This is a genomic window from Curtobacterium sp. HSID17257, assembly GCF_003989515.1.
Taxonomy (GTDB): domain Bacteria; phylum Actinomycetota; class Actinomycetes; order Actinomycetales; family Microbacteriaceae; genus Curtobacterium.
The window spans coordinates 1-56,081 of record NZ_RBLU01000007.1 but is presented as its reverse complement, the minus strand read 5'-3'; the positions used below and the strand labels follow the sequence as shown (position 1 = coordinate 56,081).

General features: G+C 70.3%; 55 protein-coding genes (1 of these 55 running past the window's edge). 21 read left to right on the top strand and 34 right to left on the bottom strand.

Annotation, left to right across the window (positions count from 1 at the left end):
* Positions 1–428 carry the 3' portion of an ABC transporter ATP-binding protein gene (locus D8M35_RS16505; protein WP_161972573.1) on the top strand. The gene continues 217 nt to the left of window position 1, outside the view, so only the last 428 of its 645 coding nucleotides appear in the window; its start codon lies off the left edge, out of view; its stop codon occupies positions 426–428.
* 28 nt (positions 429–456) lie between these two features.
* On the opposite strand, the gene vsr is transcribed toward D8M35_RS16505, so the two are convergent.
* On the bottom strand, positions 457–867 hold the full coding sequence (gene vsr / locus D8M35_RS16975) for a DNA mismatch endonuclease Vsr (RefSeq protein ID WP_238638066.1): 411 nt from the start codon (positions 865–867) through the stop codon (positions 457–459).
* A gap of 268 nt (positions 868–1,135) precedes the next feature.
* Here vsr and D8M35_RS02700 point away from each other — a divergent pair, with 268 nt between their 5' ends.
* Positions 1,136–1,351: a DUF1653 domain-containing protein gene (locus D8M35_RS02700; protein ID WP_238638065.1), complete on the top strand. Its 216-nt coding sequence runs from the start codon at positions 1,136–1,138 to the stop codon at positions 1,349–1,351.
* 3 nt (positions 1,352–1,354) lie between these two features.
* On the opposite strand, the gene D8M35_RS02695 is transcribed toward D8M35_RS02700, so the two are convergent.
* Positions 1,355–1,660: an LPXTG cell wall anchor domain-containing protein gene (locus D8M35_RS02695; RefSeq protein WP_126890434.1), complete on the bottom strand. Its 306-nt coding sequence runs from the start codon at positions 1,658–1,660 to the stop codon at positions 1,355–1,357.
* A 138-nt stretch (positions 1,661–1,798) separates the two neighbouring features.
* On the opposite strand from D8M35_RS02695, the gene D8M35_RS02690 reads away from it, so the two are divergent.
* Positions 1,799–2,314, top strand: coding sequence for a hypothetical protein (locus tag D8M35_RS02690; RefSeq protein ID WP_126890433.1), 516 nt, complete (start codon positions 1,799–1,801; stop codon positions 2,312–2,314).
* Between the two features lie 100 nt (positions 2,315–2,414).
* Here D8M35_RS02690 and D8M35_RS02685 read toward each other — a convergent pair whose 3' ends face one another.
* From D8M35_RS02685 to D8M35_RS02670, 4 genes are all read right to left on the bottom strand, one after another.
* On the bottom strand, positions 2,415–2,615 hold the full coding sequence (locus D8M35_RS02685; RefSeq protein ID WP_238638064.1) for an SDR family oxidoreductase: 201 nt from the start codon (positions 2,613–2,615) through the stop codon (positions 2,415–2,417).
* 148 nt (positions 2,616–2,763) lie between these two features.
* Entirely contained in the window at positions 2,764–3,975 is a 1,212-nt protein-coding gene (locus tag D8M35_RS02680) for a DUF3883 domain-containing protein (RefSeq protein ID WP_126890432.1), read from the bottom strand.
* Positions 3,965–5,431, bottom strand: coding sequence for an N-6 DNA methylase (locus D8M35_RS02675; protein WP_161972572.1), 1,467 nt, complete (start codon positions 5,429–5,431; stop codon positions 3,965–3,967). The genes D8M35_RS02680 and D8M35_RS02675 overlap by 11 nt, the downstream gene beginning before the upstream one ends.
* Before the next feature lie 515 nt (positions 5,432–5,946).
* Complete coding sequence (locus D8M35_RS02670; RefSeq protein ID WP_161972571.1) at positions 5,947–7,782, bottom strand: DUF262 domain-containing protein; 1,836 nt, start codon at positions 7,780–7,782, stop codon at positions 5,947–5,949.
* A 1,171-nt stretch (positions 7,783–8,953) separates the two neighbouring features.
* Between D8M35_RS02670 and D8M35_RS02665 the strand changes: the two genes are divergently transcribed.
* The gene (locus tag D8M35_RS02665) at positions 8,954–12,439 is read left to right on the top strand and encodes a TM0106 family RecB-like putative nuclease (protein WP_126890429.1); all 3,486 of its coding nucleotides are present in this window, start codon (positions 8,954–8,956) and stop codon (positions 12,437–12,439) included.
* 19 nt (positions 12,440–12,458) lie between these two features.
* Here D8M35_RS02665 and D8M35_RS02660 read toward each other — a convergent pair whose 3' ends face one another.
* The 4 genes from D8M35_RS02660 to D8M35_RS02645 all read right to left on the bottom strand — a co-directional run bounded on the left by D8M35_RS02660 (position 12,459) and on the right by D8M35_RS02645 (position 15,897).
* Positions 12,459–13,247 (bottom strand): hypothetical protein, encoded by a 789-nt coding sequence (locus D8M35_RS02660; RefSeq protein WP_126890428.1) that lies wholly within the window; start codon positions 13,245–13,247, stop codon positions 12,459–12,461.
* Positions 13,248–13,513: 266 nt separating this feature from the next.
* The gene (locus D8M35_RS02655; protein WP_126890427.1) at positions 13,514–13,945 is read right to left on the bottom strand and encodes an SseB family protein; all 432 of its coding nucleotides are present in this window, start codon (positions 13,943–13,945) and stop codon (positions 13,514–13,516) included.
* 181 nt (positions 13,946–14,126) lie between these two features.
* The gene (locus tag D8M35_RS02650; RefSeq protein ID WP_126890426.1) at positions 14,127–14,918 is read right to left on the bottom strand and encodes an SDR family oxidoreductase; all 792 of its coding nucleotides are present in this window, start codon (positions 14,916–14,918) and stop codon (positions 14,127–14,129) included.
* A gap of 127 nt (positions 14,919–15,045) precedes the next feature.
* On the bottom strand, positions 15,046–15,897 hold the full coding sequence (locus D8M35_RS02645) for an HNH endonuclease family protein (protein ID WP_126890425.1): 852 nt from the start codon (positions 15,895–15,897) through the stop codon (positions 15,046–15,048).
* Positions 15,898–15,992: 95 nt separating this feature from the next.
* On the opposite strand from D8M35_RS02645, the gene D8M35_RS02640 reads away from it, so the two are divergent.
* Entirely contained in the window at positions 15,993–16,772 is a 780-nt protein-coding gene (locus D8M35_RS02640) for an aldo/keto reductase (RefSeq protein ID WP_126890424.1), read from the top strand.
* A 19-nt stretch (positions 16,773–16,791) separates the two neighbouring features.
* Here the strand turns inward: D8M35_RS02640 and D8M35_RS02635 are convergent, their stop codons facing one another.
* Genes D8M35_RS02635 through D8M35_RS02625 form a run of 3 tightly spaced genes read right to left on the bottom strand, consistent with a single transcriptional unit; the run spans position 16,792 to position 20,904 of the window.
* On the bottom strand, positions 16,792–17,208 hold the full coding sequence (locus D8M35_RS02635; protein WP_238638067.1) for a PIN domain-containing protein: 417 nt from the start codon (positions 17,206–17,208) through the stop codon (positions 16,792–16,794).
* Positions 17,208–17,489: a hypothetical protein gene (locus D8M35_RS02630; protein WP_126890422.1), complete on the bottom strand. Its 282-nt coding sequence runs from the start codon at positions 17,487–17,489 to the stop codon at positions 17,208–17,210. Before D8M35_RS02630 ends, D8M35_RS02635 begins: the two co-directional genes overlap by 1 nt.
* Positions 17,490–17,544: 55 nt before the next feature.
* Complete coding sequence (locus D8M35_RS02625) at positions 17,545–20,904, bottom strand: DEAD/DEAH box helicase (protein ID WP_126890421.1); 3,360 nt, start codon at positions 20,902–20,904, stop codon at positions 17,545–17,547.
* 95 nt (positions 20,905–20,999) lie between these two features.
* Here D8M35_RS02625 and D8M35_RS02620 point away from each other — a divergent pair, with 95 nt between their 5' ends.
* The 3 genes from D8M35_RS02620 to D8M35_RS02610 all read left to right on the top strand — a co-directional run bounded on the left by D8M35_RS02620 (position 21,000) and on the right by D8M35_RS02610 (position 22,436).
* The gene (locus tag D8M35_RS02620; protein WP_126890420.1) at positions 21,000–21,563 is read left to right on the top strand and encodes a hypothetical protein; all 564 of its coding nucleotides are present in this window, start codon (positions 21,000–21,002) and stop codon (positions 21,561–21,563) included.
* Between the two features lie 63 nt (positions 21,564–21,626).
* Positions 21,627–22,076, top strand: a complete 450-nt coding sequence (locus D8M35_RS02615; RefSeq protein WP_238638063.1) for a BLUF domain-containing protein — start codon at positions 21,627–21,629, stop codon at positions 22,074–22,076.
* Between the two features lie 72 nt (positions 22,077–22,148).
* Entirely contained in the window at positions 22,149–22,436 is a 288-nt protein-coding gene (locus tag D8M35_RS02610; protein ID WP_126890419.1) for a hypothetical protein, read from the top strand.
* A gap of 561 nt (positions 22,437–22,997) precedes the next feature.
* On the opposite strand, the gene D8M35_RS02605 is transcribed toward D8M35_RS02610, so the two are convergent.
* Complete coding sequence (locus D8M35_RS02605; RefSeq protein WP_126890418.1) at positions 22,998–23,333, bottom strand: hypothetical protein; 336 nt, start codon at positions 23,331–23,333, stop codon at positions 22,998–23,000.
* Positions 23,334–23,493: 160 nt separating this feature from the next.
* On the opposite strand from D8M35_RS02605, the gene D8M35_RS02600 reads away from it, so the two are divergent.
* On the top strand, positions 23,494–23,850 hold the full coding sequence (locus D8M35_RS02600; protein ID WP_126890417.1) for a hypothetical protein: 357 nt from the start codon (positions 23,494–23,496) through the stop codon (positions 23,848–23,850).
* Positions 23,851–23,913: 63 nt separating this feature from the next.
* Here the strand turns inward: D8M35_RS02600 and D8M35_RS02595 are convergent, their stop codons facing one another.
* Positions 23,914–25,323, bottom strand: coding sequence for an amino acid permease (locus D8M35_RS02595; protein ID WP_126890416.1), 1,410 nt, complete (start codon positions 25,321–25,323; stop codon positions 23,914–23,916).
* Positions 25,324–25,369: 46 nt separating this feature from the next.
* Between D8M35_RS02595 and D8M35_RS02590 the strand changes: the two genes are divergently transcribed.
* A complete protein-coding gene (locus D8M35_RS02590; protein WP_126890415.1) occupies positions 25,370–25,861 on the top strand; it encodes a DUF427 domain-containing protein in 492 nt (163 codons plus the stop codon).
* A gap of 76 nt (positions 25,862–25,937) precedes the next feature.
* Here D8M35_RS02590 and D8M35_RS02585 read toward each other — a convergent pair whose 3' ends face one another.
* The gene (locus tag D8M35_RS02585) at positions 25,938–26,270 is read right to left on the bottom strand and encodes a hypothetical protein (RefSeq protein WP_126890414.1); all 333 of its coding nucleotides are present in this window, start codon (positions 26,268–26,270) and stop codon (positions 25,938–25,940) included.
* Positions 26,271–26,383: 113 nt separating this feature from the next.
* Here D8M35_RS02585 and D8M35_RS02580 point away from each other — a divergent pair, with 113 nt between their 5' ends.
* The 3 genes from D8M35_RS02580 to D8M35_RS02570 all read left to right on the top strand — a co-directional run bounded on the left by D8M35_RS02580 (position 26,384) and on the right by D8M35_RS02570 (position 27,850).
* Positions 26,384–26,770: a hypothetical protein gene (locus D8M35_RS02580; protein WP_126890413.1), complete on the top strand. Its 387-nt coding sequence runs from the start codon at positions 26,384–26,386 to the stop codon at positions 26,768–26,770.
* Positions 26,770–27,315: a DUF6264 family protein gene (locus tag D8M35_RS16970; RefSeq protein ID WP_238638062.1), complete on the top strand. Its 546-nt coding sequence runs from the start codon at positions 26,770–26,772 to the stop codon at positions 27,313–27,315. The genes D8M35_RS02580 and D8M35_RS16970 overlap by 1 nt, the downstream gene beginning before the upstream one ends.
* A gap of 94 nt (positions 27,316–27,409) precedes the next feature.
* A complete protein-coding gene (locus D8M35_RS02570) occupies positions 27,410–27,850 on the top strand; it encodes a hypothetical protein (RefSeq protein WP_126890411.1) in 441 nt (146 codons plus the stop codon).
* Between the two features lie 2 nt (positions 27,851–27,852).
* On the opposite strand, the gene D8M35_RS02565 is transcribed toward D8M35_RS02570, so the two are convergent.
* Positions 27,853–28,467, bottom strand: a complete 615-nt coding sequence (locus D8M35_RS02565; protein ID WP_126890410.1) for a hypothetical protein — start codon at positions 28,465–28,467, stop codon at positions 27,853–27,855.
* Between the two features lie 287 nt (positions 28,468–28,754).
* Positions 28,755–30,266 carry an APC family permease gene (locus tag D8M35_RS02560; protein WP_238638061.1) on the bottom strand — a complete coding sequence of 504 codons (1,512 nt, stop codon included), beginning with the start codon at positions 30,264–30,266 and terminating at the stop codon, positions 28,755–28,757.
* Positions 30,267–30,389: 123 nt separating this feature from the next.
* Between D8M35_RS02560 and D8M35_RS16310 the strand changes: the two genes are divergently transcribed.
* Complete coding sequence (locus D8M35_RS16310) at positions 30,390–30,818, top strand: hypothetical protein (protein ID WP_153257422.1); 429 nt, start codon at positions 30,390–30,392, stop codon at positions 30,816–30,818.
* A gap of 33 nt (positions 30,819–30,851) precedes the next feature.
* Here D8M35_RS16310 and D8M35_RS02550 read toward each other — a convergent pair whose 3' ends face one another.
* The 3 genes from D8M35_RS02550 to D8M35_RS02540 are packed head-to-tail and all read right to left on the bottom strand — an operon-like array spanning position 30,852 to position 33,518.
* Entirely contained in the window at positions 30,852–31,472 is a 621-nt protein-coding gene (locus tag D8M35_RS02550) for a uracil-DNA glycosylase (protein WP_126890409.1), read from the bottom strand.
* Positions 31,469–32,671, bottom strand: a complete 1,203-nt coding sequence (locus D8M35_RS02545; RefSeq protein ID WP_126890408.1) for a glycosyltransferase — start codon at positions 32,669–32,671, stop codon at positions 31,469–31,471. Before D8M35_RS02545 ends, D8M35_RS02550 begins: the two co-directional genes overlap by 4 nt.
* 10 nt (positions 32,672–32,681) lie before the next feature.
* The gene (locus tag D8M35_RS02540) at positions 32,682–33,518 is read right to left on the bottom strand and encodes a DUF429 domain-containing protein (RefSeq protein WP_161972570.1); all 837 of its coding nucleotides are present in this window, start codon (positions 33,516–33,518) and stop codon (positions 32,682–32,684) included.
* Between the two features lie 366 nt (positions 33,519–33,884).
* Here D8M35_RS02540 and D8M35_RS02535 point away from each other — a divergent pair, with 366 nt between their 5' ends.
* On the top strand, positions 33,885–34,550 hold the full coding sequence (locus tag D8M35_RS02535; protein WP_126890406.1) for a G5 domain-containing protein: 666 nt from the start codon (positions 33,885–33,887) through the stop codon (positions 34,548–34,550).
* A gap of 34 nt (positions 34,551–34,584) precedes the next feature.
* Entirely contained in the window at positions 34,585–35,604 is a 1,020-nt protein-coding gene (gene ligD / locus D8M35_RS02530; protein ID WP_126890405.1) for a non-homologous end-joining DNA ligase, read from the top strand.
* 23 nt (positions 35,605–35,627) lie between these two features.
* On the opposite strand, the gene D8M35_RS16305 is transcribed toward ligD, so the two are convergent.
* Positions 35,628–35,771 carry a hypothetical protein gene (locus D8M35_RS16305; protein WP_153257421.1) on the bottom strand — a complete coding sequence of 48 codons (144 nt, stop codon included), beginning with the start codon at positions 35,769–35,771 and terminating at the stop codon, positions 35,628–35,630.
* Positions 35,772–35,872: 101 nt separating this feature from the next.
* A complete protein-coding gene (locus D8M35_RS02525; RefSeq protein ID WP_126890404.1) occupies positions 35,873–36,916 on the bottom strand; it encodes an ATP-dependent DNA ligase in 1,044 nt (347 codons plus the stop codon).
* Positions 36,917–37,003: 87 nt separating this feature from the next.
* Between D8M35_RS02525 and D8M35_RS02520 the strand changes: the two genes are divergently transcribed.
* The gene (locus D8M35_RS02520; protein WP_126890403.1) at positions 37,004–38,047 is read left to right on the top strand and encodes an MBL fold metallo-hydrolase; all 1,044 of its coding nucleotides are present in this window, start codon (positions 37,004–37,006) and stop codon (positions 38,045–38,047) included.
* Between the two features lie 59 nt (positions 38,048–38,106).
* Here the strand turns inward: D8M35_RS02520 and D8M35_RS02515 are convergent, their stop codons facing one another.
* The 3 genes from D8M35_RS02515 to D8M35_RS02505 form a co-directional block, all read right to left on the bottom strand.
* Entirely contained in the window at positions 38,107–38,739 is a 633-nt protein-coding gene (locus tag D8M35_RS02515) for an FMN-dependent NADH-azoreductase (protein WP_126890402.1), read from the bottom strand.
* A 180-nt stretch (positions 38,740–38,919) separates the two neighbouring features.
* Entirely contained in the window at positions 38,920–40,470 is a 1,551-nt protein-coding gene (locus D8M35_RS02510; RefSeq protein WP_126890401.1) for an Ig domain-containing protein, read from the bottom strand.
* Between the two features lie 367 nt (positions 40,471–40,837).
* Positions 40,838–41,764, bottom strand: a complete 927-nt coding sequence (locus tag D8M35_RS02505) for a LysR substrate-binding domain-containing protein (RefSeq protein WP_126890400.1) — start codon at positions 41,762–41,764, stop codon at positions 40,838–40,840.
* Positions 41,765–41,845: 81 nt separating this feature from the next.
* Here D8M35_RS02505 and D8M35_RS02500 point away from each other — a divergent pair, with 81 nt between their 5' ends.
* Together D8M35_RS02500 and D8M35_RS02495 are read left to right on the top strand one after the other, a co-directional pair.
* A complete protein-coding gene (locus D8M35_RS02500; protein WP_126890399.1) occupies positions 41,846–45,316 on the top strand; it encodes a bifunctional proline dehydrogenase/L-glutamate gamma-semialdehyde dehydrogenase in 3,471 nt (1,156 codons plus the stop codon).
* Positions 45,317–45,511: 195 nt separating this feature from the next.
* A complete protein-coding gene (locus D8M35_RS02495; RefSeq protein WP_126890398.1) occupies positions 45,512–45,949 on the top strand; it encodes a VOC family protein in 438 nt (145 codons plus the stop codon).
* 24 nt (positions 45,950–45,973) lie between these two features.
* Here the strand turns inward: D8M35_RS02495 and D8M35_RS02490 are convergent, their stop codons facing one another.
* Complete coding sequence (locus D8M35_RS02490) at positions 45,974–46,594, bottom strand: QsdR family transcriptional regulator (protein WP_174234678.1); 621 nt, start codon at positions 46,592–46,594, stop codon at positions 45,974–45,976.
* 63 nt (positions 46,595–46,657) lie between these two features.
* Here D8M35_RS02490 and D8M35_RS02485 point away from each other — a divergent pair, with 63 nt between their 5' ends.
* The gene (locus D8M35_RS02485; protein ID WP_126890397.1) at positions 46,658–47,851 is read left to right on the top strand and encodes an acyl-CoA dehydrogenase family protein; all 1,194 of its coding nucleotides are present in this window, start codon (positions 46,658–46,660) and stop codon (positions 47,849–47,851) included.
* Positions 47,852–47,902: 51 nt separating this feature from the next.
* Here D8M35_RS02485 and D8M35_RS02480 read toward each other — a convergent pair whose 3' ends face one another.
* The 7 genes from D8M35_RS02480 to D8M35_RS02450 all read right to left on the bottom strand — a co-directional run bounded on the left by D8M35_RS02480 (position 47,903) and on the right by D8M35_RS02450 (position 55,165).
* A complete protein-coding gene (locus D8M35_RS02480) occupies positions 47,903–48,775 on the bottom strand; it encodes a patatin-like phospholipase family protein (protein ID WP_126890396.1) in 873 nt (290 codons plus the stop codon).
* 103 nt (positions 48,776–48,878) lie between these two features.
* Positions 48,879–50,147 carry a sugar ABC transporter permease gene (locus tag D8M35_RS02475; protein ID WP_126890395.1) on the bottom strand — a complete coding sequence of 423 codons (1,269 nt, stop codon included), beginning with the start codon at positions 50,145–50,147 and terminating at the stop codon, positions 48,879–48,881.
* Positions 50,144–50,908, bottom strand: coding sequence for an ATP-binding cassette domain-containing protein (locus D8M35_RS02470; RefSeq protein ID WP_066658013.1), 765 nt, complete (start codon positions 50,906–50,908; stop codon positions 50,144–50,146). The genes D8M35_RS02475 and D8M35_RS02470 overlap by 4 nt, the downstream gene beginning before the upstream one ends.
* Positions 50,909–51,050: 142 nt before the next feature.
* Complete coding sequence (locus tag D8M35_RS02465; RefSeq protein WP_126890394.1) at positions 51,051–52,166, bottom strand: sugar ABC transporter substrate-binding protein; 1,116 nt, start codon at positions 52,164–52,166, stop codon at positions 51,051–51,053.
* A 167-nt stretch (positions 52,167–52,333) separates the two neighbouring features.
* Positions 52,334–53,506, bottom strand: a complete 1,173-nt coding sequence (locus tag D8M35_RS02460) for an ROK family transcriptional regulator (RefSeq protein WP_126890393.1) — start codon at positions 53,504–53,506, stop codon at positions 52,334–52,336.
* A gap of 129 nt (positions 53,507–53,635) precedes the next feature.
* Positions 53,636–54,664, bottom strand: a complete 1,029-nt coding sequence (locus tag D8M35_RS02455; RefSeq protein WP_126890392.1) for an NADPH:quinone reductase — start codon at positions 54,662–54,664, stop codon at positions 53,636–53,638.
* Between the two features lie 138 nt (positions 54,665–54,802).
* Entirely contained in the window at positions 54,803–55,165 is a 363-nt protein-coding gene (locus tag D8M35_RS02450; protein ID WP_126890391.1) for a helix-turn-helix domain-containing protein, read from the bottom strand.
* 89 nt (positions 55,166–55,254) lie between these two features.
* Between D8M35_RS02450 and D8M35_RS02445 the strand changes: the two genes are divergently transcribed.
* Positions 55,255–55,908, top strand: a complete 654-nt coding sequence (locus D8M35_RS02445) for an NAD(P)-dependent oxidoreductase (RefSeq protein ID WP_126890390.1) — start codon at positions 55,255–55,257, stop codon at positions 55,906–55,908.
* The last annotated feature ends 173 nt before the right edge of the window (positions 55,909–56,081 follow it).

Here is a 56,081-nt window from a genome sequence, read left to right as displayed (position 1 = left end):
GGAGTGTTCGTCGCGCGCGGCGGCTGATGCGGCGAGACCGCGTCGGGTTCGTCGTGCAGGACCACGCGGTCGTGCCGCAGTGGACGATCGAGCAGAACCTCGGCGTCGTGCGGCCGACCGGTGTCCCTCCGCGTGAGCGCGACGAGCGGGTCCAGGAGGCGGCGAACGCGGTGGGGCTCGGGGGTCGCCTCCGGATGCGGGCGGGGTTCCTCAGCGGTGGGGAGCAGCAGCGGGTCGCCGTCGCGCGGGTGCTCGTACAACGGCCGTTGCTGGTGCTCGCAGATGAGCCGACGGCCTCGCTCGACGAGATGAGCGCGGTGCTGGTGCGGGACGCACTCGAGCAGCTCCGGAGTGCGGGGAGCGCGATCGTGGTGGCGACCCACGATGCCACGCTGCAGGAGTGGGCAGGCGGTCAGATCACCCTCTGACGCCCGACGGTCGGGGCACAGCCTCCCGTCACTCTCGTCCCTGCCCTTGCGGTCGGCCGACGATGGCGGCCCAGCGGTCGAGCTCGTCCTCGCCGCGATCTGCGACTGCTGCGGGATCGTCGTGCTCCCACGAGCGGAGGACCCGCCAGCCCTCGGTCGTCAGGATCGCCTGGTTCCGGGCGTCGCGCTGCCGGTTCGCCAGCAGCTTCCGGCGCCACAGCTCGGCGTTCGCCTGCGGGAGCTGCACGTGCTCCTCGCAGCGGTGCCAGAAGCAGCCGTCGATGAACACCGCGATCCGAGCACGAGGGAACACGAGGTCGGGGCGGACGCGGCACCGGCGGCTGACCTGACGATCGACGAAGAACCGACGGCCACGGCGGTGAAGCTCTCGTCGGACGGCGAGCTCGGGTGCCGTGTCCCGTCGACCGAAACGCGCCATGTGTCGGCGGCGTGCGTCATCGGCTTCCCACTGTTCCACTGTTCCACCGTGCGACGGGTCGCACGCGTGCACCGTCGTCGCGCGAACGATGACGGATCGGTGGACAAGGCTCTGTGTCGGATATCCGGTGCAGGGGAGTGGACGCCTCGCTCGAGCCGCTGCGGTGTCGAGCGTCGCGAGGGAGCGACGGACGCGGTCGAGGTTGCGGTGCAGCACCACGAAGACGATCACGCCGTCGAACGATGGTCGCATGGGTACCATCGGCCGCGTGAGCAGCGACGTGACCCCTGGGCGGTACCGGCACTTCAAGGGTGGGGAGTACGAGGTGGTCCTCGTGGCGAAGGACGTCGAGACCGAGGAGCCGATCGTCGTGTACCAGGCGCTGTACGGGGAGCGCGGGCACTGGGTGCGGTCGCTCGCCGACTTCACGGCGCACGTGGCTCGGGACGGGTACGAGGGGCCGCGGTTCGTCCGACTGGCCTGACCGTCACCTCCGTCGATCCGCGGCGCCGGCGGGGTGCACGCGCTGGGTCCGGCGCCGCCGGACCACGAGCAGGTCGGCCGCGACGAACCCGAGCGTGACGACGATGAACCAGACCGTGGTCGCATCGCCCGTCGACGCCGTCGCGAGCGTGGGTCCGTCGCCGGGCGTGGCGGTGATGAGACCGGGGACGCTGGTGGGCGCACCGGTTATCGCGGCGAGGGCTGTCATCACGATCGCTGCAGCAGAGAGTGTCACGACACTGCCCACCATCGATCCGACGACGACGAAGGTGAGGCGCAAGGGCTGCACAGGGGTCTCCTGGTGGTCGGTCGTCAAGCCGTGGTCGTCGGCCGCGGCATCGGTCTCATTCGCACTGACTCGGGTTTGAAACATCAATACCTCGTGCGGCCCTTGGCGGCCGTGCACCCACCGGCAACAATGGGTGTGATGAGCCGGTACGTGGGAGAGGTGTTCGTCGTCCGTCGCGAGGGTGTTCTCGTCGCCGAGCCGACCGGTGTCGTCGCGCGACGAGATGCCGATGCCCCTCCGCAGACGTGGTTCGCGACCATCGACGACGAGACGGCAGCCCTGTCGCTGGTCGGCAACGGCAGCGTCGCCGCTGAGATCGAGCTCGTGCAGCCTGTTCCCGACAGCGGGTCGATCGGGCAGGTCGTGCGGTTCCTGCAGGCGGCCCCGATCTCCGTGCCGGCCGAGGCGGTCGTGGCCGATCGGCGAGACGACGCGATGGACCGTCTCGAGCTCGTGCCCGAGGAGTGGCAGCCCTACGAGGTGCGAGCCGGCGAGCTCGACGCGCACGGGTGGGAGGCGTTCGTCGGCAGGCTGTTCCCGGTGCCGGTCGAAGAGATCGACGCCGTGCTCGGGGCGGGCTGGGAGCAGCTCGTCCGGATCGCGCCGTGGCTCGTACCCCTCCAGACGGACGGCGGCGATCACCCGGAGACCTGAGCGGTGACGGACGGGAGGCGCGGTGCCAGCTGGCACCGCGCCTCCCGTCCGTCACGTGGTTCCGTCAACCGCTCGGCGGTCGCAGTGAGCGCAGGCGCGGTCAGCTCATGCGCGTCGACGCGATCCCGCCGTCGACGTCGATGGTGCCGCCGGTGACGAACGCGGCCTGGTCGGAGACCACCCAGAGGACGGCGCGGGCGATGTCGACCGGCTGCACCGGGACGCCTGCTGGGGTGCCCTGCGTCATCGCGGCGAGGACGTCGGCCGAGTCGGCGTTGCCCGGGGTCGTCGTAGCCAGCACCTCTTTCGGTCGCCGGTGACCGAAGCATCCGGCCGTTGTAGTCGAGCCTACTCACAGCATCGTGACAGGGCACGTTCCCGCTCAGTTGGATCGGCAACCTATTCCAGTAGGTAGGAGAAAAAATCCTATTCATCCAACGGTTGGGAATTCACATCGCCAAGCGGTAGCTCACAACCGATCGCGGTGCCGCACGGACCTGATTCCCGGTGAAGACAGAAATCGTCGACTGGGCTGGAGAGAGTGCGTTCGTTACTGTGACCAGCAGCCAATCTTCGTCTGTGAGCGCTCGCCACCATTCTTTCGGCGTCAAATTGAAGTCTATTCTTGTACCCTGTATCCCCTTGACTTCAACGTGAATTCGACGCCCGTTCTTCAGGTAAACAAAGTCGTATCCAACGCCATCTTTCTGGCAATCCCTCTCAAGTAGCCAACCATCTTCTGTCAAAGCGCGGTGAGCTAACTGCACCCCTCTTCGTTCAATCTCGCGAGAAAGGGCACGATTTTGAGGACGCCGGAACGTTGGTGCATCATGTGCTGGCTTGAGAGCACCCGTATTCTGTTCGGTATAGGCGACTTCGGTGAGCGCCGCAATTGGGCCGCCAACGTCCGAGCGAGGAGGGATGGCTACCGAATTGAGCCGAACGTCGTCTACCTTGTACGTATCGGTCAGTCGTTCTGCAATGGCCGCTTCTGCGCGACCGGAATTAGTTGACTCGAGCTCCGCAGTCGCGGTCCCAAAGCTCTCGAAGGATGCGACCGAGATTTCAAAAACACCAGATGGTAGCCCGAAAGGGGAATCAAAGACTAGCGGAGTCTCAAAGGGTCGGTAGGTCCACTGGATTTTCCACGGGTCGGTCCAACCAGGAGCCGTGACTAACAACGAGCCGACACCTGTAGCAACATACCCATCCGAGGTCTCTTCGAAGAAGAGTAGATTACTTCCGGGACCGGCTTCCGCTAGTGGGATTCTGTGCGGTCGCCCATTGAATGTGTGGGATTCCTCGCGCCCTGCAGCCACACTGCCGGGTACTGCAAAGCAGCGCTGCTCGCGGGCGAGATTTGCTCGAATCCGCGAGTATGCGCGAGTCGTGACTGTGCCCCCACCGGTCGGGCCTTGGGCTTCGCTCGTATCCCACCACGGATCGTACGTCTCGCCTAAGCCGGAAAGTACAAACTCGGCCTTACGATACGTATCCTCCTGATTAGTGCTGGACCCGAGGAGTGCTTCCGAGATTCGGTCCAGAAAGTCGCTCTTAACGGTGCCCCCTCGGGACATCTCCGCCTCCGGTATAGCGAGAATCCGAGCAATATCGCGCGCTATGTCTTTCTTGGTCGGGCGAGGTATTGTCTCAATGAACAAGATTGGATCCTTCCGTTTCAGCGAACATATCTGCCGCGTAAACGCTGCTGAAGTCCGGGTGATTTTCACCGAAAACCGCCCGGTCAACTTCCGCTATTAGTTCTCGCGAACGCTTCACGTTCTCGTTCAAACGGCCTGAGTTGAGTTTGACAACCACATCGGCAATGTCTGATTGCCGAAGTTTTTCTATCAAATGTGCAGGCGCTTCTTCCGGTGCAGTCAGTACTGGCACCGATAGAAGCGTACGCTTGGACAGGGAGATGCCGCCGTCTGTAGTTCGCCACCACCAGTAGGCCATGGAGCTGTTTAGGGCGAGATAGCCGCGATCTCTCGCCTCCTCGCTTGTAAAGAATAAAACATGTTTTGAAGATCTGTCGAGGTCGCGGGTGCTGGCAGAAATGTAGTACCGGGGAGTAGATGCAACTTCTAAACGCCAGGGAGAGGGATGGTGCTGTGTCAGTTCGCGAAGCTTAGGGGCCGATACGGCTACGTCCCAAAGATCTTCAAATCCTGGCATCACCTTCGCCCAAGTGCCGTCCGGAGAGACTTTCAAAGGCGTCAGCCAGCGCCAAGCATTCTTGAAAGTCTTCGAACGCGATCGACTTGCCCATCGAAGTATCGGAGTAATTAGCCATCGTTTATCTTTCGGGGACACAACGGTGATGGCTGCTCGAACGAAATTCGTTTTCGATGTATTCGAACTTCCGTACTTGAAGCCCCTGAAACAGGTGTCTGGAACGTTATCAAAGACATAAACTCGCCCACCATTCAGCTCCTTGAGAACTTGACGCACGGGCGCGTATTTCGTACCGCTTAAATATGACGAAGGGGTGATCGATATGAAACCGGCGGTGGTTGCGCTGATCTTCTCCATGAAAAGCGCGTACAGGTCTCGAGTAGCGGCTGTCCTATAGGAGTCGTAATCAGATGAGCGGGCGTAGGGAGGATTGAATATGGCAAAGTCGTAGGGCGGAAGAGGAGTATCGCGTAGAAAGTCGCTGACAATTGAGTGCTCCGCCAGCGCAGCAACCGCGTCCTCGTCACCGAGGTCAGCGAAGGTCAAGCACAGCAGGGCGACTGCCGTTCTCAGTGCAACGGGATCACGATCGACGAGAATGAGGCGGCCTCGAAGGAATTCTCCACGTGCGTCCTCGTCGGAGTTCGCGATCAGGTGCCACGCTAGGTTGCCAACGCCGCAGCACGGATCAATCCAAACGCCCGGCTCGTACGACGCAAGGTGAGATGCCATAAACTCGGCGACGTCATCCGGCGTAAAGTATTGTCCTTCGGCTTTCCTGCTATGGTGGTCGGAGAGGGCCAGGATCGCCTCATAAACAACGCCAAGCTCGCCGATAGACAAGTCCGCCAGCGGATTGTTCCCTGACGGCTCCACTCCCAGGTAGGCGCTTACCGACGCTGCCAAGTCTGGCCGGACATTCTGTGCGAGCGATGCCACGGCAGATAGCCAGTTGACCTGAGCAGTCGCTCGGTCGTCGGCTGCAACAGCAGTTATCGCGTCACTAGTCCGGTTTTTGGCGGCGTGCGTATAGTCACCAAAGAGATTCGTATTCGTTTCGCGTCCCGCCGTTGTGATGCTCAATCGGCTTCTTTCGTTTTGGTAGCTTGGGCTGGGGTAGGGCTGGGCTAGCCTACCAACGAGCCTCCGACATCTCGGGCTAGGCCCGCAGCGGCCGCGGCGCGGCGTGCCTAGCCCCGCGCCGGATAGCCCCAAGCCTGCGTTTGGTCCATCATGCGCTCCCACGACGGGCTCACTTGTCTGACGCAACGATCGTGTTCAGCACCGCTAGTGCGGGCGACCGGAGCCTTGTGCGGCTCCGGAGTTTTCGGAGCCCTTCTAATGGTGAGGAAGATTAGCCCTCGCGGGGCTCGCAAGAGTCATCGGGCCGTTCTGCTTCGATGAACGCATGTGGTTAGCGGGTCCTGCGTTCTCCTTGAACGAGCGAGCCATAGTCACCCCATGGGCGTATTCGACTCTTCGTCGGAATCTTCGCTGACGTCTGCTCCTAAAGAATCTCTACTTGAGTCGAAAAACCCAAGGGAGGCAATCTGCTGCTTCGAAAGTGGAGGGGCGAACGCCTTACCTGCGCGATAAATGAGTTCCTGTCCCCGCTGGTTGATGCGAGCAGCATCCCAACGGTCCACTGTGATTAGTCCAAGGTTCAGTCGGAGCGTGTCATCTTTATATATGTTCTGTTTTTGAGCGAGCGATTTGTTCCCCAACTGAGAGTTCGTTGCTGATAGTGTCAAGTTCCCGAGGACGTCCTTGTGTGTCTCGAGAAGATTCTGCACGCTGCCAACCCCCCAAGAAAGTAGATCAGATTCCCAGTCGGTTGACGGGCGCTGTGGAAGGATGTGCTCGACTGTATATGACGAGTCATTCAAAGACCCAGGGACATTGGCCTTATAGTCAAAGTACTCCGCGTTGATTCTCTCGAGTACGATGAACACCCACTTCGTTCTCGATGGGGTGTAGAGGGGTGTTCCGATTGCTCTCTCGGCGAGGAACGCGTCCGTGGGCCAAGCGTTATCTCCGTCTAGTTCAGACAGAAGCGCGCGAAGGAACTTGACCAGCTCAGGCCCTCGCAAGTCATCGCGTTCGCGCAACTTTTGAGCCAACCGAACAAAGATTGACCGATGGCGATTCGGCGCATACCCCGCTAAGAACCTCCGGGCGAGGTAACTGAGTATCAGCTCCCCGGCCGTGCCGAGCTCCGCGTCGTCGACGGTGCCCGCTTGATGTGCGCGTAGGAGGTATAGAAGTAGCCCCTCGGCTGGCTCCGTACCCCATCGCGCAAGAGTTTTCAGGGTCCCCCTCGTTGCGGTATCAACATCCACCCACTCTTCAGGAAAGAGAATGTGCCGGTATAGCGCCGCCGATTTCACAAAGCTCTTCCCGTACTCAAGAACGGCACTTTTGTTGTGCTCGCTCCCGCCCAGGTCATCTTGGAAGTATGCAAACAAGGCCGACTTTGAGCCCGCGAAACCCTGACTGACCGACCATGCCGCGAGATATGACTGAAGGCGACCCTGCGGGATGTCGGACTCGAGGTGTTTCCAGTGCAGATCGTAGAACTCGTCACCGTCCTCCCCGAGGAGAAGGAAGAAATAATTCCGTACTAAGTCTGATTGATCTAGCTGCCTGCCGCCCGAATTGAGCGTTTGGAACACGCGATGCGCGTTGTCACCCGGTTCTAGAACAACCCACACGGCCGTAAGTCGTTTAGCGATGATCCGGATTAGCGATTGAACGCGCGCGCTCGTCAGGCGCGAAAGGGCGGCTGAGAAGTACTCGTAGGCTTGCTCGACCAGAGTAGTGCCGGTCCGCTCGCCGCCGTTGACAAGCAGGCTCAAGGCCGTGCGATCAGGTTGCTGGAGAACGAGCCGTTCCTGGTGGTCGTCGGCCAGGTTTGTATTTCGAAGGTAGCGGGATGTGTAAAGAGTGATGACCTGATCGCGTCGATCCCCGTCTTGTTCTTGCCTTGCAATCTGGTCTCGGATTGCGCATATGAGTATAGTGAGGGTCGTGATGCGCTGCTGGCCGTCGACGATCAGATATCGGTGGGACTCAAATGGGAGCCCTGTGCCCTCCTGCGCATGGAGAACGACGCTTCCAACGAAGTGGCTTATCGGCGCATCACCCGAACTTGCCTCTTCAACACGCATTAAGTCAGACCAAAGTGCGGCCCACTGATCACGTTGCCATGCGTAGCGTCTTTGCCATAGGGGTACGGTGAGTTGGTTGTCGCTCTTGAAGAGCTCTTCGACGTTTATCTCGGCGGCGTGCATGGCTCTACTTCCTTCTGCTCCTGCGTGGAGCATAGTAGGCCGTGCGCCGAGTTGGCGGCTTGGCGAGGGTTGATCGCGACGAGACCCGTGCAACAGGCGCACGGACGTGCGATACGCACGGGGCGAGGGCCTCGGAAGAACGCAAGGAGACTTCCGTGTTTCTGAGCCTCGACGGGGCGTTGCTGTCGACGGGTGTCCGCCGAGCGACGAGGTCCCGCCAACGGTGTTCAACCGCTGCTCTCGCGACCTGGAGAGCCGCCCGCTGGTCGGCGGGGGTTTCGCGCTGTCGATGCGTGTCTCGCTGTTTGATCCGGCGCGCTTGTCGGCTCGATTGAATATCCTTTCCCGTTCTCCCGCGTTGCGCCGCTGTTGCCTGCGAAGTCTCTGCTTCGCGCTAGGGTTGGTTGGCGGCACTGCGGAACCGGCATTGCGACACCGCGGAACCGGCATCTCGACGCCGTGTTCCGTGGCGGTCCAGCCGACGTTCCGCAACATCGTCGGCGCTCCCCATGAAACTCCCTGGGCGTATCCTATGTAGGTGGTCGCCGTAGTCGAAACAGCGCTGTTCGTGATCGAGCCCGTGGCGGCTGGCGCGCCGCTGTGTCCTGCTGCAGCGCGGTGGTGACACACGGGAAGCCCGCTGGACTGCCGACGGTCGGGTCGGGGCTCATCTGCCTGCCTTCGCCGCATTGGATCTGACTGTGTGTCCGTCGGCGTCGATCGCCGACCGGTACGGGCGGGGACGGCCTTTGTGATTGTATGAGGAGCGGCGCTCATCTTGTGCGGCCTTCCCTCGCCCCCGTGGAATGTTCGTCGATATCGTCAATGCGTAAGGCGCCCCGGTTATTCGTGATACTGGGTGACTAATCGGAGCGGCGTTATTGTTTGGTGCTGTTCATAGTCAGCGTTCGACGTCCTTGTTGAAGACTTCGCTGCCGACGAACCTCAAATTGCTCGGCCCCGTTGCAATCACGGGTCCTGGCACGGCGCGGAATCTGCCACAGTGGGATCGACTTGGCAAGCCTTTGTCTCGGCGGCCGCGGTCGACTGCCGCATCGCTGTTCCCCCGGTGCGTGGCTGCGCGGAAGAACATCGGGACTACCTCATCTCGCAGGAGGCTCATCGGTGGTCGCCCATAGGCTCACAGGGCACCGACGAGACGGGGGAGCCCATGCAGATCACCACCGACCGCCAAGTCCTCCTCAGCCCGAGCGACCTCAGCATGTGGGCCTCCTGCGAGTGGGCGTTCCTCCGCCGCCTCGACGCCAAGCTCGGCCGCGGCGGCCCTCTGCCTGACGAGCACGACGACATGCTCGAGCGCACCGCTCGCCTGGGGGACCAGCACGAGCTCGACTACCTCGAGATCCTCAAGCAGACCCGCCAGGTGGTCGAGTTCGAGCGACCGGCCCCAGTCGACTACGCCAGAGCAGCGGCCGAAGCGCGAGACGGCTTCGCCACCGGTGCCGACGTCCTCTACCAACCGACCTTCCACGAGCCGCCCACCCCCGACCGCCCGGGCTTCATCGGCTTCGCGGACTTCATCCTCCGCAACGACCAGGGCGCCTACGAGGTCTACGACACCAAGCTCGCCCGCCACGCCAAGATCAGCGCCCTGCTCCAGCTCGCCGCCTACGCCGAGCAGATGCAGGCGCACGGGATCCCCACCGGCGAGCAGGTCCACCTCGTCCTCGGCGACCGCACGACCACCACGCACGACCTCGCCGACATCGCCCCGGTGTACCGCACGCAGCGCGCCGAGCTCGAACGGGTCATCGGCGAGCGGATGCAGGAGCACGAGGAACTGCAGTGGGGCGACCCCCGCTACTCCAGCTGCGGCCGCTGCGCGATCTGCCAGACCCAGGTGCAGCAGCACCGCGACCTGGTCCTCGTCGCCGGCATGCGCCTCGACCAGCGCACGAAGCTGATCCGGCAGGGGGTGCGGACGATCGACGACCTGGCGGGCCGCACCGCGGCCGTGCCCGGCATGTCGCGGTCGACGCAAGATCGGCTGGTGCGTCAGGCGCGCCTCCAGACCGAGACCGAAGCCGAGCAGCAAGCAGGCCGAGCCGACAAGACCACGCCGCGCTTCGAACTCCACGACCCCCGTGCCCTCGACGCGATCCCGGAGCCCGACTCGGGCGACGTCTTCTTCGACTTCGAGGGCGACCCCCTGCACACCGAGGACGGTGTGCACTGGGGCATCGACTACCTGTTCGGCCTGGTCGACGACCGCGCCGAGTTCACCGCCTTCTGGGCGCACACCATCCGCGACGAGCGCCAGGCGCTGGTCGACTTCCTCGCCTTCATCAAGGAGCGGCGCGCCCAGCACCCCGGCATGCACGTCTACCACTACGCCGCGTACGAGCGGACGCACCTGCTGTCCCTCGCCGCTCGCCACGGCGTGGGGGAGGACGATGTCGACGATCTGCTCCGCGCGGGCGTCCTCGTCGACCTGTACCCGATCGTCCGCAAGGCCCTGGTGGTCGGCAGCCACAGCTACTCGATCAAGAAGCTCGAGCCGCTGTACATGGGCGAGGACCTCCGCCTCAGTGACGTCACGAACGCCGCCGACAGCATCACCGCCTACGTCGAGGCAATCGAGGAGCTCCGCAACGGCGACGCCGCCACCGGCCAGCGCATGCTCGACCAGGTCGCCGACTACAACGCCTACGACTGCCGCTCGACCCTGCGGCTCCGCGACTGGCTGCTGTCGCTCCGGCCCCCGCGCACGGAGCCGGCGACCGAGGACACGGAACTCCTGCCGCCGATCCCCGTCGAGCGCGAGCCGAACCCCGTGTACACGGCCCTCGCCGCGCAGATCGCGGACGTCGACCCCCTCGATCGCGACGCCGACCAGACCGCCCTGGCGCTCGCTGCCGCCGCGATCGACTACCACCGCCGCGAGGCCAAGACCTTCTGGCAGGACCACTTCGACCGCCTCCGCAACCCCGTCGACGACTGGGCCGACACCCGCGACGTCCTCGTCGTCGAGCGCGCGTCCGTCGAACGGGACTGGGGCACGCTGCCGCGTGCCCGCTCGCAGTCCCGTGAGATCCGCCTGTCCGGGACGCTCGCGCCCGGTTCGCGGATCCGGCCGGGAGGCGCGCCTCACCTCGTCTACGACGACCCGCTCCCGCCGTCGGTCACCGCTCCGGCGCCGGGTTCGAAGGGTGCGTCGGCCCGCGCGGTCGTGCTGGAAGCGGCCGACAACGGCGACGCGTTCGAGGTCCTGGTGAAGGAGAGCCTGCCGGTCGGCGGCGGGGAGCCGCACCACGACTTCCCGGTCGCGCTCGCACCGGCCGCCCCGCCGCGGGCGAAGCCGCAGCCCGAGGCGATCGCCGAGTGGGGCCAGGAGGTCCTCGACGCCCTGCCGTCGATGCTGCCCGGCCCCGCGCTCGACCTGCTTCGCCGGGTGCCGCCGCGCGGTGCACTCGCTCCGGTCGCCGGCGACGACACCGTCTCGGCGGTCGTCACGACGCTGCTCGGGCTCGACCGGTCGTACCTGGCGATCCAGGGCCCTCCCGGCACGGGCAAGACCTACGTCGGGTCGAACGTCGTCGCCCGGCTCGTCCGCGAGCACGGCTGGCGCGTCGGGGTCGTCGGGCAGTCGCATGCGACCTCGGAGAACTTCCTGTCGTCGGTGGTCCGCGCCGGTGTGCCCGCCGACCGCGTCGTGAAGGTGCCGAAGTCCGGCGCGACCGAGGACGAGCTCGAGGTCGCCGCGTGGACCCCGGTGAAGAACAACGCAGCCGTCTCGGCGTTCCTGTCGTCGTGCGCCGAGACGGGCACCGGGGGAGTCGTCGGCGGCACCGCGTGGACGTTCGCGAACGAGGGCACGATCCCGCGGCGCTCCCTCGACCTGCTCGTGGTCGACGAGGCCGGGCAGTTCTCGCTCGCCCCGACCATCGCGTCGTCGATCGCCGCGCAGCGCCTGCTGTTGCTCGGTGACCCGCAGCAGCTCCCGCAGGTGTCGCAGGGGTCGCACCCCGAGCCGGTCGACCAGTCGGCGCTCGGCTGGCTGGCGGATGGCGAGCACGTGCTCCCGCCCGAGTTCGGGTACTTCCTGGCGCACACCCGGCGCATGGAGCCCGCGCTGACCGCGTCGGTCTCGGGGCTGTCGTACGACGGGCAGTTGACGTCAATCGTCAGCGAGCGGCACCTGGACGACCTCGACCCGGGCGTCCACCCGGTGCCGGTCGTGCACAGCGGCAACACGACGTCGTCGGAAGAGGAGGCCGCGAGGGTCGTCGAGCTCGCCCGGAACCTGATCGGCCGCCGCTGGGTCGACGGCGAGGTCTCCCGGTCGTTGACAGACGAGGACGTCATCGTCGTCGCGCCGTACAACGCGCAGGGGGCTCTGATCCGCGAGGCCCTCGACCGCGCTGGACTCCGCGGCACGCAGGTCGGCACGGTCGACATGTTCCAGGGGCGCGAGGCCGTGGTGTCGATCACGTCGCTCGCGGCCTCGAGCGCGGCGGACATCCCGCGCGGACTCGACTTCCTGCTCATGCCGAATCGGCTCAACGTGGCGTTGTCCCGGGCGCAGTGGGCGGCGTACCTCGTCTACTCACCGGCGCTGACCACGGGGCTGCCCCCGTCGATCAGCGGACTGTCGCTGCTCTCGCGGTTCATCGAGCTCGTCGAGCCGCGCCGCTGACGCCGCAGGGCGACCGAGGTCAGCCGGCCTGGATCGTGCCGACCGCCGAGCTGTAGGTCACGACGGAGCCGTGCTGCGAACCTACGAGGGTGACCGACCATGCTGAGCGGTCTGCGGCGACCGAGTAGAGCACTCGGGTGCCCTCGGGCAACGAGGCGAGCCCGGTCCCATCCGTGAGCGCGAGCCTGCTCGGCTGTTCAGCGACGACGAGCTCCGACGGGTAGACGCCGCTCGGGAAGTACTGACGCATGGCGAACGACAGCGTGCCAGCGCTCTGCATCAGGGCGTTGTGTTCGCCGTCGACGGTCAGGGCTCCCGACGGCTGCTCGCTGGATGCCTCGGGAACGGCCGCTGGATCAGCTGCGGGAGGAGGCGCGGCCGTGCCGGTGTCGGACTCGGCGACAGAGGGTCCGAGATTCTTCGTCGACGTCAGCGCCGGGAGCGAGAGCGCGGGCAGCTCGACCCCCACACTGACCAGCCCGAACGCCAGCAGGGCGTAGAGCATCAGCGCAGAGCCGACCGCGCCGAGGACGATCCCGACCCGGCCGAACGCCCTCGAGACGACCGAGCCCCATCGGGCGCGACGGACTGCTTGGACACCGCACGCGATCGCTGTCACGCCGATCGTGCTGACGATGAAGCCCGACGGCACGCCCTGGTGCTGCGGCTCGACGAGCGCGAGTACGACGCTCCCCAGGCCGAGCAGCATCGACAGGGTCGCGAAGGTCCACGGGCGGGTGCGGGGCGTCGTGCAGTCCGTTGCGGAGGCTGCGGTGAGGAGCGGAGACGGCGCGTACAGTCGCGGCATCCCTCGCCGGGTCCGCGTCGGTGGGGTCGACGGCTCGCTCGGCGACCAGTCTCGCGGTCCGGGTCCACCCAACGGCACGTGCGCCCCCTCGGTTCGGCAACCATCCCATGGTGCCGATCGAGACGATTCTGAAGAATCCCCAGAACTGGGTCCGTCCAGTGGTCAGGAGTGGGCAGCCACGCCACTACGATCGCGATTCAGCCGCGGATCGCAGTGAGCAGGTCCGCCTTGCCCGTCCCGGGCGCGCAGGCCCGGCCGGTAGTGGCCTAGCTCTGGGTGGAGTCGGTGGCGTCGTCGCCGGGGATCTCGCCGCGCATCTGCGCCCGGATCCCGGCGAGCACGTCGGCGTGCAGGAAGTTCGCGTCCTCGGCACTGGTCGGGTCGACGACGATGCCGAACTCCTCGGGGACGGCGGTGACGAGCTCGGCCATGCGGACCGGGCGGGCCTCGGTGCCGGGCACACCCTCGCTGAGCTGCGCGGGGTCGGTGAACACCGGGACGAACGGCAGGTCGCGGATCATCACGTGCGCGATGCTCCCGCCCCCGGGGTCGTCCGCCGGCTTCCACGGGACCCAGGCGGCGCTGCCGAGGAACCCCTGCGCCGACGATGCCATGCGGCGCCGCAGGGCTCCGGCGGGCGACTCGGTCTTGCCGGCACCGGGGCCGAACGCCGACCCGCTCGTGTCGTTGCTGCTCATGGTGTTCCCTCCGCCGTGGTGTGCCCGGCCATGCTCCCACGTCGTCGGAGCGGAACCGAACGCGGCGCCGCCGCTGCCGGTTCCCCACCGGACGCGAGCGGCGTTGCGGGGGTGGGGTGTGCCTCCCGACCGACGACGGCGCCCGACCCACGACGTGGGCCAGGCGCCGGACGGAGCACGCTCAGTACTTGGCCGACTGCCCGCCGTCGATCGGGATCACCGCGGCGTTGACGTACGAGGCGTCGTCCGACAGCAGGAAGGCGACGACGGCAGCGATCTCGGGGGCCTCGCCGTAGCGCTTGGTCGGGTTGACCTGGATGAACTCCTCGGCGGCCTTCCGCGGGTTCTCCGGGTCGATCTGCTTCATCGAGTTCTCGACCATCGGCGTCCAGATCGCGCCGGGTGCGATCGCGTTGATGCTGATGCCGTACTGGCCGTACTCGACGGCGGAGTTGCGGGTCAGGCCGACGACACCGTGCTTGGCGGCCGCGTAGCCCGACTGGTTGCCGACGCCTCGGATGCCGCCGACGCTCGCGGTGTTCACGACCTTGCCGGAGCCCTGCTCGCGCATCACCTTCAGGACCTTCTCGAGGCCGAGGAACACGCCGCGCAGGTTGATCGAGACGACCTTGTCGAACTCGGCGGCGGTGAAGGACTCGGTGAGGTTCTGCTTGCCCTCGATGCCGGCGTTGTTGAAGAAGCCGTCGATGCGGCCGAACCGCTCGGTGGTCGCGGTGACGTAGGCGTCGACCTGTGCCTCGTCGGAGACGTCGGCGACGGTGGTCCGGACCTGGGCGTCGGGGGTCGCCTCGAGGACGGCGGCCTTCGTGGACTCGAGGCCGTCGGAGGAGACGTCGACGAGCGAGAGCAGCGCGCCCTCGGCGGCCAGACGGACGGCGGTCGCGCGGCCGAGGCCGGAGCCGCCGCCGGTGATGAGGACGACGCGGTCGGTGAAGCGGGTGGTGGATGTCATGGGTGGCCTCCTGCGGTCTTCGACGGTGAAGGGCTCGGGTCCAGCGGTGGGGCGACGAGTCCGGATCGATGCGCCTGCATCGACAGCTTTTAGGCTACACCTGTCGTATAGACGGGCGATCAGGTGCTCAGCACCGGTCGAGCACCCGCGCCATCGCGTCGCGCTCCGCCGGCGCCACCCACAGCCGGTAGGCCGTCTTCACCATGACCTGGTGCTCGACGTAGGTGCAGCGGAACGCCGTGTCCGCGGGGAGCCAGGTCGCCGCATCGCCCGACCGCTTCTGCGCGTTCGAGTGACCGTCGACGGCGAACAGGTTCGCAGGGTCGTTCGCCAGGGCCTCGCGCTGCTCCTGGCTGAGCTGCCGCGCGCCGGTGCGCCACGCGTTCTCGAGCGCGACGACGTGGTCGATCTGCACGAGGGTCGACGTCCGGTTGCCCCGCACGAAGTCCACGCGCTCGCCGGTGTACGGGGAGACGAGGGTGCCGCGCAGGACCTTGCACGGGCCCTGCCGTTCGACGTCGGTGAGGTCGCGGGCGAGCACGTCGTTCCGGGTGTCGCAGCCGTTGTGGTCGACGTCGAGCCAGGCGGTGCCGAAGCGGGCCTCGCGGTCGTAGCCGGTGGCGGGGGCCTTGCCCTTCACGGGCAGGGCGGCGAGCTGGCGGCGGGCGGTCTCGGCTGCGGTCGCGTCGGACGGGCTCATCGGCTCGGTCGCGTCGACGGTCGGCCGGGAGGCGCCGCCCGGCCCGGCCCCGCCGCCCGCGTCGGTCGTCGGTGCGGCGGTGATCGTCGGTGCGGCTGTCGACGAGGGCGTCCCGTCCGCGCTCGCGTCGGCGTCGGCATCGGTCACGCCGGTGGTGTGCAGCAGCCAGCCGGCCAGGGCGACCACCGCGACGAGGCCGAGCGAGGTCAGCGAGGCCCGAGCCCTGCGGCGTGAGGAGGTCGAACGGGTGGAACGCGGACGGCGTCGACGGGACGTCATGGGGAGAGCCTTCGGTGGTGCGGTGGAACGGGCCCGGGTGGACCATCCCCGATCATCCCGTGCGGCACCGACGGAGCGAGGCGTAGACACGGGTCATGACCGATCACGCGAATCCCTCCGTGCCCGTCACCGGTGGATCGATGCCGCTCCTCGGCTTCGGCACCTGGCAGATCCCGGACGCCGACGCCCCCGCCGCCGTGGGTGCCGCCCTCGAGGCCGGCTACCGCCACATCGACACCGCGACGGGCTACTCGAACCAGCGCGGCGTCGGGAAGGCGCTCGCCGACTCCGGCCTGGCGCGCGACGACGTCTTCGTCACGACCAAGCTCCCGCCGGACAACGCAGACCGTGTCCGGCAGACCATCGAGGAGAGCCTCGAGCAGCTCGGGCTCGACCACCTGGACCTGTGGCTCGTGCACTGGCCGCCGAACGGCGAGGCCCGACCCGACGTGTGGGAGCAGGTCGTCCAGGCGCAGGCCGACGGGCTGACCCGAGCCGTCGGGGTGAGCAACTACTCGCTCGCGCAGATCGACGAGCTGACCGACGCCACCGGGACGACACCGGCCGTGAACCAGATCCGGTGGAGCCCGGCCGAGTACGACGCCGAGGTCGCCGCGGGGCTGCACGAGCGCGGCGTGGTGCTCGAGGGCTACAGCCCCTTCAAGGCGAGCAACCTGCAGGACCCGACGCTCGTCGAGATCGCCGAGGCGCACGACGCCGACAGTGCGCAGGTCATCGTCGCGTGGCACGTGGCGCACGGGTTCGTCGTGATCCCGAAGTCCTCGAACCCGGAGCGCATCCGGTCGAACGCGCTCGGGGCACACCTCGAGCTGTCCGCGGACGAGGTGTCGCGGATCGACGGGCTCGCCGGCTGATCCGGTCGCGACGGCGGGCTCAGGTCGGGAACGGCCAGGGCCCGCCGTCGTCGTACGGTTCGGCGACGACGAGGCCCTCGGCTCGTGCGATGCGGCCGAGCTTCCGATCGAATGTCGCGAGCTGACCCTGCAGGCGCTGAGCCGTGACGAGGACGACCGCATCCGGCATGCCGAGCCGACGGGTGGCACGGACGTCGGCGGCCCTGCGAGCGGTGCCGTCCGTCACCGGGACGACGGTGACGCCGAGCCGCGCGATGGTGCCGCGCTCGCGGTCGGCGTGCCCGCGGGAGGCTGGTCGGACGAGCATCTCGGCGAGCGTCAGGGCCGAGGTGCAGAACTCGTCCCACGCGTGGTCCTCGATCAGGTCGTACGCGCGCTCGTGCAGACCGTCGCCTTCGTCGAGGAGCGCGATGACGACGTTCGCGTCGAGGACCATCACCGCGCCGGCTGCCTCCGCGGTCGCGCTGCCGCGCCTGACCAGACCCCACGGCTGCCACCGAAGGAGCCGCCGAGGGTCACCTCCGCACCGTTGCGCAGGCGGAAGGTGGACGTTGCGGTGGCCGGATCGCGGCGGATGACTCCCGTCCGAGTTGGCTCGGGCTCGGGCTCGAGATCGGGCTCGACCTCCGGGTCGGCGTGACTGCGCGTCAGGAGGTCCGCGACCGGGACGCGCGGCGCGGGACGAGGCTGGGCGGAGCGGCTGTCGTCGACGAACATGCGGCGACGGTACTGACGCGGATGCCCGGGCGCGAAGGAGTTCGTATGTCGCTGCTCAGCTGAGCAGGGAGCGGATGTCGTCGGCGGACAGGTCGTCGGCGAACAGGGCGTCGTCGTCGATCATGGTCGCGAAGAGTTCCGCCTTCTTGGCGGCGAGGGCGAGCACCTTCTCCTCGATGGTGTCCTCGGCGATGAAGCGCTGCACGTTCACCGAGCGGGTCTGCCCGATGCGGTGCGTCCGGTCGACCGCCTGGGACTCGGCGGCCGGGTTCCACCAGGGGTCGAGCACGAAGACGGTGTCCGCCTCGGTCAGGGTCAGCCCGAAGCCGCCGGCCTTGAGCGAGATGAGGAACGCGGGCGCGGTGCCGTTCCGGAAGCGGTCGATGACCTGCGGACGCTTCCGGGTCGACCCGTCGAGGTACTCGTAGCCGATGCCGCGGGCGTCGAGCGCCTCGGCCACCATCCGCAGGAACGTCGTGAACTGGCTGAAGACCAGGGCGCGCCGGCCCTCGGCGGCGAGCTGTTCGAGCTCGTCGAGCAGCAGGTCGAGCTTCGCCGAGGGAACGGGCTCCGTACCGGCAGCGACGTCGCCGTCGGCGTCCTGGTCCGCCTGGTGCACGAGTGCCGGTGACAGCGCGAGCATCCGGAGGAGCGTCAGCGACCGGAAGACGATCATCCGGTTGCGCGCGAGGTCGTCGATGAGGTCGAGGACCTTCAGCCGCTCCCGGTTCAGGGTCGTCTCGTAGAGCGCACGGTGCGCGGGGTCGAGCGTCACCCGGACGACCTGCTCCTGCTTCGGCGGCAGGTCGGCAGCGACGCTCTCCTTCGTCCGTCGGAGCATGAGCGGGCGGATCCGGCGACGGAGTCGGGCGGTGAGGTCCTTGCGGGCGTCCCCGCGCAGGTCGGGGGAGCCGAGCGGCTTCACGTAGTCGTCACCGAAGCGCGACCACGACGACAGCAGCCCGGGCGCGACGACGTGGAACAACGCCCAGAGGTCGGTCAGCCCGTTCTCGAGCGGGGTCCCGGTGATCGCGAACTTCACCGGCGCGGGCAGCTCGGCCGCGACCCGGTGCGTCTGCGACTGCGGGTTCTTCACGAACTGCGCCTCGTCGAGCACGAGCGCCGACCAGGACACCCCGGTGTACTCGGCGGCGTCGAGGCGCAGCAGTGCGTACGACGTCACGACGACGTCCGACTCCGCGGCGGCACGGGCGACCCGGGTGTGGTCCTTGAGCGAGGTCGCCGTGACGGTGGTCACGCGGAGCGACGGGGTGAAGCGTGCTGCCTCGTCCGCCCAGTTGCCGACGACCGACGTCGGCGCGACGACGAGGAACGGCGGGGCGTCGGGCTCGGCCTCGCGGGCGGCGGCGATCATCGCGAGCACCTGCAGGGTCTTGCCGAGACCCATGTCGTCCGCGAGTACCCCGCCGATGCCGTGCTCGCGGAGGAACCGCAGCCAGGCGTAGCCGGCGTGCTGGTACGGACGGAGGTCGGCGTGCACGGTGTCGGGCACGGGGACCTCGTCCGGCGGTGCGGCGTCGAGCAGGCCAGCGGCGATGCGCTGCCAGCGTTCGTCGTGCTCGGTCTCGTCGGCTAGCTGATCGAACTCCGACCACAGCCCGGCCTGCAGCGGGGTCACCGTCAGGGCCTGGTCGGGCTCCCACTCGTCGAGCTCGCGGGCTTCCTCGATGAGCTCCTTGAGCCGGTCGAACGTCGGATCCGCCAACGACAGGTACGACCCGTCGACGAGCTTCATGCGGCGGTCGCGCTTCGCCAGCGCCCGGAGCAGCGGGGTGAAGGGGATCTGCCGCCCGTTCACGGTGACGAAGATGCCGAGGTCGAACCAGTCGTGCTTCTCGGACGGCATCGTCGTGACACGGATGTGCGGGCGGCCGGTCAACCGTTCGTGGTCGCCGGGCTCGCCCTGCACGACGGTCCGGACGCCGTGTGCGGGCAGGGCGGGCAGGAGTTCGGTCGCGAAGACCGCGACGTCCGCACCGTCGACCGTGCCGTCCTCGAACCAGGCGAGACCGCCACCAGGGCCGGGAGGCGCAGATCGCCTGCCGTCGTCGGCCTGCGCCGACGGGTCGGCCGGGTCGTCCGCGGCGCGCACCCCCGACAGGTCGGGGAGCGGGCCGTGCAGCGTGACCGGGTCCTTCCGTCCGTCGACGTGCCAGCGCCACTGGAGGTGCAGGCGGTCGTCGGTCCGCGGAGCCCGGGCCGGCTCGAACGTCGCCGTCAGGACGAGCTCCGCCGGTGTGCGCTCGGGGAGCTCGACCGAGCCGTCGGAGCTGACGAGGCCGAGCGCTCCGCGGAGCCGCGGCGACCAGTCGGCCAGGAACTCGTCGACCGACTCCGGCGGGACGGTGACGCGCGCACCCTCGACGAGCATCCGGCGCTGGTCCGCCGGGACGGGTGAGGCGGTCGGTGCCAGGGTGACGTGGAACTCGGGGCTCTCGCGGAAGGCGTAGACGCCGTGGTCGCCGATCGTGCGCGCCGAACCCTCGGGCACCGGGCGCCCGTCGACGACCGCGCTCGCGCCGATGACCAGCGCGCCGTCGTGCCGCGCGGCGTCGAGGAGCACACGGGCCTCGCTCCCGAGCGCCGCGCCGCCCTCGCGCTTGCCGGTCACGAAGGCGATCCCGAGCCCGGGTGCCTGCTGCAGGAGCGGCCAGAGCAGCGGGCTGCCGAAGTCGTCGAGGTGCACCCAGTCGCTCTCGCCGGGCAGTCCCGCGAGCTGCCCGGCTCGGTGCAGCGCGGAGAACTGCAGGAACCAGGCGTGCTGCTCGTGTGGGATGCCGAGCCGGTTCATCGAGTAGGGGAGCGTGCCCCAGGTGAGCTGCCCGCGGACCCAGTTGCCCGCGGCGCTCCGGGTGACCGGGCGCACGCCGAGCCGGACACCGCGAGCTCGCGACGGCAGCGCCCGGCCGGCGGCTCGCGCTCGTGAGGCGAGCGCGGCCGGGACGGCGTCACGCAACTCGAACTGCAGACCCATCGGCGTGCCCTGCGGGTCGACCACCTGGTCGTCGTCACCGGCGAGGCGGGCGAGGTCGAGCCTCCAGTCCGGGGCGGGAGGAGCGGCCGGGGGAGTCGCTGCTCGGGGTTCGGCGGCGAGGGCCCGCGCGTTGATGGTGAGGAGCGCGGCGGCGACGTGCTTGCAGTCGCCGCCGAGGGGGCAGGAGCACGTGCTGCGGACGGGGCGGACGAACTCGCCGCGGGCGACGGTGGTCTCGACGCGGAGTTCGTAGGGGTCGTCGGCGGAGCCGGAGACGGTCGCGGTGACCGTGCCGTCGTCGTCGTGCCAAGTGGCGTCCTCGACCAGGCCGGCGCGGACGACGTCGCGCGCACGGCCGAAGGTCTGCGGCCCGACGAACCGGATGACGTCGACGGCGTCGATCATCGGGGCGGCGGGCACGGGTCCATCGTGCCAGGCGCCACCGACCTCCGCTGCTGGCCCTCCGCTGCTAGCGTGGGCGGGCGCCGGAGGGCGCGCGACACGAGGGGGATCGCATGGGGAACGCAGTGCGCAGCAGCGCCGTGGTGGCAGGGGCAGTGGCGACGGTGGTCGCCCTGTCGGGGTGCAGTGTGCTCGGCGCGGGGACACGGACTGCCGAGGCGCCGGCCCCGAGCGCGAGCGCGACGACGGCGGCGACGCCCGGCAAGGCGTCCTGCGACCTCGCCTCCGGGACCGGGTCGGTCTCCGTCGAGGAGACCGCGGACGCCTACCGCGTCGAGTGGTCCGGCGTGCCGACGGACGACGACGGGGCGCGGCAGGAGTACCAGGTGCAGCTCGGCACGGAGTCGCAGGACGACCACATCACGATGTACATCGAGTTCGACAGCATCACCGGGGCGACCACCTACGGATGGTTCGACCCGGACACCCTCGACGTCGATCCGGTGCCCGGTGAGCCCGACACGTCGGCCGGCACCGTGGTCGGTGTCTTCCCGAAGCAGCGGGACATCGACGCTTCGTACTGGTCGCCGTCGTGGTCGAAGACCACCACCGAGGACTCGGACACGACGTACTGCACCGATGACGGTCAGGTCCTCGACTGGACGCCACTCGCCTGAGGTGACTGTCCGCGTCCCGTTCTGGGGGCGTCGCTGACAGCGGCTCAGGTGCAAGATCGATGCGTGCTGCAGTCACTGGTGTACATGAGCTCCGCCACCGAGCCCTTCGACGAGGCTGACCTCGAGGCAGTGCTCGACCACGCCCGGACGCGGAACACCGCCGACGGGCTGACCGGCATGCTCGTGCACCGGGGCGGACGCTTCATGCAGCTGCTCGAGGGGCCGTACGACGCGGTGATGGCGACCTACGGACGGATCGTCGCGGACGAGCGGCACGACGACGTTCGGCTCCTCGTCGAGGAGTCGATCCACACGCGGCGGTTCCCGGAGTGGTCGATGGCGTACGACCGTGAGTCCGATGGTGTCGCGGTGCCCGAGGGATTCAGCACGTTCCTCGACCAGGGGGACCAGAGTGCCGACCAGAGCCGCCCGCGTGAGCTGCTGCGGTGGTTCCGGAACCACCCGATGGCGGACCCGACGGCGGCGAAGGGCAAGCACCGGCGCGACGCCTGACGCCGTTCGACTGTCGTGCTCGGGGACCTGGATCGATCGGGTCATACTGGTCCGGTGACGACACTGCGAGGCATGATCCGCTCGACCGAGACGCGCGAGGCCGAGGGCTACGCGGACTCCGTCGTGGCGGCCAAGGAGGCAGCGGTCGCCGCACTCGACCTGGACGGGTTCGCGCTGACGCAGACGAACGCGGTCGAGAGCAAGGCGACGGGGGAGACCACGATCAAGGCGACCGCGCGGTCGAGCGAGACGCGAGAGCACGAGGCGTCCGGGCCGAACTACGAGGCGGCGCTGGCCGCCTACCGGAACACCGTGCCGGAGGGGTGGCAGGCGCAGCACGTGTGGGTGGTGGCGGAGTAGCGCGGGATCGCTGATCAGCGTTCGGCTGCGCCTGCGGCGGGCCCGTCGATGCTGTAGACCGTCGGCTCCGGGACGGGCACGGACGCGTGTTGCCGGAGCCAGAAGCTCCCACCGCCCACGGTGAGTCGGTAGGGGCCGGGAGCCCGGTTGTACCGCCCGTGCGACGGCGTCGCGGTTGTCGGAGTAGATGCGCCGCGACAGGGTCAGGTGCCCGCAGTCGGTCGTCTCGAGGGACACGGCCGGGTGCGAGGAACCGGCACCCTTGGCTGACCGGTTCGACACGGTGACGGCTCGCGCTGACGTGATCGTGCAGGTCACCTGCTCCTGGTGTGCGTCGTCGTAGGCGACCATGACGAACAGCCCCGGGATCGCCGACAGCGTCGTGACGAAGAAGCAGAGGGAGAACAGCGTGAACAGCACGTTGCGCACCTGTCTCGGCTTCCGGTCCGCGGTGAGATTGTCGAAGAAGGTCGTGAACTCCGTCCACGGCTCCGTGGCGTTCTGTTCGAGCCAGTGGACGAGGACGTCGTGGTTGCGGTGGAACCGGTCGGTGGAGAAGCCTCAACCACGCGCGGTCCGGCCGCGGATGGTGGTGTTGCCCGTTCCCGATGCGCTGAACTCGACGAGCTCTCCGGGCGAGATCGTCCGGGTCCGCCGCAGGTGCGGCACCACCTCGAGTCGATCCGGGAACACGCGGATGCGGTTCCGGATGCTCCCGACGCTCATGTACAGGCCGAGCACACCGAAGGCGAGCAGCAGGCCGCTCGTCCACAGCTGGGTGAACCAGGCGCCACCGAACACCGCTCGGGTCGAGGCCAGCCAGACTCCGAGCGCGAGGACGCCCGTGCACAGTGCCGTCCAGGCGATCGGCGCGACGACACCTCCGCGGACCGTCACCGGACGCACGGTATCGGTGACCCGTGCTGCTTCCCCCACCACGGGTCGACACTACCGACCGAGGAGCGAGGACGACGCGAGTACCCAGCACGGGCGAGGCGTGACGACGGCCTGCCGGCGGAGGTGACAGCACGGCCGGAGACTGCTCATGATGGCGGTCATGAGTACGACCCAGACGATCGACGAGCCGTTCGCAAACGAGTTCGTGGACGCTGTGCGTGCCCGCTTCCGCGACAGCGAGCTCCTGTCTGACGGCATGGAGTGGGTGGCTGGCGGCGTCCAGCCGCCGGACGCAGCGATCATCCTCTACCGGGACCGGCCCGGCGGTCCGGTGCTCGGCCGGCGCTACCTCCTGCGGGAGTACTCGGCGCTCTTCGGCGGCGAGACGGCGCAGTGGCTCGCGACGGAAGCGTGGGTGTCCGACATCACCGACCCGTCGGGGGACGGAGCGCCGAAGGACGTCGACTGGGCGGAGGGACTCGTGCCCGATCCGACCGAGGTCCGCTGGCTCGACTAGGACCGGCGGTGCGCGTGCTCTCCTGACGGGAGCACGCACACCGTCGCCCTCGGGCGAGGAGCTTCAGCGTTGTTCCGTGGCCAGCTTGCTGTGCTTCCGCGAGTACCCGAAGTACACCCCGAGCCCGATCGCGAACCAGATCGCGAACCGCACCCACGTCTCCCACTGCAGGAACGTCACGAGCCACAGCGACGCGACGACACCGATGATCGGTACGACGGGCATGAACGGGAGCTTGAACTGCCGGTCGAGGTCGGGCTGCCGGTAGCGCAGCACGATCACCGCCGAGCAGACCACGACGAACGCGAGCAGGATCCCGATGTTCGTCAGCTCCGCCACGACGCCGATCGGCAGCACCCCGGCGAGCACCGCCGACGCGATGCCCAGGATCCAGGTGACCCGGGTCGGCACGTGCCGCTTCGGGTCGGTCTTCGCGAACCACTTCGGCATGAGCCCGTCGCGGCTCATCGAGAACCAGACGCGCGAGGCACCGAGCATGAAGGTGACGAGCACCGTCACGATGCCGACGATGGCACCGATCGCGATGACGTTCGCGACCCCGCCGAGCCCGACCGACGCGAACGCCGACGAGAACCCCGAGGCCGGGTCGATGTCGGTGTACTTCTGCATGCCGGTGAGCACCAGGGTCGCCAGGACGTACAGGACCATCGCGATGCCGAGGGACAGCAGGATCGCCTTCGGCATGTGCTTCCGGGCGTCGGTGGACTCCTCGGCGGCGGTGGACATCGCGTCGTAGCCGAACACGGCGAAGAACACGGTCGCGGCGCCGGTCATGACGCCGCCGAAGCCGAACGGGAAGTACGGCGAGTAGTTCGCGCTGTTGATGTGGAACACCCCGAGCACGACGATGAGCACGACGAGGCCGACCTTGATCGCGACGGCGACGAGCTCGAAGCGGGCGGCGCTCCGGATGCCCCGGGTCAGGACGAAGGCGGTGAGCAGGCAGAGCAGGATCGCGAACACGTCGACCACGTGCCCGTCACCGGTCCCGGGCGCGCCGAGCATCCACGCGGGCAGGTCGATGCCGAACTGCCCGACCAGGAAGCCGACGTAGCCGGAGATGCCGATCGCGACGACGGCGACGATGGCCGTGTACTCGAGCAGCAGGTCCCAGCCGATGAACCACCCGACGACCTCGCCGAGCACGGCGTACCCGTAGGTGTAGGCGCTGCCGGCCTTCGGGATGAGTCCGGCGAACTCCGCGTACGACAACGCGGCGGCCGCGCTCGCGACCCCGGCGATGAGGAAGCTGATGAGGACGGCGGGCCCGGCGACACCGTTCGCGACGGTGCCGGCGAGCGTGAAGATGCCCGCGCCGATGATGCCGCCGATGCCGATGGCCGTCAGCTGCCACAGGCCGAGGTGCCGTTTCAGGCCGCCCTCGCCCTCGGGTCCGTCGTCGATGGTCTCGATGGGCTTCCGCCGGAAGATCCCCTGTGTCGTCGTCGTCACGCGCCCACTCTGCTCCTTCTGCGGCGGTGGTGGTAGACCCGGCTGTATGCGTCGTGCAGCTCGTGTCGAACCCGGTCCCGGTCAGGAGTCCGTCTGGGACTACCCGCGTCCTCCCGCCGTCGAGGCCGTCCCCGAACGGGTCGTGGTGCGGCTCGGAGGTGCGGTCGTGGTCGACACGACCGATGCGGTGCGGGTGCTCGAGACCTCGCACCCGCCGGTCTACTACGTGCCGATGACGGGGGTCGAGCTGCGCCCGGCGCAGGGGTCGAGCATGTGCGAGTTCAAGGGGCGTGCACGCTACTTCGACGTGCTCGGCGGGGACGGGGTCGTCGCGCCCCGGGCGGCGTGGAACTACCCGACGCCGGAGCCCGGGTACGAGGACCTGCGCGACCGGATCGCGATCTACCCGTCGGCGGTGGACTCCTGCGAGGTCGGCGGCGAGGTCGTGCAGGCGCAGGAGGGCGACTTCTACGGCGGGTGGATCACCTCGCGGGTGGTCGGACCGTTCAAGGGCGGGCCGGGCACCCTCGGCTGGTGACCGCACGTCGAGCCGGACCATCGGGGCGGACGTCCGCCGCGCCTCCAGGCCGTCGACCGGTGCTGCCCGCCCGCCGTCAGCGACGCGCGTAGGGCGACCAGAACGGCGGCGGGAAGCCGCCGTCCGTCGCGAAGGCGAGCAGCTGCCAGGTCATCATCACCAGGCCGAGCGCACCGAGCACCAGCCCGATCCACGCCCACACGCGCACCGCTCGTCGACGACCGGCGAGGCGCACCGCGCGGAGGCCGCAGAGCACGCAGACGATGCCGAAGACGGCCTCGAGGAGCACGTGCCGCACCATGTCGGCGGCGGGCACGATGATGCCCATCCAGAGCGAGAGGGGAGCGAGCAGCACGGCGACGGTCGCGAGGACGGCGGGCGGTTCGTGGTCGCGAGCGACGGCTGCCATGGGTCCGAACCTACCGAGGTGGAAGGCAGCGTGCCAGCATGCCTCGACCGCCGCGTCGCGCGCTGCCGTCCGACGCGCCGGACGGTTCTCGTGGGAGCGAGCACGATGGGGGCATGCGTTCCTTCGTCCGTGTCCTCCTCGGTGCCGCGCTCGTCTTCGCCGGCACGAGCCACCTCACCTTCGCCCGCCGTGACTTCCGCGCCCAGGTGCCGGACTTCGTGCCGCTCGACACGGACACGACGGTGCTGGCCTCGGGCGTGGCGGAGATCGGGCTCGGCAGCGCGCTCCTGGTCACGCCGCGCAGCCGCCGGAAGACCGTCGGCACGATCGCGGCGCTGTTCTTCACGGTGATCTTCCCGGGGAACCTGTCGCAGTGGGTCAACCGGCGCGATGCGTTCGGGCTCGACTCGGACGAGAAGCGGGTCGCCCGCCTGTTCGGGCAGCCGCTGCTCATCTGGGCGGCGCTCTGGTCGACGCGCGGGTCCGGTACGGGGCGCTGATGTCCGCCCCGGCTGCATCGCAGGACCCGGACCTGTCGTCCGGGCCCGTCGACGTGGCCGGGTCGGACGCGGCGGTGGCGTCGGCTGCGTCGCTGGCTCCGCCTGCATTGCCGGGTTCACCTGCGTCCGCGTCCGCGTCGGCGTCGCCGGCTCCGTCTGCGTCGTCGGCGTCGTCCGGCCGGGAGGCTCGGGGCGCCGCCCGCACGCCCCGTCACGTCGTCGACGTGGTGGCGACGGTGCTGCTGCTCGCCCTGCTCGCCGTCGAGGCGGTGGCCGCCGGGGGCGGCATCGTCTTCCTGTCGATGGCGTTCCACTCGTGCGCCGCTCCCGGCACCACGTGCGACGCCGGCCTCGGTACCGGGGTGGTGACCGTCGGACCGGTCATCGTCGCGCTCGTGTTCGTCGGGACGGTGGTCGGCTGCGTGCTGCGACTCGTCCGTCGACGGCTCGCCTGGCCCCTGGCACTCGTCGGGATCGCGGCGATGGTCGTCGTCTTCTTCGCCGCGCTGCTGCTCGTCGACGCCGCGGTCCAGCACGGGTTCTGACCGTCCTCCTGCACAGCGGACGACTTCGGCGACGGCGTCCACAGATCGTTGCTCGGCGCTGCTCGCGGCCGCTGGCGTCCCGCAGGCTCGGGGCATGTCAGGAACCGATGTGCTCGACCAGCTGTTCACCACGTCCGCACGCACCGACGCCGACGTCGTCGCCCTCGTCTCCGGGGTCGTCGGACGCCCGATCCGGAGACAGTGCTGGGTGCTCTTCCTCGACGAACGGGCGATCCCGGTGCCGTTCCTGCTCCCCGTGTCCGACCTGCCGCTGCAGCCGGACGAGCACGTCGAGGACTTCGCCACGCTCGTCGCCGAGGTCTGCGTCGACAACTCCGCGGCCGAGGTGGTGCTCGCGTGGGAACGGCCGGGCGAGACCCAGCTGTTCCCGGTCGACTGGGAGTGGATCGACGCCTGCGCGTGCGCCTTCGCCGAGCGGGCGGTGCGCCTCCGGGGGCAGGTCGTCGTGAACGCGACGGGAGCGTCGATGGTCGAGCTCCACGACGCCGAGGAACTCGGGCCGGTGCTGCGGTGACCTCAGCCCTGCGGGGCGGTGTCCGGCACGGTCTGGCCGGTCAGCCCCTCGACGACAGCCTTCGCCTCCGGCCAGGACTTCGCGTAGTGGTCCGGGTCCGCGTTGATCTGCACCGCATGCGCCATCTGGGTCGGGGTCATCGTCTTCCACCCCGGCGTCTTGACGAGCTTCGTGAAGAACATCGTCGCGGCCGTGTACGGGTCCATCCGCTGCTCGTAGGTGCCCCAGGCGCCGTTGTCGCGCTGCTGGAAGAGCCCGCGGCTGTCCGGTCCGGCGGCGTCCCCGTGGTCGAGATTCACCAGGCTCGACTCGCCGATCGCGGTCATCACGCCGACGGCCTGGGTGTGCGGGCCGATGCCGAGCGCCTGTGCGGCCTCGATCACGTACGCCGCGTTCACCAGACGGTCCTGGCAGAAGCCGGCGATCGGTCCAGCGGGCACCACGATGCCGCCGACGGTCCGCGAGGGGACGTCCGGGCATGCGGGTTCGGCGGTGACAGACCTGGCTGCACCGGTCAGCGAATGCACGGCGATGACGACGACGACCACCACGCCGATGACGGCTGCGACCACCCCTGCCCCGAACACCGAGGCGATGGTGATGCCGGCGCGGCGCATGGCGGGTCCTTCCGGGCGGGTGGTCCGTCGCGAGGGCCGGACGGTCGGGTGCAGAGCACGACGAGCGTACGGGCGTCGGCTGGGAACCGCAGCCGCCCGATCGGGGGTGTCGGCAGCCGAGGACCCGGCCCGCCGCCCGCCGCTCACGCGGCCTGCCGCTCACTGTCCGCAGGTCGGCCCGGCCTCCGGAGATCAGTCTCGCCGTCGCCCGGAGCGGAAGGCGGCCGACAGCGAGATGAGGGCGATCACCCCGACGGACACCGCCAGGATGATCTCGCTCGCTTCCATCAGCCGTCCCGCCCGTCGTCACGCCGCCCGTCGGTGCGCTCGGCGTGGCCGCCGTCCGCGTGGTGCCGGTGACCCGTGCCCGGGGGGACCACAGCGGTGGGCTCGGTGACGAGGCCGGTCGGTGCCTTCTCGGTCTGCTTCCGACCGTGCGTGAACCAGGTGAGGAGCCAGAGCAGGACGCCGAGGCCGAGCAGCGCTCCGGCGATCTGGTACTGCTGCGGGTCCCGGCCCGACGAGAACGGCAGCACCAGCCACAGGCAGGTCACGACACCGATCACGGGGATCACGACTCCCGCCCGGAAGTGCTTGTGGCCGACGCGGTCCCGACGGAGCACCAGCACCGAGAGGTTCACGACCGTGAAGACCGAGAGCAGGAGCAGCGAGGTGGTGCCGCCGAGGACCACGACGATGGGGGAGTCCGGGTCGAGCGACACCCATCCGATGAGCAGCAGCGAGATGACGGTGGTGAAGACGATCGCCGTCGACGGGGTGCGGCGGGCCGGTGACACCCGCGACAGGAACCCGGGCAGCACCCCCTGCTTGCTCATGCCGTAGAGCAGTCGGGACGCCATCATCATGTTGATCAGCGCCGTGTTCGCCACCGCGAACATCGAGATGAACGGCAGCAGGTCGGCGATCGGGAAGTCCGGCGCCGCGGTCTGCACGACCGTGACGAGCGGCGTCTCGTTGCCCGCGAGCTCACCGATCGGAACCACGGCGACGGCGCAGATGGACACGAGCACGTAGATGACCGCCGTGATGCCGAGGCCGGTGAGCATCACCTTCGGGAAGATCCGCGACGGGTCCTTCGTCTCCTCGGCCATGTTGACCGAGTCCTCGAAGCCGACCATCGCGAAGAACGCCAACGACGTCGCGGTGGACACCGACAGCAGCAGGGACTTGTCCTCGGGGGTGTCGAACATCACCACGCGCGAGAAGTCCGCGTTGCCACCCGCGATCGCCCAGAAGCCGATGAGGATCACCATCACCAGACCGGACAGCTCCACGAGGGTGAGCACGACGTTCGTCTTCACGCTCTCGCTGACTCCGCGGAAGTTGACCGCCATCACCGCGAGCATGAAGCCCATCGCGATGAGCATCACGACGCCGTTCGGCAGCTCGAGGCCGAAGCCGGCGCCGAGGTTCGCCGCGAACGCCCGAGAGGCCGTGCTCGCTGACGTGATGCCCGAGCACATCACGATGAACGTGACGATGAAGGTGACGAAGTGGATCCCGAACGCCTTGTGGACGTAGAGGGCGGCGCCCGCCGTCTGCGGGTACTTCGTCACGAGCTCCAGGTACGAGAACGCCGTCAGCAGCGCGACCGCGAACGCGATGAGGAAGGGGAGCCACGCGGCGCCGCCGACCTCCGCGGCCACCTGACCGGTGAGTGCGTAGACACCGGTGCCGAGGATGTCCCCGACGATGAAGAGCAGCAGCAGCTTGGGCCCGATGACGCGCTTGAGCGTGGGCTGCTCCTGCTGCGTCGCGTCCGACTTGGTGGTGGTCATACGTCAGCCTTTCCCGAGGGATGGCACTCTGTCTACTCTCACAGGAAGATCGCCGCTGCCTGCAACACGCCCGTCTCCTGATCACGCGGTCGCTCACGGGTGCCGGTCGCTACGCTCCGGGACATGCACGACGATTCCGACACCACCGAAGAACCCGTCGAGTTCGCCGACTTCAACGCGAAGCTGCTCGTGCTCGACGTCCTCTGCTACGACCTCGGCGTCCTCGAGCCCTACGACGGGGACGAGGACGAGGACAGCGGCGAGGACCTCGACGTCGAGGGGCAGGACGACCGCGCCCGCGAGTACTACGACGACCTCGACCTGCTGCCGTCGCACCTGGCGCTGGTGACGGAGCTCACCGTCGACTCCGACCTCGAGGTCCTGCAGGACGTCCACCCCGGCTGGGACGGCTCCGACGACCGGTACGACCCGCAGAACTGGGACGACGTGCTCGACCTCCCGGCGCTGACGACCGTGTACGCCGCCGCGCCGCTGCCCGGGCACGTGACCGAGCGCCTCGCTGCGAAGGGCGTCGAGGTCCGCTCCGCCTGACCCTGCTCGGCGCCGGGCACAGCGCAGCCCGCGCTACCGCTGCAGCGCCCGCACCTGCTCGGTGAACTGCGCTGCGCCACCCTGCGCCGGGTGCCGCACCGCCACGGCGTCGATGCCCGCCAGCGCGAGCGCTCCCTGTGCCTTCCGCCCGACCGCGACGACCCGCACCGGGTGTCCGGCGCCGCGAGCCGTACGCAGCGCCTCGAGCAGCGCGAGCGCGACCGGGGCTCCCGCGCGCACCTCCGCCGGGCGTGGGGTCCGGTTCGTCAGCCGATCGGGCGCGACGAACGGGTGGTGCGGGAAGATCGCCCACGCAAGGGGCAGCGGCCCGGACCAGTCCTGCAGCGCAGCGTGCACGACCCGCGACGAGGCCTCCCACGGTGCCGTCGGTGCCGGCGGAACGAGGACGTCGAACCCGAGCGAGTCGAGCTCCCGCATGCTCGTGAAGGGGATGCCCGTGTTCGTCATGCCGCGCCACCCGGGCGCCTCGGCGACGAGCACGGTGTCGGCAGCAGCCCCGACGTGGGACAGGTAGGCCGACAGGTTCGCCCGTCGGAGCCGCCCCTCCGCCGAGTCGGTCGAGTAGAGCGCCTCGGCGTCGTTGGCCACCGGAACGGCGTCGAGCGCGGCCCAGAACGCCCCGAGGCCGGTCACGAGCGTCCGAGCACCCGGCGGTAGACGTCCTCGAGTCCGGCAGCCGACCGCTCCCAGCTCAGGCGCTCGGCGTGCTCGCGCCCAGCGGCAGCGAGCCCGGCGGCGTACGCGGCGTCGGTCAGGATCCGCTCGATCTCGGCGGCCCAGTCGCCAGGGTCCCGCGACTCAAGCACGACCCCGGTCTCCCCGTCGACCACGGCCTCCCGCAGTCCACCGGCCGCCGCGGCGACGACGGGCACCCCGGAAGCGGAACCCTCGAGCGCGACGAGGCCGTACGTCTCCGAGTGCGACGGCACGAGCACGGCCGCCGCGCCACGGAACAGGAAGGCCAGGTCGGCACGCGACTGCGGACCGACGAACGTCACGCGGTCGGCGATGCCGTGCGCGGCGGCGAGCCGACGCAGTTCGTCCACGTAGTCGCCCGCCTCGCTCGAGGCGTCGCCCGCGATGACGAGGGTGGGGCGGGCCTCCCGGCCGATGCCCGCCACCGCCTCGATCGCCAGGTCGAGCCCCTTGAGCGGTTGCACGCGCGCCGCCGCGACGACGTACGGGGTCTCCGCACGGCGCGCACCCGCACCCGCGGGGCGGAAGACGGATCCGTCGACGCCCGGCGGCACGATCCAGGTGCGCGACTCGTCGCCGCCCAGGCGGGTGCGGACGGTCGACGCCTCGGCTGAGGACACGACGACCACGGCGTCGGACTCGCGTGCGAGCATCTGCTCGCCGGCGGGACGACCGGCGGACTCGGGGCGCTCGCCCTCGGACAGCGGGGTGTCCGACTCGGCCGCGATGGAGTGGAAGGACTGCACGTGCGGGATGCCCCGCTCGCGGGCGACGGGCAACGCGGCGACGCCGGAGAACCAATGGTGCGAGTGCAGCACGTCGTACGGGCCGAGCTCCTCGAGGCCCGCCCGGAACGGCTCGATGAACGCGTCGTGCTCGCCCTTGGGCACCGGCTCGGCGGGGCCGGCGGACAGGAACCGCAGGCACACGCCCGGCACCAGCGACACGCTGTCCGGCTGCGTCGGCGCCGATCGTCGCGTGATGATCTCGACCTGGTGACCGCGGTCGGCCAGGGCCTCGGCCTGGTGCCGGACGACGACGTTCATGCCGCCGACCTCGCCGGATCCGGGCTCGTCGCCGGGGGAGGTGTGCAGCGACACCAGCCCGATGCGCAGGGGTTCGGTCGTGGTGCTCACGGCGTCGAGCCTAGCCGCGCGGCCGCCGCTGGGACCCACGGGCGGGCGCCACCAGGACGGGCCGGCGGCCCGCCTCGTCCGGCGGGTCGGACGGGAGGCCCGGATCACCTCCCAGCACCTGCACCCGTCCGTCGCCGTGCCGCTCCCAGAACGCGGCGGTCCAGGCGCAGAGGGCACCGTCGAGCAGGTCCTCCCGGTGCTTGTGCGTCGGCCCGTGCAGCACCGAGGGCTCGGCGAGTCCGGCCGTCAGCGGATGCGAGTCGAGCAGCAGCGGCGGGTCGAGCGGAGTCGTGCGCAGCCGGTGCACGAGGTCGTCGAACGCCTCGGCACGCCGCTGCCGGGCGACCGCTGCCGGCACCTTCAGGTCGAGGCGCTTGTACCGCGGACGCTCGTCGTCGTAGCCGAGCTCCTCGACACCCACGAGCGTCGTGTACGGGTAGCACTCGAAGGCCGCCGGCCCGGTGCGCTCGCGCATCGCGGCGGTGTCGCTGACGTAGCCGATCCCGAGCGCCGTCAGCCGGTCGAGCAGTCGGGCGCCGGCGCTCGCCGCCGAGGCCAGGTTCGTCGGGTTCGCCGCGACCTTCCACCGGCCGTAGCGCTGCCCGACCTGCCGCTCGGCCTCGCGGATACCGGTCGGGTTCGTCACCACGAGCGAGGCGTCGACGGCGACCAGGGTCCGCGGGCCGAGGTGCGCCGCGATCCAGTCCGTCACGGCGTCGACCCCGCGGGCCCACCCGGCGTCGGTGATCGTGCCGTCGTCGGCCATCGCGACGAGGCCGGTCTCGTTCGCGGGCTTCCGGTCGCTGCCGAGTCCCCACGCCAGGTCCACCCCGAGGTACGCCGTCACCGGTCCATCGTGCCCGCTGTCGCTCGGTCGACGCTCCACACCCGTCGCCGAGCGGCCCGGCCGACGCGCAGCAGCCGTTGCCGAGCGGGCAGGACATGCCGCCCGTGGTGCACCGAGCGGGCACGACATGCCGCCCGAGGTGCGCCGAGCGGGTGCAAGTCGTCGGCCGGAGGCGGTGAGCGTGACAGAACTGGCCCGCTGGGCGGGAGCGCTCGGCGGGAGCGGGAGCGGGCGACGGCGGTCAGGCGGCCTGCGTCCGGCATCGCCGAGGGTTCATCCGGTGGGCGCGGAGCCCCGTTCGGGGACTCGCGGTGACGCTGAGGTGTCGTCACTATCGACTCCGACCGGCCGGAAGGGGCAGATGGCATGCGGTGGGCAGCACTGAGGACGAAGACCAAGGCGACGATCGTCGTCGCGGTCGCAGCGACGATCTGGCTCGGGGGAGTGGGCTCGGCCGGAGCGCTCGTCGGGGCGGTCGCGTCGAACGCCGCCGATGCACGGCCCGTGACGGCGGTGGCGGCCGCCGAGACCGCACGTCCCGAGGCCACTCGCACTCCGACGCCGACTCCCACGCCCGTCGTCGCCGTCTCGGAGGAGACCGAGGACACCGCGATCCCGTTCGAACGGACCTCGGTCGACGACCCTGCGCTGCCGAAGGGACAGTCGAAGGTCACGACGGCCGGCGTCGACGGCGTCGAGACGACCACCTGGCGCGTGACCACGACCGACGGCGTGGAGACCGACCGTGTCGAGGTCGGCAAGGAAGTGACCCGTGCTCCGGTCGCCGAAGTGACGGCCATCGGTTCGTACGTCGCTCCTGCTCCGGTAGCGCCTGCTCCGGCACCGGTCCAACAGGCTCCGGCCGCTCCTGCGCCCGTGCAGCAGGCCCCGGCCCAGGGCACGATCACCCCGGGGGCGTTCTGCTCCGACGCGCAGAGCGGCGCAGTCGCACAGGCGGCCAACGGTCGCTCGTACCAGTGCGGAGGCAAGGGGCCCGACGCCAACGGCCACCTGCACTGGAACACCATGTGACCCGACGCCGGTCCGGCCGTGTACGGTCCGCTGCATGGCGAGCGAGGCGACGACGCTGACGGTCCCGGGCCCGGACGGCGACCGGGAGGTCCGGATCAGCAGTCCGTCCCGCGTGCTCTTCCCCGAGGTCGGCATCACGAAGCTCGACCTCGCCGAGTACCTGGTCGCGGTCGGGGAGCCCTTCGTCCGGGCGAACGGCGACCGGCCGATCTCGCTGCAGCGCTTCGGGTCGGGCATCGACGGCGAGTCGTTCTTCTCGAAGAACCCGCCGAAGGGCGCTCCCGAGTACGTGCGCGACGTCGTCGTGACCTACCCGAGCGCCCGCTCGCACCCGCAGCTGGTGATCGACGAGCCGGCGGTCGCGGTCTGGGCAGCGCAGATGAACACCGTCGTGTTCCACCCCTGGGCGTCCCGCGCCGAGGACTCCGACCACCCGGACCAGCTCCGCATCGACCTCGACCCGCAGCCGGGGACCGACTTCCACGACACCGTGCCGGTCGCGCACGAACTCCGGACGGTGCTCGCGGAGGTCGGACTGACGGCGTGGATCAAGACCAGCGGCAACCGCGGCCTGCACGTGTTCGCACCGATCCGGCCCGAGCACGAGTTCCTCGACGTCCGGCACGCGGTGATCGCGGCGGCGCGGGAACTCGAGCGGCGGATGCCCGACCGGGTCACGACGTCGTGGTGGAAGGAGGAGCGGGGGCAGCGCGTGTTCGTCGACTTCAACCAGGCGAACCGTGACCGCACCATGGCCGGTGCCTACAGCCCACGAGCCCTGGCGCACGCGAGCGTCTCGACGCCCGTCACCTGGGACGAGCTCGACAGCGTGGACCCGACGACACTGACGGTGCTCACCGTCCCGGAACGGCTGCGGACCGGCGGGGACCCGTGGGAGACCATGCACGAGGAACCGGGCGACATCGCGCCGCTCCTCGGCTGGTGGGACCGTGACCTGGCGGACGGCCTCGGCGAGCTGCCGTTCCCGCCGGACTTCCCGAAGATGCCGGGGGAGCCGCCGCGCGTGCAGCCGTCCCGGGCGAAGAAGGCCTGAGGGGCTGAGCAGCCCCCGTCGGCTCAGGCCGCGGCGACGTCCTCGGCGCGGTGCTCGGGCTTCGCGACTCGGCTGGTGTGCATCGGCAGCGTGACGCTCGCCGTGTGCAGGCGCGTCAGGCGGGACCAGGTGCCTCGGTTGGCGTCGCTGATGCCGTCGATGATCATGTCCCGCTCCCGTCTGCTGTGTGCTCCCGGATCCCCGTCCGGAAGTCACTAGTTAGCCTAACTACTGCGAGCATATTGACGCGCGACGGCCGGTGCAAGCGCTAGGACAGCACGTCACGCAGGTCGTACGCAGATGGGACATCGAGCTGCTCGAACCCGCATGACCGGGCGTCGCGGTCCGGCCGCCAGCGCTCGAACTGCACGGTGTGCCGGAACCGCTCGCCCTCCATCTGGTCGTACCGCACCTCGAGCACGCGCGACGGCTCGAGCCGGACGAAGGAGGTGTCGCGACCCGACGAGAACCGCGACCGTTCCCCGTCACCGGTCACGGGCCTCCCGTCCGCGTCGCGGAGCACGACGGGCTCGAGTTCCTCCACCAACTGCTGGCGCCGACGGTCGGTGAAGGCGGAGACGCCGCCGACCTGGCGGAGGTCGCCGTCCTCGTCGTACAGCCCGACGAGCAGCGAGCCGACGCCGCTGCCGCTCTTGTGCACGCGGTACCCGATCGCGACGACGTCGGCGGTCCGGTGGTGCTTCACCTTGAGCATCGTGCGCTTGTTCGGCTCGTACGCCTTCGCCCGCGGCTTCGCGACCACGCCGTCGAGACCGGCGCCCTCGAACGTGGTGAGCCACTCGCGGGCGAGGTCGACGTCGAGCGTGGTGCGGGTGACGAACAGCGGGTCGGTCATGCCCTCCGCGAGGGCCTCGAGTCGCTCGCGCCGTTCGTCGAACGGCAGGTCCACCAGTTCCGTCCCGTCGACCGCGAGCAGGTCGAACGCGACGAACTGTGCGGGGGTCTCGACGCTGAGCTTCCGGATGCGCGACTCTGCGGGGTGGATGCGCTGCGACAGGGCCTCCCAGTCGAGGTGCTCCGCGCCCGGCTCGCCGCTCCGCAGCACCACCTCGCCGTCGAGCACGACCGGGTGGTCGCGCCCGCCGAACTGCGCGCGGAACGCTTCGACGAGCTCCGGGAAGTACCGTGTCAGCGGCTTGGCGCCGCGGCTGCCGATGGTGACGTCGTCGCCGTCGACGGTCACGATCCCGCGGAAGCCGTCCCACTTCGGCTCGTACCGCAGCCCGCCGCGGACGCTGTCCGGGTCGGGCACGGTGGCGACGGCCTTGGCGAGCATCGGTGCGATCTCCATGCTGCCTGTCTACTCGCGGGTGCTCCGGTGGACGGACGGGAGGCGCGGCTCGCCGTGCTCGGTCGGCTCCGTCACTAGGGTGGTCGCGTGACGACCGTGCCCCCGCCGGCAGCGCCGGCACCGGAACCGATCAGCCCCGTGCAGGCCGCTGCGCTCCGCGCCGGTGCCCTGCCGCCCGTCGAGCAGGTCCGCCCCGGGGTCTGGACCATCGCGGTGCCGTTCCGCGGAGGAGTCCCGGACGCGACCCTGTCCTACGTGGTCGAGGGGACCGACGGCTCGCTCACCGTCGTCGATCCCGGCTGGGCGGCGGACGACGACCTCACGGTGCTCCGCGCGGGCCTCGCAGCGGTCGGGCGGTCCGTCGACCAGGTCGGACTCGTCGTGGTGACGCACCTGCACGCCGACCACCTCGGCGCCGCCGCAGCGCTCCGGCGCGCGAGCGGCGCCCGGGTCGTGATGCACCGGCTCGAGGTCGACGCCCTGCGTCGGGAACGGGAGGACGCCGCGGCGAACGACGCCGACATCGCCGGGTGGGGGCTGCCCGACGAGCTGGTCGCCGGCGTGGTCGCGGCCTGGGGGAGCGGACGTCGGATCGGGCTCGGGCGGACGGCGGAGCCCTTCGCGGACCTGCTCGTGGAGGACGGCGGCATGCTGCCGATCCCCGGGCGCGACGTCCGGGCGCTCTGGACGCCGGGGCACACCGCCGGGCACCTGTGCCTCGTCGACGAGGGCGACGGGCTGCTCTTCACCGGCGACCACGTGCTGCCGCGGATCAACCCGGGCATCGGCCTGGGCGGGCGGACGGCGACGAACCCGCTCGGCGACTACCTGGCCTCCCTCGCGCGGCTCGACGGGTACGCGCACCTGGAGGTCTGCCCGGGGCACGAGTACCGCTTCCGGGACGTCGTGACGCGTGCGCGGACGCTCGCGCGACACCGCGAGGAGCGCTCCCGGCACGTCGCCGAGGCGCTCGACGCGCTGACGTCCCCGACCCTGTTCGAGGTCGCGTCGCGCGTGCCGTTCAGTGGTGGGATCGACTCGATGTCGGGGTTCCTGCTCGCGAGCGCGCTGACCCAGACGGCCTTCCACGCGGATCTGCTCGGCCGGTCGGACGAGATCCGACCAGCCTGACGACGGGCCTGTCCGACCGGCGGGGCCTGTCCGATCGTCGGATCAGGCGACCAGTGGGATCAGGCGACCGTCGCTGCGAGCCGTTCGAGCGTCGTGCGCGCGTCGGCGAACTCGGCCGCCGCGTGCTCGGCGAGCGGCGCGAGGTCCGGGATCCGGTCGGCCAGGGTGGCGCTGACGGTCACCGGGTACAGCTTCATGCCGAGCGCGGTGCCGAGGATGAGGTGCAGCACCGGCGAGCCGTGGTCCCAGGTCTCGGTCGGGGAGCCCGCGTCGTAGGTCGCCCCACGGCTGACCACGGTCACCACGGGGCGACCCGCGAGCGGCTGCACGTCGCCGGCCAGCACCCCGGGCACGTGAATGCGGTCGATCCACGCCTTGAGGGTCGACGGCACCGTGTAGTTGTACAGCGGCGCGCCGACCACGACGGCGTCGGCGGCGAGGAGCTCGTCGATGACCTGCTGGCGGAGCGCCTCGGCCTCGGGCGCGACGGACTCCTCGGCGGTGCGGTCGGCTGCTGCCCAGTGCAGTGCGGACGACTCCAGGTGCGGGAGCTGGTCGACGTGCAGGTCCCGCCGCACCACCGTGTACTCGGGACCGCGGGCGCGCCAGGCATCTGCGAACGCGGCGGTCAGGGCGCGCGAACGCGAGTGAGCGAGGTCGGCCGACGAGTCGATGTGCAGCAGGGAGGGCATGCGGCCCACGCTACCGATGCCGGGCCGCGGCGGACGGGCAGCCGACCGGTCGTGTCCGCACGGACGCCGACGGCCCCGTCGTGTCCGGGTGGGACACGGCGGGGCCGCGGGAGGTGCCTCCCGTCCGGCCCGGTCCGACGGCCCGACGAACGGGACCGACGGCCGAACCGGACGGTGGTGTCAGCGCTGGGTGCGACGGCGACCGATGGTGCGGGCGCCTGCCAGACCCGCACCGGCGGCGATCAGGCCGAGGGCCCAGGCGATCGGCGCGGTCTCGTCGGCACCGGTGAAGGCGAGCTGGCCCGTCGTGGCCGTCGGCACGGTCGGCGTGGTGCCGACGGTCGCGGCGGTCGGGACGACCGTCACCGGGAAGGAGACCGAGACGTCGTCCTGCGCCACCGTCAGGCGGTGGGTCGAGGCGTGCGGGAACGTGACCTTGGTCGCGTACTCGTCCTCGTCGAAGGCGATCTGGTCGGTGGCGACGTCGCTCGTCACGGTCGGGCGGGGGCTGTCCTCGTCGAACTGCGTCGTGAAGTTGCCGAACTCGTCGACCGACTCACCACTGATCCAGAGCGACCCGCCCTGGGCCACGGTCGGGTTGCCGCCCGCCTCGTACGTCGGGTTCTGCGACTCGTCGGCGGGCTGGGTGATGCTGGTGATGCTGCCGTCCGGGTGGATGATCCAGGTCTTGACCGGGTGCGTCAGGTGGGCGTCACCGTTCTCGTCGATGGGGTCGGAGTACTCCGCCGACGAGGTGTCCGTAACGTACGCGAGGACACCGACCGCCGCCGCCGGGTCCACCGAGATCTCGACGTACTGGGTCGAGGTCGTCGTCCCGTCCGTGGCGACGATCGTGAACTCGTAGTCGCCGGCGACGATCGGCGTGCCGCTCAGGACACCGGTCGTCGCATCGAGGGTCAGGTCGTAGGGCAGGCGGAACTCCGGAGCGTCGTCGGGGTCCGTGGGGTCGGCGGACGACGGGTCGGCGTAGCCGACGGAGTACGTCACGGCACCGCTGGGCGCCGGGACGGCGAACGAGCGCGAGAACGCCTGGCCGGCGGTGGTCGTCAGCGTCAGGGCCTGGGCGACGACGACGGTGGCCTTCGCGTACTGCTCGGGCACCCTGCCGATCAACGTCAGGGTGATCGTCTTGCCGACCAGCTCCTTGGGCACCACGAAGGTGTCGCCGTGCCACACCGTGTCGCCGTCGACGTCCCAGAAGGCGTCGATCGGGTCGGTGAACCCGGTGGAGACGTACCCCAGGGTGCTGCCGACGGTGGGCGTGCCGACGATGGTCACCGTCGGTGCGGCCACGGCGGCGGCGGTCGGGCTGTCCGTTGCTGCGGGGGCGGTGGCGGCCGGGGACGGCGTCGTGGCGGCGTCGGAAGACGCGGCGCCCGACGATGCTGCGTCGGACGACGTCGGCGCCGCGGTCTCGGTGGCCGACGGCGTCTCGGCGTCGGCCGGGGTCGACGGGTCCGCGGTCGGGGTCGCGCCGGCGTCGGACGACTGGCCGGCCGGTGCGCCGGTGGTCGTGTCGGCCGGAGTCGCGGTGGCGGTGTCGGACGGCGCGGCGGTCGAATGCGAGGGGTCGGTCGACGAGACGGCAGCCGTCGTGTCGGCGAACGCGGCGGTCGAGGTGAAGACGCCCAGACCGGTGGTCAGACCGATGAGTGCGACGGTGGTCCCGAGCGCGCACGCGCGTCGGGTCGTGGAGGTGCTGCGGTGCACTGTTCCCCCAGGGATCAGGTCCGGTCGGGTGCCGGATCGTGAGAATCTGCCGTGAATGTCCGGCGTTCTCGGATCGTAAGCGCTCCGAAGCGCCACGCGGGCGCGTGTGGCCGGATCGTGACCTGCACTGGGGGCGTGTGCGGCTCTCCGTACGGAGGGTGCCCGCAGGAGTGCGGCGACGGCGGACGCGATCGTCGCGCCCGGTCGGAACGTCGCGGTGTGCCGGAGGCCGGCCGGTCGTCGTGCTGCATGTCTTCTCCCTGGTGTGCGGTGGAGCCGTGATGGCTCCTCACCTGGAGGTGTGCGGCACGGCGACCGATCTCACCGACGTGAGGTCACGATCCGGCAACGACGCCGGAGCGCGGCATCACCCGTGGTCGCGCTGAGCGCTCGCGGCGCCCTCGAGGGCCACCCGGAGGGCCGTCACGGCGGGCGAGTCCGCGCTCGACATCCGCTGTGCCGTGAAGATCGTGCGGCGTGCCGGGTCGGGCAGGTCGAGGAGTCGACAGGACGTCGAGCGACCCGCCCAGACGAGGTCCGGCATCAGGCCGACCGCGTTCCCCGACTCGATCAGGCGGATCTGCGCCTGCAGGTCGGCGGTCTCGTAGCGGACGTCCGGTTCGAAGCCGGCGCGGCGGCAGGTCTGCTCGGCGAAGTGTCGGGACGCGGCCCCGCGTGGCTCCATCACCCACGGCATGTCCGCGGCGTCGAGCAGGGCGACGCCGGGGTCGTCGTCGGTGAGCGGCACCAGGCAGACGTCGACGGGTGGGAGCGCGAGGCGGACCGAGTCGGTGGTGAGGTCGCGACGGTCGAGTCCGGGGAAGCGCGGTGCCGCGTGCGCCGGGTATTGCTCGGCGATCACCATGTCGAAGTCCCGCGCCCAGGTCTCGTTCAGCGCCGTCTCCGGCTCGCGCTGCACCATCTCGACCCGGACGTCGGGGTGCTCCAGCGCCATCGTGCGGAGTGCCGTCGGCATCAGGGCGAGGGCTGCGGACTGGAAGACGGCGACGCGCACGCGGCCCTGCACGGACGTCAGGGTCGACTCCACGCTGGCCTGTGCGCGTTCGAGCACGTCGAGCACCTCGCCCGCCGCGGCCACGAGGACCTCGGCCTGCGGGGTGAGCTGCAGCCGCCGACCGGAGCGTCGCAGGAGCTGCACGCCGGCCTCCCGCTCGAGCACCGCGAGCTGCTGCGAGACCGCCGAGGGGGTGAAGTTCATCGCCCCGGCCACGGCGGCGACCGTGCCCCGGATCGAGAGTTCCCGGAGGAGCACGAGACGGCGGACGTCGAGCATGACCGAACAGTAGCTGAACTGAACGGTAAGCGTCAGCAGGAGTTGCTTCCGCTTACGCTTCCGGAACTCCACACTGATCCCATGACCGACCTCCAGGCACGCGACACCGACGCCGCTCCGACCCCGCACGACGACCTGGCGGACCAGTCCGTCGCCCTCGTCCGCCAGTGGTTGGCCGAGGCCGAGACCTACCCGGTCGACGGCTCGGCGAAGCAGCTCGCCGGTGTCCTCGCCGACCCGGCCGGACTCGACTTCGCGGTCGGGTTCGTCGACGGCGTCGTCCGACCCGAGGACCTCGGGGTGGCCGCACGGAAGCTCCGGCAGATCGCGCCCGGCGCGCCCGGCTTCCTGCCCGCCGCGCTCCGCGGACTCGTCCGGCTCGGCGGTGGCATGGCACCGGTGCTGCCGGGGGTCGTCGTCCCGATCGCGCGCCGGGTGCTCCGCGAGATGGTCGGCCACCTGATCGTCGACGCGACCGACGCCAAGCTCGGCCCGGCCATCGCGAAGATCAAGCGCGACGGTGTGCGGCTGAACGTCAACCTGCTCGGTGAGGCCGTGCTCGGCGAGAAGGAGGCCTCGCGCCGGCTCGAGGGCACGCAGCGGCTCCTCGCCCGCGACGACGTCGACTACGTGTCGATCAAGGTCTCGTCGACCGTGCACCCGCACTCCCCGTGGGCCTTCGACCACGCGGTCGAGGACATCATCGCCAAGCTCCGTCCGCTCTTCCGCCGAGCCGTGCAGAGCTCGCCGCGCAAGTTCATCAACCTCGACATGGAGGAGTACAAGGACCTCGACCTGACGATCGCGGTCTTCACGAAGCTCCTCGACGAGCCGGAGTTCACCGACCTCGAAGCGGGCATCGTGCTGCAGGCGTACCTGCCCGACGCGCTCGCCGCGATGCAGCACCTGCAGGAGTGGTCGGCCGCGCGTCGCGCCCGCGGCGGTGCCGACATCAAGGTCCGGCTCGTCAAGGGCGCGAACCTGCCGATGGAGCAGGTCGAGGCCTCGGTGCACGGTTGGCCGCTCGCCACCTGGCACACGAAGCAGGACTCCGACACCAACTACAAGCGCGTGCTCGACTGGGCGCTCACGCCTGAGCGCATCGCGAACGTCCGCGTGGGCGTCGCCGGGCACAACCTGTTCGACGTCGCGCACGCCTGGCTGCTCGCCGGGGAGCGCGGCGTCCGTGACGGCATCGAGTTCGAGATGCTGCTCGGCATGGCCCAGGGGCAGGCCGAGGCGGTCCGCCGCACGGTCGGTTCGCTGCTCCTGTACACGCCGGTCGTCCACCCGGGCGAGTTCGACGTCGCGATCGCCTACCTGATCCGACGGCTCGAAGAAGGCGCGTCGCAGGAGAACTTCATGTCGGCGGTGTTCTCGCTGGCCTCGTCGCCCGAGCTCTTCGCTCGCGAGGAGTCCCGCTTCCGCGACTCCCTCGCCCCGCTCACGCAGCCCGGCGGTCTCGACGCCCCGGCGCCGCACCGCATTGCCGACCGGTACGCGGCGGTCGAGCGGCCCCGCCCCGGGCACTTCGAGAACACGCCGGACAGTGACCCGTCGGTCGCGACGGTCCGCGAGTGGGGTGCCGCGATCACGTCGCGCGTCGCCACGTCGACGCTCGGCGAACGCGCCGTCCAAGAGGCCCGGCTCACCTCCGCCGAGCAGCTCGAGTCCGTCCTGGGTCGCGTCCGCGCCGCCGGTACCGAGTGGGGCCAGTGGTCCGGGGCAGCCCGCGGTGCGGTCCTGCACGCCGTCGGCGACGCGCTCGAGGCGAACCGCGCCGCGCTCGTCGAGGTCATGGCGGCCGAGGCCGGCAAGACGATCGACCAGGCCGACGTCGAGGTCTCCGAGGCGATCGACTTCGCGCACTTCTACGGCGAGCTCGCCGCGCAGCTCGACGACGTCGACGGCGCGACCTTCACGCCCGCCGCGCTGACCCTGGTCACCCCGCCGTGGAACTTCCCGGTGGCGATCCCGGCCGGCTCGACCCTGGCGGCGCTCGCCGCCGGTTCTGCCGTCGTGCTGAAGCCGGCGCCGCCGGCCGAGCGGTGCGGCGCCGTGCTGGCATCGGTCATCGAGACCGCGCTCGACGCCCACGGGGTACCGGCCGACGTGCTCGCCTTCGTGCAAGTGGCCGAGGACGACCTCGGCAAGCAGCTCATCGCCGCGCCGCAGGTCGACCGGGTCATCCTCACCGGTGCGTACGAGACCGCGGAGCTGTTCCGGTCGTTCCGCCCCGACCTGCCGCTGCTCGCGGAGACCTCCGGCAAGAACGCGATCATCGTCACGCCGTCGGCCGACCTCGACCTCGCCGTGAAGGACGTCGTCGCCTCGGCGTTCGGGCACGCCGGCCAGAAGTGCTCGGCCGCCTCGCTCGTGGTGCTCGTGGGGTCCGTGGCGACCTCGCGCCGGTTCCGGTCGCAGCTCCTCGACGCCGTGTCGTCACTCACCGTCGGGTACCCGACCGACCCGACGACGCAGATGGGTCCGGTCATCGAGCCCGCGGCCGGCAAGCTGCTCGAGGGGCTGACGACGCTCGGAGCGGGGGAGTCCTGGGCGGTCGCACCGGAGCGCCTCGACGACACCGGCAAGCTCTGGAGCCCCGGGGTCCGCGACGGCGTCCGGCGCGGGTCGGCCTTCCACCGCACGGAGTACTTCGGCCCGATCCTCGGCATCATGACCGCGAAGACCCTCGACGAGGCGATCGACATCGTGAACGAGGTCGACTACGGCCTGACCTCGGGCCTGCACTCGCTCGACGCCACCGAGATCGGCACGTGGCTCGACCGGATCGAGGCGGGCAACCTCTACGTCAACCGCGGGATCACCGGTGCGATCGTCCGGCGGCAGCCGTTCGGCGGGTGGAAGAAGTCCGCGGTCGGTGCCGGTACGAAGGCCGGCGGGCTGAACTACCTGCTCGGTCTCGGGTCGTGGTCGCCGGCACAGGCGTCGACCGGTGGGACGGTGTCCGCTCCGGTGCGCTCGTTCCTCCGCGGCACCGGGATCGCGTCCGAGTCGCTCGACCGGGCCACCGCGTCCGACGAGCAGGCCTGGTCGTCCCTCTTCGGCGCAGCGGTCGACGTGTCGGCGCTCTCGGCCGAGCGGAACATCGCGCGGTACCTGCCGTACCCGGGCGTGCACGTCCGCCTGGCTTCGGCGGAGGAGGCCGCGGTCGCCGACCTCGTGCGCGTCCTCGCCGCAGCAGTCCGAGCCGGCACGACGATCGACGTCTCGACGGTGGCTGCGCTGCCGTCGGCGCTCGCATCCGCGATCCGTGCGCTGCCGAACGTGCGTTCCGTCGCCGAGGGGCAGTCGGACGAGGCGTTCGCGAAGCGCATCGAGCGTGGGGAGTCCACCCGGGTCCGGCTCATCGGCGGCGAGACCGCAACGCTGACGACCGCGATCGGCGGGCGACCGGACGTCGCCGTGTACGGGGAACCCGTCACCGAGGCCGGCCGCATCGAGCTGCTGCCGTTCCTCCGCGAGCAGGCGGTGTCGATCACGGCGCACCGCTTCGGGACGCCGAACCACCTCACCGACGCGCTGATCTGACCGGCGGGCGGCGAGAGTCGAACCACGGATGCGACATCGAACCAGCACCGCGCGCTGGTTCGATGTCGCATTCGTGGTCTCTCGAGCTCGCCGCACCGCGACCGTCCCACGCCTGATCCACCGCTCGCCGGCAGGGCTGGCCGGTACCCGCACGCTGCCCGGGGCTGCTCAGGCCTCCGGCGTTGGCTCTGGTGCATGAGCGAACAGATCGTCAAGCCCCTCGGCCTCGCACACGTGCGGGTCACCGTCACCGACATCCACCGGAGCAAGGCGTTCTACGAGCAGCTGCTCGGTACCGCGCCCGCGATGGACTTCAGCGAGCACATCGACGAGCCCGGGATCACCGAGGACCGCGAGCGGCTCTACGGCGGCGCGATCTTCCCGGTCGGCGAGCAGCTCTTCGGGCTGCGCCCGGTGGCCCCGAGCGGTCAGCGCTTCGACCCGGACACCGTCGGCCTCGACCACGTGAGCTTCGTCGTGGGCTCCGTCGACGAGCTGCACGCCGCTGCCGGACGCCTCGACGCCGCCGGCATCGAGCACGGCGAGGTCACCGACCTCGGTGATGCGGGCATGGTCATCCTGTCCGTGCAGGACCCGGACGACATCAACCTGGAGCTCGCCGCGCAGAAGTGACCTCGCGGGCACGGACCCCGGGCGTCACGGCCGGAGGATGTACTCGAACGTCGTCCGGGCGCGTTCGGGGTCCGGGGTCTCGCCGGAGATCAGGTCCGCGTACGTGAACGACTCCGAGACCCGGACGAGCAGCCGTGCGAGTTCCCCGGCGGACAGCGGCGTCGGGTCGAACGCGCCGGCCTCGTGCTCCGTCGTGATCACGGAGGTCACCACCGCGACGAAGCGGCGCTGCACGTCGCTGTCCGCCGTCGTCAGCAGCCGCAGGGCACGGCTCGGCTCACGCGTCAGGAAGGCGCGGAAGTAGGGCGCTCGGATGAGGTCCGCCGTGAAGTGGTCGAGCACGTCGACGATCCGCGCGGCGCCGGACGGAGCCGCTGCCCGTCCCGCAGCGTCGAGCGTCGGCACGGCGAGTGACCACAGGATCTCCGAGAGCAGCTGGTCGCGGTTGCCGACCCAGCGGAACAGCGAGGTGCGGTCGACACCGAGGGACGCGGCGAGCGAGCCCATGTCGATGCGCGCCCCGTCGATGAACGCTCGACGTGCGGAACGGAACGCGCGTCGGGAGTCGCCGTGCGCCTCCAGTCTGGCGGCCAGCGCGCTCGGGACGAGCGTCGATCCGAGCGTGCCGAGTGGTTCGTTCCTCACCGTTCCCCCTGAGTGCCGACGCCGGTCTTGCAACGTTTTCGAGAATGATGCATCGTTGGTGCCATGTCAACGTCGATCACCGACACGCCCCTGCTCGAATCCGACTTCTACCGCTTCCAGGAGGGGCTCACGCCCCGCGAGCGGGAGTCGCTCGGGCAGCTGCGCGCGTACCTCGAGGCCGAGGTGCGACCGATCGCCGACCAGTACTGGGCGCGGGCGGAGTTCCCGATGCAGACCATCGCGCCGCTCGCCGAACTCGGCATGTACGGGCCGGGCATCCCGCTCGTGCGGCACTTCGAGAACTCGGCCGTCTACCGCGGCTGGGCGGCGCTCGAGCTCGGTCGCATCGACGCCGGCGTCTCGACGTTCATCGGTGTCCAGTCCGGTCTCGCGATGAACTCGATCGCGGTCGGCGGCAGCGACGAGCAGCAGCAGGAGTGGCTGCCGCGCATGGCCCGAGGCGAGGTCGTCGGGGCCTTCGGGCTGACCGAGCCGCTGTCGGGCAGCGACTCCGCCCGCGGACTCCGCACCACCGCCCGGCGCGAGGGCGACACCTGGGTGCTCGACGGCGAGAAGCGGTGGATCGGCAACGCGACCTTCGCGGACGTCGTCGTCATCTGGGCGAAGGACGTCGCCGACGAGCAGGTCAAGGGCTTCCTCGTCACGACGGACACCCCGGGCTTCACCGCGACGAAGATCGAGGACAAGATCGCCCTGCGCACGGTGCAGAACGCCGACATCGTGCTCGACGGCGTCCGGGTTCCCGAGTCGCGCCGGCTGCAGCGCGCGGACTCCTTCCGCACCACGGCGGCGGTGCTCCGGCTCACCCGGACCGAGGTCGCCTGGCAGGCCATCGGCATCGCGATCGGTGCCTACGAGGCCGCGCTCGCCTACGCCCGCGAGCGCATCCAGTTCGGCAAGCCGATCGCGGCGCACCAGATGGTGCAGGACCTGCTCGTGCGGTCGCTCATGAACATCACCGCGTCGATCGCACTGTGCACGCAGGCCTCTGCCATGCAGGACCAGGGCGTCGGCGCCGACGAGCACTCCGCGATGGCGAAGGCGTTCGCGACGGCGAAGATGCGCGAGACCGTCGGCTGGTGCCGCGAGGTCCAGGGCGGCAACGGCATCGTGCTCGACAAGGGCGTCGCGCGCTTCTTCTCCGATGCCGAGGCGATCTACTCCTACGAGGGCACGCGCGAGGTGAACACGCTCATCGTGGGTCGGGCGATCACCGGGCAGGCCGCGTTCGTCTAGGAGCGTCCGCTGCGCCGACGCCGACGCCGACGCCGACGCCCGCCGCGTCGCCTACGCCCAGAAGGCCGCGATTGCCTCGGCCGCCGCCTCGCCCTGCCGCCGGCCCTCGGTCGCCGAGGGCGCCTGCGTCGACAGCGACAGCGAGTTGTCCCCGAAGGCGTGCTGCGCCCCGCTGTCCGCCACGATCGTCTCGACCGAGCTCCCGCCGGCCCGGAGCGACTCCACCGCCACGTCGAGCCACGGCCCGAGCGGCGACGGTCCCTCTGGCCCGCAGGCCACGACGAGCACGCGCTCGTACCCGGCGGCGACGTCCGCGTTCGTGGCGGAGCGGAGGCCGCCGTCGTAGTGCGGCACCCCGTCGATGTGCACGGGTGACCACACGAACGGCACCGAGCAGCTCGCCGCGACGGCGCGGGGGAGCGGGACGCCCGACTCGGCGGTCAGCACCCGGAACGCACCGTCGAGGGCGTCGATGGTGGTCAGCGCGAGCGGCTTCGCCGGCCACTCGGTCGACGGCAGCGTCTCGCTGAACGTCGCGACCCGTTCGTCGTCGGACTGCCCGGTGACGACCTGCTGCACCACGGCCCCGAGCCGCGCGCGGGCGTCCTGCTCCGAGGTCGCGCCGGCGAGCACCTGCAGCAGGCGGTCCTGGAAGTCCTCGCCGGCGATCCGCTCCGGCTCGACGTACGTGCTCGGCAGCGGCGCGTGCTGCTGCTCGTACGCGTGGGCCACGGCGCCGGCGCGCACGAACGACCCGACGACGCTGCCGGCGCTCGTCCCGGCGACCAGGTCCGCGGCGTCGAGGTCGACCCCGGCGTCCTGCAGGGCGGAGAGCACCCCGACCTCCCACGCGATGCCGGCGACGCCGCCGCCGCCGAGGACGAGTGCTCTGGTTCCGGGCGTGGGCGTCGAGAGGTCGGTCATGGGTCCTGCATACCAGGTCACGTCGACGAACCGGGGACGTGACGGACGGGAGGCGCGTGCCGGTGTGGTCACGCGCCTCCCGTCCGGTGTCGCACGCGCTCGGTCAGGCCGCCCCGTGGCTGGCGCGGCTCCGCCGCGACAGCGAGTCGATGATGACGGCGAGCAGCAGGACGGCACCGGTGATCATGTAGCGGATCGACGAGTCGAGGCTGAGGAGGGTCAGCCCGTTCGAGATCGACTGGATCACGACGATGCCGAGGAGCGCCGACCACGCACTCCCTCGGCCGCCGAACAGGCTCGTCCCGCCGATGACCGCGGCGGCGATGGCGTTGAGGTTGGTGTCACCGGCGCCCGACGACAGGCTCGCCGAGTTGAGGCGTGCCGCGGCCAGGATGCCGCCGACCGTGGCGAAGAGCGACGTGAGCACGAACACCGAGATGTAGATGCGGTTCACCCGGATGCCGGAACGTCGCGCCGCCTCGACGTTGCCGCCGACCGCGTAGACCGACCGGCCCCAGCGGGTGCGCTTGAGCAGGAAGTTCATCAGCACGACGAGGACGACGAAGAACACGAACGAGGTGCCGGTGCCGAAGTCGCGCGACAGGTACCAGACCATGACCGCGAGGCCGACGAACAGCAGCACCGACTTCGTGATCGTCAGCGAGATCGCGCCCGTCGAGAGCCCGGCCTTCCGACGGCGGGCGGCGCGGCGGACCTCGGTGACGAAGAGCCCGCCCGCGGCCACGGCCGCCAGCAGGTACGCGAGCCAGGGCGGCAGGTAGGACGCCGAGGCGAACTGCACGATCGGGTCGGTGTAGGGCAGGTTGATCGACCCGTTCGGCCCGAGGATGAGCAGCTGCAGGCCGAGGAAGCCGAGCAGGCCGGCGAGGGTGATCACGAAGCTCGGGACGCCGAAGCGGGTGAAGAGCAGGCCGTAGAGCAGGCCCGCCGCGGCGCCGACCGCGAGCGCGACCAGGAGGACGAGCCAGAGCGGCCACCCGAGCGACGTGAGTCCCTGCCCGAGGATCGCGGCGGCCAGACCACTGACACTGCCGACGGAGAGGTCGATCTCACCGAGGAGCAGCACGAGGACGATCCCGATGGCGATGGTGCCGACCGCGGCGCACTGCAGCGCGAGGTTGACGAGGTTGCCCGGGGACAGGAAGTCGGGGGAGAGCGCCTGGAACACCGCCCAGATGACCACGAGTCCGACGACCACCGGCAGTGAACCGATGTCGCCGCCACGGACCCGGCGCACGAACGCCCTGGCGGCGCCACCGAGTCCCTGGTCGCGGAGGAGTCGTTCGTCCTGCAGGTCCGCCGCTGACGCCGTCGGGGTCGCCGCGGTGAGGGTCTCGTCGGTCTTGCTCATGCTGTCGTCTCCTGCTCGGTCCGGGCAGCCGCGCGACGCGTGACGGCGTTGTCGGTGGCCCCGGTGATGGCGGCGATGATCTCCTCGTAGGAGACGTCGTCGATGCGGAAGGTCCCGTTGTTCCGACCAAGGCGCAGGACCGCGACCCGGTCGGCCACGGCCTGCACGTCCGCGAGGTTGTGGCTGATGAGGACCACCCCGAGGCCCCGCTCGCGCAGCCGCTCGACGAGGTTGAGGACCTCGGCGGTCTGGGCGACGCCGAGTGCGGCGGTGGGCTCGTCGAGGATCACGACCTGTGGGTCGCCGATCAGGGAGCGGGCGATCGCGACGGTCTGGCGCTGACCGCCGGAGAGCGATGCGATCGGGATCCGGACCGAGGGGATCCGGGCGGCGAGCTGCTGCAGGAGCTCCCACGAGCGGCGCTCCATCTCCTCCTCGTCGAGGAACGGGTGCACGATCTCGCGCCCGAGGTACAGGTTCGACACGACGTCGAGGTTGTCGGCGAGGGCGAGGTCCTGGAAGACGGTCGCGATGCCGAGGTCCTGTGCGGCGGCCGGGTTGGGCACGGTGACCTCGTCACCGCCGAACGTGATGGTGCCGCCGTCGGGGGTGTACACCCCGGCGAGGATCTTCACGAACGTGGACTTGCCGGCGCCGTTGTCGCCGACGATCGCGACCACCTCGCCCGGGTACACGTCGAAGTCGATGTCGCTCAGGGCCTGGACGGCGCCGAACCGCTTCGTGATGCCACGGAGGGACATCACCGGCTCGGCGGAGGGGTGTGGTGCGGGTGCCTCGTTGCTCACGGGAGCGTCCTCTCCGAGGTGGGGCCCGCCCGGTCCGAGGAGGGACCGGGCGGGCGGTGTCGTGACGGGTCCGGAGCGCCCCGGACCCGCGGTGGGGCTACTTGATGCCGGCCGTGGTGCAGGCGGAGGCGTACTGCGCGGTGCAGATCTGGCCGACCTCGTACAGGCCGTCCTTCACGACGGTGTCCTGCACGTTCTCCGTCGTCACCGCGACGGGCTCGAGCAGCGTCGACTGCACGGAGGCGCCACCGGCGGTCTTCACCGTGGTCTCGCCCTTCGGGTCCTCGCCCTTGGCGAACTGGATCGCCAAGTCGGCCGCCTTCGAGGCCTCGGGCTTGAACGCCTTGTAGACGGTCATGTACTGCTCACCGGCGAGGATGCGCTGGATGCCGGCGAGGCTGGCGTCCTGTCCGGTGACCGGCGGGAGCGTCTTCGCACCGGCTGCCTTCAGCGCCGCGATGACACCGCCGCCGGTGTCGTCGTTCGCCGCGTACACACCGGCGATCTCGTCCGTACCGAGCTTGCTGATCTGCCCGGCTGCCCAGTCCTGCGCCTTGGCAGGGTCCCACCCGGGGGTGTCGTACTCGGCGAGCACCTTGTAGCCGCTCTTGTCGATGACCGAGTGTGCGCCCTTCTTGAACTGCGAGGCGTTGTTGTCGGTCGGGGAGCCGTTGACCATGATGATCCCCGAGCCGGCCGGCACGTTCTTCGCCTTGAGCGCGTCGACGAGTGCCTGACCCTGCAGCTCGCCGACCTTCTCGTTGTCGAACGAGATGTAGTAGCTCAGGTCGGGGCTGTTGATGAGACGGTCGTACGAGATGACGGGGACCTTCTTGGCCTTGGCCTGCTGCACGATCGAGGCCGCTGCCTCGCCGTCGAAGGGGTCGAGGACGAGGACCTTGACGCCCTGGGTGAGCATCGACTGGGCCTGCTGGAGCTGCTTCGATGCGTCGCCGTCGGCGTTCGCGTACACGACGGAGCAGTCCGGGCACTGCTTCTTGACCTCCGCGGTGAAGAGCGGGCGGTCGGCGCTGGCGTAGCGGGCGGTGACGGAGTCGGGCAGGAGCAGACCGATCTTCGCGTTCGACGCGTCCCCGCCTCCTCCTCCGGAGCCGTTGTTCGCGTCCGCTCCGTTCGAGCAACCGGCGAGTGTGGTGATCGCGAGCAGCAGGGCGCCGGCGCCCAGCATGGCGCGTGTGGTGGCTTTCTTCATTGAAACGTCCTCCAACGGGTGGACCGCCCACGGTGGCGGTGTGCTGAGTGTGGCAGCGGACGTCCTTGGCTGCAAGACTTGAACGCAAGCGATGCGCGGGTGGTACCGAAAACGTTATCTGCGGCGGACGGTGCAGACCGAGGCCGGCGGCGACGTCGGCACTGAGGTCAGCGTGCCTGCGTGACGTCCACCGACTCGATCGCCAGCGCGAGCGCCCCGGTGACCGCCGCGCGTTCCCCGAGCTGCCCCTGCACCACGTCCGGTGTGCCGTCCACCTCGACGACGAGCGACGACTCCAGGGCGTGCCGCATCGGCCCGAGCAGCAGCTCGCCGGCGCGGGCGAACTCCCCGGTGACGACGACGCGCTCCGGGTCGAGCAGGTTGCACAGTCCGACCGCCGCGGTGCCGATCGTCCGTCCGGCGTCCGCGATCGCCCGGATGCAGGTGTCGTCACCCGCCATCGCGCGCAGGACGAGGTCCGCGAGCTTCAGGGTGCCGACCTCGTCGCGGATGCCCGCCAGGACCGCGGGGCCGCCCGCGACCGCCTCGAGGCAGCCACGGTTCCCGCACCGGCACACGGGGCCGTGCGGCGCGACGGGCGTGTGCCCGAACTCGCCCGCGACGCCGTGGTGTCCACGGAAGAGTCGCCCGTCGAGCAGCAGTCCGGCCCCGATGCCGTTCCCGACGTCGAGCGTCACGACGGTGCTGCGCCCGCGGGCGGCTCCGCTGCGGTGCTCGGCGAGGGCTGCGAGGTTCGCTGAGTTGTCGACCTGGACGGGCTTGCCCAGTCGCCGCGCGAGCGACGCCCCGAGCGGCACGCCGTCCCACCCGCGCAGGATCCCTCCCCGCGCGGTCATGCCGGTCCGGCGGTCGATCGGCGCGGCGACGGCGAGTCCGACCGCGAGCACCTCGTCCATCGACGACTCGATCGACTCCACCATGTCCACGACGAGGAGGGCGGTCTTGTCGAGCTCCGCGTCGGCTCGGTGGTCGCGGGCGAGGGGCATGTGCCGCTCGGCCAGCACCGTCGCGTTGAGGTCGGACAGGGCGACCCGGAGGCGCCGCGGCGAAACGTGCACGCCGGCGACCAGGCCGAGGCCGTGCGGGAGCGTCACCCGGAGAGCCCGACGCCCGCTCGACGTGCTCGGGGTGGCGTGCAGGGCCCCGGTCGCGACGAGTTCCTTGACGATGTTCGAGACCGTCGCGGGCGACAGGCCGGTCACCCCGGCCAGCTCGACCTGGGTCAGGCCGCCGTGGCGCTTCACCGCAGCGATGACCCGGCCCCGGTTGGCTTCACGCAGTGAAGTCTGGTTCCCGGGACTGCGGCGTTGCTCTGACACGGGGACAGCGTAACGGGCTCGCCGGACGCGACCTGGCGGGTACCCGCACCGAGACGGACGGGAGGCGCGTGGCGATCCCGCCACGCGCCTCCCGTCCGTCAGTCGGTCAGAGAAGACCGCGCGACGGTCCTACTCGGACGCGACGTCGATCAGGACCTTGCCGACCGCGTCGCCCTCGACGGCGTCGTGCGCAGCCGCGGTGTCCTCGAGCGCGAAGCGCGTGAGGGGGAGGCCCGCGTCCTCGCCGACGGGCAGGACCTCGTCGCGCAGTGCGGCGGTGACGTCCTCGGCGGCAGCGGCGAGCGCCCGGTCACCGATCGTGTAGAGCAGCAGGAACTGGTACCGGGCGTTCACCGACATGTTCGGGCGGATCGGGAGCGTCGCCTCGTCGCCGCCGTTGTTCGCGTAGATCGACACGACGCCGTGGTTCGCCAGGACGTCGGCGACGAGCTGCGCGTTCTGCGGGATCGAGACCTCGACGACGATGTCCACGCCGTCCGGGGCGATCTCGCGGATGCGCGTGGCGGCGTCCTCGTCGCGGTAGTTCACGGTGTGGTGGGCGCCGGCGGCGGTCGCCAGGGCGGCCTTCTCGTCGGAGCTGATCGTGCTGATGACGGTCGCGCCGGCCCAGCGGGCGAGCTGGATCGCCGCGTGGCCGACGGCCCCGGCGCCGCCGGCGACCAGGACGGTGCGGCCCTCGAGGGCACCGGGCGCGAGTCGCGACGGGCCGTCCTCGTGCGTGGTGAGCGCGCGGTGTGCGGTCATCGCGGGGACGCCGAGCGAGGCGCCGACGTCGAGGCTCGTGCCCTCGGGCAGCGCGACGGCGCGCGCTGCCGGGACGACCGTGTACTCCTGCGCGGTGCCGGTGGGACGGCTGGCGGCGGCCATGTACAGCCACACGCGGTCGCCCTCGTGGAGGGTGTCGACGCCCTCGCCGACGGCGTCGACCACGCCGGCGCCGTCCTGGTTCGGGGTGATCTCGGGGAAGGGGAGGCCGTCGCCGTAGGTGCCGCCGGCGCGGGCCTTCCAGTCGGTGGGGTTCACGCCGGAGACGACGACGCGGACGCGGACCTCGCCGGGACCGGGCTGCGGGACCTCCCGCTCGACCAGGTCGAGGACGCTGCTGTCACCGGGCTTCGTGTAGACGATCGATCGCATGTGTCCAGGCAACCACCGTGGGTCCCCGGGTCTTCCTGGTGACGGTCAGCGGCGGCCGGTCGCGCGTGTCCGGGGCGCTCGGCCGGCGGCTGCGTGCGTCACCGGGACTGCAAGTGCCGCGGCGCCGCCGCGCCCGGCTCAGTGCGCGTCGTACGCGTCGCGCGAGTCCTGCACGTCGGCCATGTGCGACGTCGCCCAGTCCTCGAGCGGCGCCAGCACGGTGCGGAGCGACCGCCCCCGCTCGGTGAGCTCGTACTCGACCCGCGGCGGGATCTCGGGGAAGACCGTGCGCGTCACGAGCCCGTCCCGCTCGAGCGCGCGCAGCGTCTGCGTCAGCATCTTCTGCGACACGCCCTGCACCCGGTCCGCGACGGCGGAGTAGCGCTGCGGGCCGTCCACGAGCGACCCGATCACCAGGACGCTCCACCGGTCGCCGATCCGGTCGAGCAGCTGCCGAGAGGGGCAGTCCGCCGCGTAGGGGCTGTACTCGAGCGCTGACATCCGACCTCCGTTACGCACTGTGAGGTGCCTACTTCCCAGAAGAGAGTAACGCGAGTACCGTCGGTCGCACCAGTCACGGAAGGACACTCATGACCAACATCGTCGTCTTCGGCGGCACCGGGTACGCCGGCTCCGCCATCGTCCGCGAGGCCCTGTCCCGCGGCATCGCCGTCACCGCCGTCGCCCGCGACACCTCCAAGCTCGACGCCGCCGAGGGGCTCACCCTCGCGCCGGGCGACGCCTTCGAGCCGTCGTTCGTGGCGGACGTCACAAAGGACGCCGACGTCGTCGTGGTCTCGCTGCACGCGGTCCAGGCGGACGGCAGCGAGCTCAAGGACAGGTTCCAGCACTTCGTCGACGCGGCTGCTGCTGCCGGCGCCCGACTCGGCATCGTCGGCGGCGCGGGTTCGCTGCTCGTCGCCGAGGGCGGCCCGGCGCTGTACGACACCGCGGAGTTCCCGGACGCCTTCAAGGGCGAGGCGAAGAGCCACGGCGAGATCCTCGACCGCCTGCGCTCCGGCGAGTACACCGGCGACGTCGACTGGTTCTACGTGAGCCCGGCCGCGGCCTTCGGTGGGTACAACCCCGGTGAGCGTCGGGGCACCTACCGCACCACGGACGACCTGCTCCTCACCGACGCCGAGGGCAACTCGGACATCTCCGGTGCGGACTACGCGATTGCGATCGTCGACGAGATCGAGCGCCCGGCGCACCACCGCGCCCGCTTCGGCGTCGCGTACTGACGCGAGCGGCCGGCGTGACCGGCTGACGGACGGGAGGCACGGTGCGGGCTCGCACCGTGCCTCCCGTCCGTCGCGTGGCGCGGCGTCCGGATCCGCGTTCGCGCCCCGTCGCGGACGTTGCGCCCCGGTGTACAGGGGTGCGGTGTCCGTGACGGGGCGCGGCGTGCCTTCAA

Coding starts and splice junctions, on each gene's coding strand:
- D8M35_RS02500 (WP_126890399.1), top strand. CDS start 41,846: ATGACCGACCTCCAGGCACGCGACACCGACGCCGCTCCGACCCCGCAC.
- D8M35_RS02630 (WP_126890422.1), bottom strand. CDS start 17,489: ATGTTCGTCGACGACAGCCGCTCCGCCCAGCCTCGTCCCGCGCCGCGC.
- D8M35_RS02560 (WP_238638061.1), bottom strand. CDS start 30,266: ATGACCACCACCAAGTCGGACGCGACGCAGCAGGAGCAGCCCACGCTC.
- D8M35_RS02600 (WP_126890417.1), top strand. CDS start 23,494: ATGAGTACGACCCAGACGATCGACGAGCCGTTCGCAAACGAGTTCGTG.
- D8M35_RS02525 (WP_126890404.1), bottom strand. CDS start 36,916: ATGGAGATCGCACCGATGCTCGCCAAGGCCGTCGCCACCGTGCCCGAC.
- D8M35_RS16305 (WP_153257421.1), bottom strand. CDS start 35,771: ATGATCATCGACGGCATCAGCGACGCCAACCGAGGCACCTGGTCCCGC.
- D8M35_RS16970 (WP_238638062.1), top strand. CDS start 26,770: ATGTCCGCCCCGGCTGCATCGCAGGACCCGGACCTGTCGTCCGGGCCC.
- D8M35_RS02485 (WP_126890397.1), top strand. CDS start 46,658: ATGTCAACGTCGATCACCGACACGCCCCTGCTCGAATCCGACTTCTAC.
- D8M35_RS02665 (WP_126890429.1), top strand. CDS start 8,954: ATGCAGATCACCACCGACCGCCAAGTCCTCCTCAGCCCGAGCGACCTC.
- D8M35_RS02570 (WP_126890411.1), top strand. CDS start 27,410: ATGTCAGGAACCGATGTGCTCGACCAGCTGTTCACCACGTCCGCACGC.
- D8M35_RS02475 (WP_126890395.1), bottom strand. CDS start 50,147: ATGAGCAAGACCGACGAGACCCTCACCGCGGCGACCCCGACGGCGTCA.
- D8M35_RS02655 (WP_126890427.1), bottom strand. CDS start 13,945: ATGAGCAGCAACGACACGAGCGGGTCGGCGTTCGGCCCCGGTGCCGGC.
- D8M35_RS02590 (WP_126890415.1), top strand. CDS start 25,370: ATGCGTCGTGCAGCTCGTGTCGAACCCGGTCCCGGTCAGGAGTCCGTC.
- D8M35_RS02580 (WP_126890413.1), top strand. CDS start 26,384: ATGCGTTCCTTCGTCCGTGTCCTCCTCGGTGCCGCGCTCGTCTTCGCC.
- D8M35_RS02535 (WP_126890406.1), top strand. CDS start 33,885: ATGCGGTGGGCAGCACTGAGGACGAAGACCAAGGCGACGATCGTCGTC.
- D8M35_RS02470 (WP_066658013.1), bottom strand. CDS start 50,908: ATGTCCCTCCGTGGCATCACGAAGCGGTTCGGCGCCGTCCAGGCCCTG.
- ligD (WP_126890405.1), top strand. CDS start 34,585: ATGGCGAGCGAGGCGACGACGCTGACGGTCCCGGGCCCGGACGGCGAC.
- D8M35_RS02495 (WP_126890398.1), top strand. CDS start 45,512: ATGAGCGAACAGATCGTCAAGCCCCTCGGCCTCGCACACGTGCGGGTC.
- D8M35_RS02565 (WP_126890410.1), bottom strand. CDS start 28,467: ATGCGCCGCGCCGGCATCACCATCGCCTCGGTGTTCGGGGCAGGGGTG.
- D8M35_RS02610 (WP_126890419.1), top strand. CDS start 22,149: ATGATCCGCTCGACCGAGACGCGCGAGGCCGAGGGCTACGCGGACTCC.
- D8M35_RS02635 (WP_238638067.1), bottom strand. CDS start 17,208: ATGGTCCTCGACGCGAACGTCGTCATCGCGCTCCTCGACGAAGGCGAC.
- D8M35_RS02455 (WP_126890392.1), bottom strand. CDS start 54,664: ATGCGATCGATCGTCTACACGAAGCCCGGTGACAGCAGCGTCCTCGAC.
- D8M35_RS02515 (WP_126890402.1), bottom strand. CDS start 38,739: ATGCCCTCCCTGCTGCACATCGACTCGTCGGCCGACCTCGCTCACTCG.
- D8M35_RS02690 (WP_126890433.1), top strand. CDS start 1,799: ATGAGCCGGTACGTGGGAGAGGTGTTCGTCGTCCGTCGCGAGGGTGTT.
- D8M35_RS02480 (WP_126890396.1), bottom strand. CDS start 48,775: ATGACCGACCTCTCGACGCCCACGCCCGGAACCAGAGCACTCGTCCTC.
- D8M35_RS02640 (WP_126890424.1), top strand. CDS start 15,993: ATGACCGATCACGCGAATCCCTCCGTGCCCGTCACCGGTGGATCGATG.
- D8M35_RS02620 (WP_126890420.1), top strand. CDS start 21,000: ATGGGGAACGCAGTGCGCAGCAGCGCCGTGGTGGCAGGGGCAGTGGCG.
- D8M35_RS02450 (WP_126890391.1), bottom strand. CDS start 55,165: ATGTCAGCGCTCGAGTACAGCCCCTACGCGGCGGACTGCCCCTCTCGG.
- D8M35_RS02650 (WP_126890426.1), bottom strand. CDS start 14,918: ATGACATCCACCACCCGCTTCACCGACCGCGTCGTCCTCATCACCGGC.
- D8M35_RS02465 (WP_126890394.1), bottom strand. CDS start 52,166: ATGAAGAAAGCCACCACACGCGCCATGCTGGGCGCCGGCGCCCTGCTG.
- D8M35_RS02670 (WP_161972571.1), bottom strand. CDS start 7,782: ATGCACGCCGCCGAGATAAACGTCGAAGAGCTCTTCAAGAGCGACAAC.
- D8M35_RS02645 (WP_126890425.1), bottom strand. CDS start 15,897: ATGACGTCCCGTCGACGCCGTCCGCGTTCCACCCGTTCGACCTCCTCA.
- D8M35_RS02445 (WP_126890390.1), top strand. CDS start 55,255: ATGACCAACATCGTCGTCTTCGGCGGCACCGGGTACGCCGGCTCCGCC.
- D8M35_RS02505 (WP_126890400.1), bottom strand. CDS start 41,764: ATGCTCGACGTCCGCCGTCTCGTGCTCCTCCGGGAACTCTCGATCCGG.
- D8M35_RS02585 (WP_126890414.1), bottom strand. CDS start 26,270: ATGGCAGCCGTCGCTCGCGACCACGAACCGCCCGCCGTCCTCGCGACC.
- vsr (WP_238638066.1), bottom strand. CDS start 867: ATGGCGCGTTTCGGTCGACGGGACACGGCACCCGAGCTCGCCGTCCGA.
- D8M35_RS02660 (WP_126890428.1), bottom strand. CDS start 13,247: ATGCCGCGACTGTACGCGCCGTCTCCGCTCCTCACCGCAGCCTCCGCA.
- D8M35_RS16310 (WP_153257422.1), top strand. CDS start 30,390: ATGCACGACGATTCCGACACCACCGAAGAACCCGTCGAGTTCGCCGAC.